The following is a 57,671-nucleotide window of genomic DNA, read 5'->3' as shown; positions in this document are numbered from 1 at the left end:
GATCACCCTAAAGCCAAAGTCAACTGCTCCGAGCACGGTTGAAAGCACACAAACATCGGTTTCGCCGCCAGTTACAAGAACCGTATGTGTGGAGCGGGCTTTTAGAAGCGTCGGCAGGGTGCTCCCAAACCAAGGAGAATAGACCGACTTATTCACCACCGCCGCCGGTGGCGCATATCGTTTTAGCTCGGGCACGATGTCGACCTTTGACGGATCGATACGATCGAGCAAGAGCCCCTCCCATTTTTGATAATAGCGCAACCATGCACCACCAGCTTCGCTAAGATTTCTCGCCGGCATAAAACGGGTGAAGATTGTTGCAGGAGGATCGCGCTCCACGAGCAAGTGTATGTTTGGCAACACCTTGTCGAACCACGGCATTGCCCATGGGCCTTCTCCTTGGAACAGGCCCTGCATGTCGACGCAGATATGGCTCGCCGATTTATCGATTGGTCCGAACCTTAGTCCCTCGGCCATGGCGCTTTTCGTGTGTTTTTTCTAAACATTGAGAGCGCCGTTTGCGGCGCACTGCTGCGGTCAAGCCGCGATGGCGGCCGGATTAAGCGAGCCTTCGGCCAAGGCGGTCAAAGCTTCGTCCGTTTTTGTCTCCTCCTGCAGGGTGATGTCCTTCATTCCGAGATCGCCTGCCCAACGTGACAAGGTGCCATAGCGGGCTATCTCGTAATGTTCAACCGCCTGTGCTGCTGAGGCAAGCCCCGCATCCAGGGCGGCCTGCCCCTTGAAATCCTCAAGGATCTCATCTCCTTCAGCAAGGATTCCCTCTATGGCGTCGCAAGTCTTGCCACGCGCAGGCTTGCCCAGAATGTCAAAGACCTGTTGAAGACGCTCCACGTGGACCTCGGTCTCATCGCGGTGCTTCTCAAAAGCGGCTTTCAGTTTCGACGAGGTCGCGCCTCGCGCCATCTTGGGAAGAGCCTTCAGGATTTTCCGTTCGGCGTAGTAGACGTCTTTGAGGGTTTCATGGAATAATATTGCGAGTGTTTTCTCGGCCATAATGATGTTTCCTCTTGAGCGAGCGGTCATAACAGCCCTCAAACGCAAGAAGTGAGCGAGCGTTCCCGAAGAAACTTCTGTGTCCAGCCGTAGACGCTTTCGTTGATAGGAACCATCCAATCGATCTTCGCATTTTGGATTTTGGACTAATGACTGCAGTGGTTACGCTTAGGAAATTGCTGCTGTGAAAGAACGTTCCCTCGAAGAGATCCAACAAAGACGCGAACGGCGAGCCGAGCGTCGTCAAAGGCAACGGCTGACAAATCTACAACGCGCGGCAAAAATGCACGCAGTTCGTATTTCGAAGGAGGTGCTTGGGCCTGTGGCCACGTCCAAACGTCTCCGGGATGGCGTCCATGTCGGGTGTTCCGGCTGGTACTATTGGCATTGGAAAGGCAAATTTTATCCAGACGAAGTCCCATCAAGTCAATGGTTTTCGATTTACGAACAAAGTTTTGAAACCGTGGAGCTCAATGCGCCATTTTATGCTTGGCCCACGGTTGCGACAGTCAAGACTTGGCTACGCCAGGCGACCGGCGACTTCATCTACACGATCAAGGTCTGCGAGCTGATCACTCATGTTAAGCGCTTTGACGGCACCGAACCCTTGATACGCGATTTCGGATACATCGCTGATTTACTTGGCGAACAAATGGGCTGTTTTCTGTTTCAGCTACCTCCAAGTGTTCACTACGACCCGATTTTTCTTAAAACTATCTTGCAGCAACTAAACCCACGTCATCGCAACGTCGTTGAATTTCGTCACAAAAGCTGGTGGAACGAGGATGTCTATGCGGCGTTTCGTGCGGCCGGAGCGATCTTCTGCTCCTGCAGCGGACCGCGACTTCCAGATGAACTTGTCAAAACCGCCGACGACATCTACGTCCGTTTCCACGGAACGAAGAATTGGTACCGTCATGACTACAGCGACGATGAACTATTGATTTGGGCTGAGCGAATCCGGAAGTGCCGCGCTAAAAATGTTTGGGCGTATTTCAACAATGACCGTGACGGTCATGCGATCAAGAACGCAAAAGCGCTTATAAAGCTCCTCAACGCCGAACCTTTGGAACGAAAGTGAGTTAAGTCGGGAGCGCGCCGGGTAGGTATTACAAAGGTATTGAACTCCTACAGAGGATGACCGAAGGCAAGGAATGCATTTAGTCAAATGTACCTTCCCTTGATTTCGTCCGGATGGCCACGCGCCGCCCCAGGGCTCTGCTGAATGACTGTCGCGCCGTGCTCATGTTGACTGTCTACCTTGCTTCGACCGTTCTCCGGAAGTCTTTCTGATGTTGGGATTGCCTAATTGGGCGTCCCGCATACGTGTATATTCATCAAACCGCGGGAGATTGTCAGAAAATTCGACCCAGGAGAGCTTTTCTCGCCAATAGCCGTGAGCCGCCGGCCTGAACTGTTCCGGATTATCGAAGAAGCCGATCGTCAGATATATCTCATCCTTGATGCCTTCATCAAAATATCCGATCGACGAACCGCAATTCCCACAAAACGTCCGGGTGACGCCAGGTGTCTTTGAGAACCACTTCATCTTACCCTTTGTTATGCGGAATTGCTGCGGTCTATATCCTACCCAAACAGTAAGCGGGCCGCCAATTGCTTGCCTGCAATCGGCATCATGATCGTAGTTGATCCAGAACGGTTCGCCTTCGCATTCCGCTTGTATTCTGCCGCAAAAACACCGTGCCGTCTCTAGTCTGTCAACCATCTGGCTCCTCCACTGCACGTTCAACAGAAACGGCGACAGCTGGCGTCACTTTAACAACAGAGGAAGGGGCGGGCGAAGACGAAGCGATGATGGTGTGGCTCGCAAAGGAATCGGGCGCACTTCCATGCCGGGTCTTGGCCGAAGTACAACACCCAATCGTCACAACGGATGTCATTCTTCGATTTGATCTCCCATAATCCGGAGTGATTGATGAAGATCAGCAATAAGATCGTCGGGTTCTTCCAATCCGACGTTCAACCTGACGATTCGTCCGCTGAAATCTTCGCCACCTTGTGCAAGTTTGGGATAGGTCATGGCAAGGGAGGTGGCCCCTCCCCAACTGTAACCGGCTCTAAACAGTTTTAGTCGATCGACGAAGTTGTCAACGTCCTTCGGACTAAATGTTTTCTTGAATACGATTGAAAACACACTTGCCGATCCGGTGAAATCCCGTTTCCATGTCTCGTGACCCGGCGACGATGGCACAGCCGGATGAAGCACGCTTTGAATAGCCCACTGCTCTGCGAGCCAGTTCGCGACCTGCAGTGTCGAACGTTCCAGTCTTTCCAGACGCACGCCGAGCGTAGTCAGACCTCGCAAGGCGAGGCTGGCGTCATCCGGCGAAACCGCCATGCCTAAAAGATCCCAGGCATTCCCCACGGACTCGTACAAGGAATCGTCCTTCACGGAGACGGTGCCCAAAAGCAGATCGCTGTGGCCGCCTACATATTTGGTCAGGGCCTGCATGCTGATGTCGACTCCGTGCGCGAAGGCGTCAAAGAACACGCCTGCAGAATATGTGTTGTCGAGAGCGACCGGTACACCACGAGCATGAGCGGCCTGAACTATCGAGGCAACATCCTGGACCTCCATCGTGATCGAAGCGGGGCTTTCGGTCCAGACGAGCGCTGTGTTGCGTCTTATCAACGCGCCGATCTCCTCACCAATCAGAGGATCATAGAGCTCCACCGTTATGCCCAGACGCTGCAGTAGCTTTTCAGCCAGTTCCCTGTTTGGGCCATAGGCGCTGGCAGGTACCAGGGCATGGCTGCCGGCCTTGCAAACGGCAAGATAGATCAAAGCGATTGCCGCCTGACCGCCGGGGACTACGAACGTGCGGTAAGCACCCTCCAGTTCGGCAATCCGTGCACCCAATTCCAGCACGGTAGGCGTTCCATAAAGTCCGTAATTGTAACCGGCCTCGATCTGACGCCAGTTATTGTGGGCCGCTCCAACGTTGTCAAAGATCACCGTCGAACCCCGATAGGTCGGGGTGACAAGAGACTGGTATCCGCCGATTGCTTTCTGTTCCGGGTTCAAGAGCCTGGTTCGCCAATGCATTGGAATCCTCAGAAAATACGAGATGTGAACCGCTGACCAATCTCAAATCATTTTTGGACAGAAATGTTCCGTGGAGAAACTATGCTCCCAGTGCGCTTTTTTTGACCTCGCGCGCGAAGCGGTCGTTGGATCTTCAGTTCCGGATGGATGCACTGTGCCGCCCAGAAAGCTTTCCTTTCCGACCAAGAAGGCGCACAAGCACGTTCTGTCTGCGCTTGCGCTGGCCAAGATCGATATCGCTGACAAGTTTTGCGCCGCCCTTGCGCCGCTCCAAGGTGATCTTGCGGGTATGGAAGGCCTCCAGCTCGGCTCGATGGGCGACGCTTATGATGGTGACCTCGGGCAATTCGTGGATAAGCATCTCCATCAACTTTTCCTGACTTTTCTCATCAAGCGCTGAGGTTGCTTCATCCAGCACGATGATATCGGGTGTGTGCAACAGAAGGCGCGCGAACGCGAGCCGCTGCTTTTCGCCACCAGACAGGGTCTGGTCCCATGGCGCTTCCTCCTCGATCTTGCCGCTCAGGTAATCGAGTCCCACCTTGCCGAGTGCCGCGTTAATTTTTTTCAATGTCCAGTTATCGGCGGCGGCGGGATAGGCGACCGCGCGGCGAAGCGTCCCTGAGGGGATATAAGGCCGTTGCGGTAACATGAACAATCGTCTGTCGGCGTGGAAGTTGACGCTGCCGTCACCCCACGGCCAAAGACCTGCGACCGCCCGCACCAGTGTGCTCTTGCCTGACCCGGATTCGCCTGCCACCAGAACCCGCTCGCCAGCCTCGATCACGACCTCGGTTTCCTTGACCACGGCGGTGCCGTCGTCAAGGGATACGGAGAGATTGTCCAAGCTGAGCACCGCGTCGCCTTCAGTTTCGCCGCGCCTGATGCGCCCGAAGGCATCGCTCTGTTCCGCGCGCTCGAGCCCGTCGAGCGACATCATCAGGGAGGCGATGCGCCGTGCACTGGCGTTCCAGTCGGCCAGACGGGGGTAGTTGTCGACCAGCCAACCGAACGCGCCCTGCACGATGGCAAAGGCAGAGGCAGCCTGCATTACCTGTCCAAGCGTCATGCTACCTTCAAGAAATTTCGGAGCGCAAAGCAAAACCGGTACGACCGGCGCAAACAGGCTCGACCCCTGCGACACCAGCGCCGTACGCATATGCTGGCCCGTAAGAAGCGCCCATTGCCTGAGCACATTGGCGAACGTTTTGTCGATGCCGCTACGCTCCTCCTCCTCACCGCCAAGCAACGCGATACTTTCCCCGTTTTCCCGAACGCGGGTTAGCGTGTAGCGAAATTCGGCCTCCGCCTGATTTTTTTCCTCGGAGAGGCGGACAAAATGGCGGCCAATGAGCGTCATGGAGGTGGACGTGATCGCGGCATAGAGTATCGCAGTAATGACGAGAAAACCCGGAACCGTGACGGTCGAACCCGCAATCGTCAGGGTGAGTGCCCCGCCGATAGTCCAGAGCACCACGATGAAGGTTGATGCCGACAGAAATGCGGAGATGACACCAGCGACGAAATCGACAGGCGATTCGGTTGCAATCCGCAAATCTTCCGCGATACGGGCTTCGGGGTTGGTGTGGTCGCCACCGACAAGGTTCAATTGATAGTAACGACCGTTTGCGAGCCAACGCGCGATGACTTCCGTCGTGAGCCAAGAACGCCAGTGCCGCTGCATCGTCATACGAAGGAAGACTTGTGCAACGACAAGGCTTCCGCTTCCGAGCACGAGCGGCACGAACACGGCACTCAGGAAATAGACGGTGCTGGCATTGCGTTGCTCAATTGCGTCGAAAATTGCACGATTCCAGACATTGATCCCATACTGGAAGCCGACATTTATACATATCAGCGTCAAAAGCCCGATTGAGCATACCCAAGCGAGCCTGTCGCCACCGCGGCTCCAGTAACCGCGCGCGCTGATCCAGAAACGTTTCAGCAGATACCTCTTGCGCGCCTGTTCGGCCTCCTCAGGTGTCAGATCTGGATCCGGATCGATGAAATCCGGTGGCGCGTCCTGGGCATTGACTTCAGTGGCGACTTCGGCGGTGGATAGCTTTTCCTGGCGCGATTTGTCAGCGCCACCTGCTTTGGCACCGTTGATCGATTTCGCCTTGAGTTTGGCCCCGGACATAACGGCGATAACGGCTTGAATAACAAAAAGTTTCATTATGTCCTCCAGAGGCCAGCTGCATCGAAAGGCAAACGTCGTCGCGAGTGCGCCGTTCCGGATACGGGCTTCCGGCACCATCAAGGAGAGAATTGGGCCCATCTAGGATCGGACGAAAGTCTGATGCAGGCACGGCAAAGGTCTGAAATTCTTCGGTGCAGGGTGGCCGGTGGAACAAAGTTCAGGACCACAAGTTGTGGGAGCCGAAGGGCAGCATCCCACAAGGGAGAGTGATCATGAAACGAATCTTGCTTGCCACCGCCGTGATGTTTGGGTTGTCTGGCGGCGTCTACGCTCAGGATGCAGTTGTGGTTGAGGTTCCGCAGCCGGCACGCGAATATGTTATCGCGCATCCAACCGATCCTGTCGTCATAAAGGGCGACGTGGCAATTGGAACCGCCGTGCCCGAGGACGTAACGCTAGTCCCCATCCCCGACAGTCCGGACTACGGCTACGTCTATGTGGATAAGCAACCGGTTATCGTGTCGATGAAGGATCGCAAGATCGTCTACATGTCGAAATGAGTTGACCGTCAGTGATCTGGTGGAGGAATGGCTGATCCTTTGTATCAGCCGTGGCTTGACCGCATGATCTCCGGAGAGGGGGCGGCCAAGCCACATTTAACAAGACGCGCCATTTTAGCGGGGAGCGGCGCCTCAGGACTTATAACCCCGCCTTTGACTTCAGACGGTGGGCCGGAGGCATATCCGGTTCGGCCGTCTTTTGTTGTATGTAAATACATCCTTTCTGAAACGGTGGCTCGATGGTGCTCGCCCGCCCCATCTAACCAAAAAGCTCGTAGCAGATAGGCTCCGGAGGTCAGTCCAAAGTGACGTCGGCCACGTCTTTCTTATAGTCTGCTTTCGGATCGACTCCGATAAGTAATTTGATGCCGGCCAGAATACTCGAGCCGTTCAACCATATTTCAGCGCGGTCCGCGTCGAAGCGCAGCAGAACAAGTTTGGGATCGTCTTTTCCGTGCTCGTACCACGCTGCCACAAAGGTATTCCACAGTCGATCGATTGTGGCACGATCATTGTGGACAGCAACCGATCCGTGAACGGAAGCAAAAAGATCGTGGCCCTTTGCGGCGAACGCCGCGACGGCCCGGCTGTCTTCTCCTAGGTTTTGGACAAGCGAGCTCTCCGTTGAAGTAAAGAAAAAGATAGGTCCATGATCTCCCTCTACCTGGGCCGTCATGGGTCGCGTATGGCTCTCCTCCACCCCCACCAAACCCAACATCATCGTCCTGTCAGATTTTAGCGCTTTCCAGAATTTTTGCTGCAGTTCTTGAGGGGTTGTCATCTTCCGATCCTTTCTGAAATCGGATTGTAAACTGTCCGGATCGAGAAAAAGTTCCTGCCGATTAAACTGATAGGATCGGCGCACGCAGGTCCCAGCGTCCGTCCCTGTGAGAATCCAAATTTCCAAAATCCTATTGATTGCCAGATCGATAATAGCGCTCTCGATCTGCGCAAGGCCCCAATCCAAGCTCCGCGAACCCTAACGCGAGAGAGTGCATCTGGACGGTTTCGGCCTATGTGCGGCGAACTTAAACGAAACTCTTCCGACCGTAACGAGTTGTCCTTCATTCGAACCCTGCCGAAGCGACTCTTCGCACATTGGACACCTTCCTCACCTCAAAAAAGGTGAAGCTTTGGGCTCGGTGATTGACTTGCGACATGATAGAACATATAGTGAACAGGCATGGCAAAGACTCTGAAGGAACGACTGGCTATTCTTTCCGACGCCGCAAAATATGATGCATCCTGTGCGTCAAGCGGCACGACGAAGCGCGACTCGTCACGTTCTGGAGGGTTGGGTTCGACCGAAGGTTCGGGTATCTGTCACGCCTATGCGCCCGATGGCCGATGTATCTCGCTTTTGAAAATACTGCTGACGAATTTCTGTATTTTTGATTGTGCGTACTGCATCAATCGCTCCTCGAGCAATGTAGAGCGTGCGCGTTTTACCGTCGAAGAGGTAATTTGGCTCACGCTGGAGTTCTATCGCCGTAATTACATCGAAGGGCTTTTTCTATCTTCTGGGATTATCCGCTCGTCAGACCATACAATGGAAGAAATGGTGAGGATCGCCAGAGAACTGCGGACCGTCCACAATTTCCGAGGCTATATTCATCTCAAATCGATTCCAGAGGCATCGGCGCATCTGATAGAAGAAGCGGGTCTTTATGCGGACCGTCTTTCAATTAATATCGAGTTACCGACTGACTCGGGTATTGCACAATTTGCGCCCGAAAAAAGACCCGCCGAAATTCGTAAATCGATGGGAGACCTCCGGCTAAAAATTGATGCGGCTAATGAACCCACTCAGCAAACGAAGCGGCGTAAAAAGTTCGTTCCAGGCGGACAAAGCACCCAGATGATCGTCGGGGCAGACGATGCCAACGATGCAACCATATTGCAAACCAGTTCGAGGCTTTACGGGAGCTATAACCTGCGCAGAATCTACTACTCTGCCTTCAGCCCCATTCCCGATTCATCCAAGAATTTGCCGTTGATCAAACCGCCGCTTGTGCGCGAACACCGGCTGTATCAGGCGGACTGGCTATACCGCTTCTATGGTTTCGGGATCGACGAAATCACATCTTCTCGGCCCGACGGTATGTTGGATCTAGATCTCGATCCAAAGTTGGCGTGGGCTCTGGCGCATCGTGAACGCTTTCCCGTTGATATCAACAAATCGGAAAAGGAAATGCTGCTGCGGATTCCGGGCATCGGCACAAAAACAGCCAAATCGGTGATCAAAGCGCGCAAGCATCATCGATTACGCCTTGATGATCTCGGCCGTCTCGGTGTCTCGTTGAAGAAAGTAAAGGCTTTCATCATTGCGGACGGGTGGTCGCCACACCGATTGGTCGACAATGTCGACCTCCAGGGATTATTCGCGCCCGCACCCAAACAGCTGACACTGCTATGATGAGGCTGGTGAAACTTCAAGCAAATGGAGACCTGGACGAATGGCGGAACGCTGCTCGCCTTTTGCTGTCAAATGACATCGCCCCCGAACAGATCGATTGGCAGCAAGAACACCCTGGTGCATTCGATATTTTTGGGCCGATTAATGATCGTAGCCCGCTTGATGATCTTAAAACGGGCAGCAAACCGATCATGGTGCCAAAGGATTTTATACCCTTGGCGGAACAGATCGTGTGCCACACAAGTCAAGCACGTTTTGCGTTGCTGTACCGGCTGCTTTGGCGAATACAGGACGACAAGAAACTGCTGGAGGCCGTCTCCGATGAAGATGTGGTTCTTGCCCACAAACTTGAAAAATCAGTTCGGCGCGACAGCAATAAAATGAAGGCCTTCGTGCGCTTCAAGGAAATTGTCGATCAACAGCGTCCTGGCACTGCACGAAGGAGGTTTGCTGCCTGGTTCGAACCTGACCATTTTATCGTCGAGCGCGTTGCCCCCTTCTTTCAACGAAGATTCACGGACATGGATTGGATACTCGCAACGCCCAAGGGATCGGCGGCCTGGGACGGGCAAACATTGTCATTCATGAAGGTGCCGGCCACTAAGCCTTCAACCGAAGACGCAACCGACGATCTTTGGCGAATTTACTTTGCCAGTATCTTTAACCCCGCAAGGTTGAAGATTAAGGCGATGCAAACGGAGATGCCCAAAAAGTACTGGAAGAATTTGCCTGAGGCGGAGCTTATCCCTAAGCTGATCAGTGAAGCCGAAGCAAACGTGGCGGCGATGCTTGCGCGGCAAGCTTCCGCCCCCCCGGCTTTTCATTCTAGGCTGCAGGCAGCCAGACTGTCTGACGAACCACCACATAGCGGTGAAGGAACGCTTGATCACGAGAAGCAACTGGCGCGGGCATGTACTCGATGCGATCTCTACAAGAATGCCACCCAAATGGTGTTCGGCGAAGGACCAGAAGATGCTGAAATCATGTTTGTCGGCGAGCAACCCGGAGATCAGGAAGACCTTGCGGGCAGACCTTTCATTGGGCCGGCCGGCAAGATTTTCGATGACGCACTTGAGCGAGCAGGTATCGCGAGATCTGATGTCTACGTTACAAATGCGGTAAAGCACTTCAAGTACACGCCGAGGGGTAAACGCCGTATCCATCAGAAGCCGAATATGGGAGAGATCAAGGCATGCCGCTGGTGGCTTGATCGTGAAATAACGATAATCAAGCCCAAAATAATTGTGGCGCTTGGAGCGACCGCATTGACCTCCCTAACCCAGCGCCAGCAGCGGTTGGGGGACGTGCGTGGCAAAACGATTTCGCTCTCAGACGAACAAACTCTGTTCGTTACTGTCCACCCTTCTTACCTCCTTCGTATCCCGGACCCTAAGGCAAAGAACGTGGAGACAGAAAGGTTTCTCAACGATATCCAGACCGTGAAAACAATGGCGCTAACAATGTAGTGGGGTAGCCTATCCGACAGCGCTCCGCTGTCAGCTTTTGACGTGACGCGCCCGTCATTCTTAAAACTACGGCCAGTGACGAAACGAAGAGGATCTATCAGCAACGGGGCGGCTTAATGGAAGAAAGAATGCTCTTCCGTCTCATCAGGGATGCGCTCCCATCTCCGGTAGAGCCTCGCGGGAATTCATTGCCCTTGCCATAAGATGCCCTACTCGGCAGCGAGTTCCGTAGGCGGGTTCAGGTCTTCAATCGCCTCTCCGTCGCGTTCATCTTTCGTTGGCTTGATCCGGAACCACATCGCGTACAGAGCTGGAAGGAAGAGCAGGATCATTCCGGTCCCCGCCGCCGTTCCGCCAATCAGAGTATAAGCCATCGATCCCCAGAACACCGAATGAGTGAGGGGTATGAAGGCGAGAATGGCAGCCAGTGCAGTCAGGATGACAGGGCGTGTCCGCTGACCGTTGCTTCAATCACGGCGTGATAATCATCAAGCCCGGCAGCTTGGTTCTCCTTGATTTGTTCTGTCAGGATCAACGTGTTGCGCATGAGGATGCCTGCTAATCCTATCAATCCGAGAATGGCGTTGAATCCGAAAGGCTGATTGAAGACAAGCAACGTCGGGACCACGCCGGCAAGTCCGAGAGGCGCAGTCAACATGACCATCGTCATCGTCGACAAACTGCGAACCTGAAGGATAATGACGATCAACATAGCTGCAATCATGGCTGGAAATACCTTGACGAGTGCGACGTTGGCCTTGAGGGATTCCTCGATGTTGCCGCCCATTTCGATGCGGTATCCGATGGGAAGCGAGGCGATCAATGGCTCAAGTGCCTTCATAACCTGCTGTGATACCTCCGGCGGTTGCGTCGTCTCGTTGATATCGGATCTTATCGTGATTACCGGCGTGCGATCACGGCGTTTAAGGATTGGCTCCTCGAACCGAATTTCGGAATGCCCGATCTGATCAAGCGGGACCTGACGGCCATCCCTGCTCATGAGCGAGAAATCGCCGAGCTTTGAGGGATCAAGCCGGTTGTTACCTGCGCTACGTGCGACAACGGGGACGTTGCGGATGTTGTCGCGCACTTGGGTGACAGGGATGCCGCTGAGCAGCAACTGCATTTGCTGGGCTGCCTCAGAGGGTGAGAGACCTATCAGATTGAGCCGATCCTGGTCGGGGACAAACCGTAGCACCGGAGTTCGGTTGCCCCAGTCGCGGTTGGCCTGGCGGACATCTGGAACACTTTTCATAACAGCAAGAGCCTGCTCGGAGATTTTGTAAAGTTCGTCCGGATCCGGCCCCATGATCCGGAACTCGACCGGAAACGGCGTGTAGGGCCCGAAGACTAGCTGCGTTACACGGACGGATGCCTCCGGAACAAGGCCGTCAGAAACGGCGGATCGCAGACGGTGCTTCAAAGCCTCGCGGGTATGCGCGTCCGGAGTAAGCACGACGACCTTGGCGAAGGCAGGGTCGGGCAATTCAGGCGCCATGGCAAAGAAGAAGCGCGGCGCACCCTGACCGATATAACTGGTGACGATTTTTGCTTCCGGCTGATTTTGCAGCCAGCGCTCGACCTTCTCCACAGCCGTTGTCGTGGTTTCGATGCTCGTGCCTTCGGGCATACGTACCTCGACCAGCACTTCAGGCCGATCCGATGTCGGGAAGAACTGTTGTTTTACGCTCCCCACCCCAACAACCGAAACAGCCATTGTCATGCCGACCACGGCGCAAGTCATGAATTTGTGCCGAACCGCGAACTCGATGAGGGAGCGGAGGCGACGGTAGTTCGGCGTATCATAGATGGCGTGGTGTCCACCTTCGACCGGTTTGATGTTCGGTAGCATCTTTACCCCGATGTATGGCGTAAAGGTTACCGCGACGATCCAGGAAACAATCAGCGCGAAGCCCACGACCCAGAAGATGTTGCCCGCATATTCACCCGCAGTTGATCTTGCAAAGCCCACGGGCATCAGTCCGATGATCGTCACGAGCGTGCCGGACAGCATCGGCGCCGCCGTGTGGCTCCAGGCATAAGCGGCCGCCTTGATGCGGTCCATGCCCTCCTCCATCTTCACCACCATAACCTCGATGGCGATGATGGCGTCGTCTACGAGAAGTCCGAGCGCAAGGATCAACGCGCCCAACGTGATACGATCGAAGAACCGGCCGGTTTCCAGCATGATGAGAAAGACAACGGCAAGCGTCAACGGCACGGCGAGCGCGACTACAATGCCAACGCGCCAGCCGAGGGCGGCCAGGCTCACGAACAGCACGACACCAAGCGCCATCGCGAACTTGAGCATGAACTCGCCAACCGCCTCTTCGATATTGACGGCCTGGTCGCTGACTTTGGTAAGCGTCATGCCGAGCGGCAGTGTCTGTGCGATCGCGGTTGATCGTGCTTCAAGGGCCTTGCCGAGATCAAGACCATTCCAGCCCTGTTGCATTACTGCGCCCAGCATGATCGTCGGCTCACCCTCATGGCGGATGACGTAGGTCGCAGGATCCTGGTAGCCGCGCCGCACATCCGCCAGATCGGAGAGCTTTAGCGTCCGTCCGGCCGCGGCGATCGGCGTATCGGCGATTGCTTGCACGCTGTTATAGGCTCCGTCGAAACGCATGAAGACCTGTGGCCCACGCGTGTCGATGGAGCCCGCGGGCGTGACTGTATTCTGTCTCTGCAAAGCTGCCGCGATATCGGTTGCCGATATTCCAAGTGTCGCGAGCTTGGCGTAGGAAAATTCGACGAATATCTGTTCCGGACGCTCTCCGAGGATGTTGATCTTCTTGACGCCGGGAACATGTAGGAGATCTTGGCGGATGACTTCTGCCTGTCGCACGAGGTCGCGCATCGGCATCCCGTTTGCCTTCAGTGCATAAAGACCGAAACTCACGTCGGAATATTCATCGTTGACGAAGGGTCCAATAACGCCTGGAGGGAGATTCCGGGCTTCGTCGCTGAGCTTCTTGCGAGCCTGATAGAACTCTTCTTCGACGCCGAACGGCGGCATACTATCCTTCAAAGTCACAGTGAGGAAGGCGTAGCCAGGCCGTGTCGTCGTCTCGACACGGTCATACCAGGTAAGCTCCTGGATGCGCTTCTCAAGCGGTTCAGCGACAAGATCCTGCATTTCGCGCGCTGTGGCGCCCGGCCAGACGGAGGTGACGGTCAGGGTCTTGATGGTGAAGGAGGGATCCTCGGCGCGCCCCAGTTTCACGAAAGCGTACGCTCCTGCCACAGCCAATAGGACGATAAAGAATAAGGTAACGGCGCGTTCGCGAACCGCTAGAGCCGAGAGATTGAAGCTCATTATTTTGTCACCTCTTGCTGCGAGACAATTCTTATGGCTGCGCCGTTTGCCAGCAGATGTGCGCCCAAAGCGACAACCTTCTCTCTAATGCCAATACCTGTGATAAATGCTGTCTCCTCGCTGATCCGTTCAATTTTGACTGGCCTGAACTTCACGGTGGAAGTGGCGCTGTCGACAACCCAAACACCTGTCCTGTTACCGTCGTCCAAGATGGAACCAACCGGAACAGCGACTTCCGACCGCCTCTGCGCGTCCAGGATTTTTATCGTCACCGTCGAACCGAGGGGTGCAGAGGCGGCGGCGCCATCAAGAACATAGCGCGCCTCATAAGTGCGAGTTTGCGGATCCGCAGCATCGGAGATCTGCCGCAAGCGGGCCTTTCCGCTCAGACCCCCGCCTCCGTAGACACTTGCCAAGGCTTCGGATCCTATATCGGGCCGCAACGTCTCAGGTAGCCAAACAACGGCTTCACGAGGACCAGCTTGCGCGAGCTGAATCACCGTCTGGCCCGCCGCCACGACCTGTCCGGGGTCTCCAAGCGTCTCGACGACTGTTCCATCCGAATCTGCAAGAAGAACCGTATAGGTAGCCGCATTCTCTGCGACCTTGGCGTCAGCCTCAGCCGCGGCGAGCTGAGCCGAAGCCGTGTCGAGGGCCGCTTTCGCCTGTTCATATCGCTGTGGGGTGGCAGCCAATCCATTTTTCACAAGCGCTGCGTAGCGTTTTTCATCAGCTTGTACCTGGAGGAGAACGGCTCTTGCTGCGATAACCGTATTGCGCTTCGCTGTAAGTGCGAGCTGGAGATCGGTTTCATCGATGCGCATCAGCGCTTGGCCCTGTCTCACCTGCTGACCCACATCGACCAGCCGCTGGACGATCTTGCCCGGAACCCGGAACCCGAGATTGCTCGTTACGCGCGAGGCGACATTTCCGGTAAACGACCGTTCCGCCGTTCCAGTCTGTTTCGCCTCGGCCACCCTTACGAGAGGTGCAACCGTCCTCGGATCTGCGGCTTCGGCTTTCCGTTCAGTGGTTTCGGACACCAGGAGAAAGGCAGCAGCTGCCGCCACTCCCAGGAAACCCACAAAAGCCAGGACGTATTTGCGTTTCATTTTACATTTCTCAATAACGAGCGATCGGCACAAATTAGATTGCGATCTAAATCTATTTGGGCTATAGATGTCAAATGAAATCTAACAGGAGATTGAGATGAGAGTGAGCCGCGCACAGGCTGAAGAAAATCGGGAAACCGTAATCAATGTCGCGAGCCGTCTCTTTCGAGAGCATGGCTTCGATGGGATCGGCCTCAAGGGTCTGATGAAGGGTGCCGGCCTGACGCAAGGCGCGTTCTACAAACAGTTCGCCTCCAAGGACGACCTTGCTGCGCAGGCCTCCAGGCGGGCAATGGAAAGCGCCACGCTCCGATGGTCAACAGCAGCGGCGAAAAGCGCCGATCCTCTCGAAGCCGTCCTGGAGTTCTACCTCTCCCGGGATCATCGTGGAGAGAAGGCAGACGGCTGCCCTTTGGTGGCGTTAGGAGCCGACGCGGCGCGGCAAAATGAAGAGGTCAGGCGTCCATTCGAGGATGGAATACGGGCTCACTTTGAAATTCTGGATGAACTGATGGTCGAAGCCAAGAGTTCGAATCCCAGCGACAAGGCAATGGCGATATTGTCTCTGATGGTGGGTGCTGTCACGCTGTCGCGCCTGATTAGAGAAGAGGATTTGTCGCGAGGGGTTCTCGACGCAGCCGCCGGGGAAGTCAGACGTATTGCGAGCGGTGAAGATGGTCGAACGGACTGACTGGCGTGTACACCGGACGTACGGGTGAACCGCTTCTGTTGTCTCACCACCAGGCCTCTGAACAACCGACATTTTCGAAACGATCCCGTACAAAGAAAGAAATAATTCATCGACAAGACCAATCTCGGCGTTGCCCCTTTAACTGGGGCATCCGCCTGCATCGGGTCTAAGCTACGATACTTTCGAGGTTTGGTTGGCGGCGGGCGTCCCGAGAGATCTCCAGGCGGCAGGATGCGCCGTGTAAGGGCATGGATCCATCCATCAGAACCTGAAAACAAAATCGTGTTGAGATCGAACTGACGGTCAGAATACTCATGATGGCGCGCAGCCCTTACCGCGGGAGAAATCCCCTCCGCAGCACCAGTACGCGTCCCGGCCCATGGGCGGCTGCAAACAGAAGGCCGGCAAGAAACGTGAAATGATCCACGAAGAAGCCGAACTCGGCCTGGTTTCCCGCCCAATGCGCAGGTCCATGAAAGGCGAAGCCGAGGAACAACACATAGACCGCCGCCAGAAGCGCAGCTTCCGAAAAATAGGCACCGGTCAAGAAACTTGCAATGAGCGCCAGCTCAAACAGAGCCGCTAGCCAGGCCAGAAGCTTGGAGAGAGGAAATCCCGCTGCCGCGATGTAACCCGCTGTTCCGTCGATATCCATGAACTTGAAGCTCACGGCCATGATGAAGACCAAGGCAAAGATCAGACGTCCAATAAGGACAGCTGCAATTGCCCATCGCGTCCGGTTTAGTTCGGTTGTCATAGATTTCTCCTGTTATCTTTTGAGTTTGCTCGATTATTCCTGAGGAAAGGTTGTAAAGGTCATCGACGTGCCGAGATCGGCGACGGAAGGCTGATCTGGATCAACTTGGACTTTTGGCGTGCCTTTCGTTGGGTTAAATGCGAAGTTGCAGGGCTTGGTCTCTGGGTGGTCGTTCTCAAGGACGTTTGTGGGAGCAAGGTTTCGACACAGGGCAAAACATTATTTTAAAAAAACAGCTGATTGCAGAACCGCGTTGGCACCACCATCATAAATGATTGCGTGTCACGGCGCGGTGGGGCACGATTGGCCGATCCTCCATCGACAGAAATTCCAATCTAGGAGAAACTCTCATGGACCTGAAACTGACAGGCAAGACAGCTCTTGTGACTGGATCTACGGCAGGTATCGGGCTTGCAATCTCCAAGCGGCTGGCTGCAGAAGGGGCGAATGTTGTCATCGTCGGCCGATCGCAGGCCAAACTGGACGAAGCAGCAAAGCTCGTCACTTCTGCGGCAACTTCCAAAGTCGCGCCAGGCATCCGCGCCGTGCTCGCAGATGCTGCGAGCGCCGAAGGGGCTGCCGTGCTGCACCGGGAAGTCCCGACCGTGGATATCCTCGTCAATAATCTCGGCATATATGAATCCAAACCCTTCACGGACATTACCGACGCAGATTGGCTAAAACTCTTCCAGGTAAATGTACTCAGCGGCGCGCGTCTCGCCCGCCAATATTTCCCTGGTATGCTGGAGCGAAATTGGGGCCGGGTCATCTTCATAGCCAGCGAATCCGGTCTCGTCGTTCCACCAGACATGATCCATTACGGCATGACGAAAACGGCGCAGCTCGCCATATCGCGCGGCTTGGCGGTGTTGACCAAAGGGACAGGTGTAACGGTGAACTCGATTCTCCCCGGCCCTACCCGATCCGAAGGCATCGTCGACTTCTTGAAGAGTGTCTCCAGCGACCCCTCTCTTCCGCCCGAGGAGATGGAAGCCGAATTCTTTCGCAACAAACGTTCCAGCTCATTGCTGCAACGCATGATCGAACCCGAAGAGATCGCCGATCTGGTGGCGTTCGTGGCGAGCCCACTCTCAGCGGCGACGAATGGAGCAGCGTTGCGCGTAGAAGGCGGCATTACCCCGACAATCTCGTAGGACGCGATGATGCCCACCCCATTCACCGACACCAGGACAGCCAGGTTAGACGTCCGAAGCTGAACCGCCCGTCGGGAAACCTGTTCCAGGGGGCCAACTGGCTTTGGCGATCTGCACACAAGGATACGCAGAATGCTGTCCTAAAGCGAAGGATCACCCATCAGGAATTCCGGCGTCACCCCGCTCCTGCGCGAAACGAGGCGCTCAACCGCCTGTGCACGCGGACGGCATGGCTCGTCCCACGCCCCACGATAGTTTCCCCTGCACGATGGTTAGCGTCCGCATACCATTCGAAAAGGTCGTTCCTTCTTGCCCCACGGAGGGCAGATCGATCGGGGTAGCGCCGCCGACGGATACAGAAGCGCGATCGCCGAGGAGACGCACTGCCAGATGCGTGCCGTCCTCGCACGTGTAATTGCTGACGGGATACGGGTTGCCCGCGCCGACCGACGCTCCAGGCGTGGATTGCTCGCTGCTTGCAAGCACCAGAGCGCTGATTGCGGCGATCGATAGATGTCCCAACATGATGATCCTCCAAATTAGCACGAACGTAGATCAAACAGAGAGTAATGTCTTCTCCGGAGGGCTCTGATTTTCGGGTCCTGAGGCTGCAAAGCGCCTTCCCGACAAGGATATGGTTGCCTCAACCTGGGCCAGAAGAAAGCCTACCGCCATATCGACCGGATCCTGTGGCAGGCTGGCGATTTTCACGGTCGGCACGCTATTCTCACGCAACATCTGCCGTGTGTGCTCGGTGTGGGTCGAGCCTGTCAGATAAGCGCCATCAACGCGCCGCGACAGAAATTCGGTCACAAGCGCCTCTTCGTCCTCCGGCCCAAACTCACTGTTTCCGAGCAGAACGTGATAACCGTTACGACGCAACGTGTCACGCAGACCGTCGGTGACGATCTCCTCGAAATGCAATTTGATGAGCCCCCCCTCTTTGACGATCTCATATTGGAACCTGGATTTCCGCCAATTGCTGCGGGCACGGCTACTTTGCCTTTAAAATCGGGTTGCGGCGTTGACCTCTCTCGGATCAAGCTTCAATCCGTGTCCTGCGGTAAACTATGTCGTCATTGCTGACTGACCCTAGCTGAGGTCCGGCACCTCGAAAATTTACAAACCATGCCAAGAGCGCCAAACAAATGATCGCTGCTTCACGCCCTCATTCCGGCCATAGAGTCGATCTTGGCCTTCGCCCGTAGGCGGAACATGCGGCGACCACCCAAAGTCATGATCGCGCACAAACTGCCATTGCCGCAGGTCTGTGGAGTCACGCCCGATTCGCCCGAACGGCCAGCCATCGATCATGGGGCTTTCCGACGCACCGACGTATCTCGCTGATAATCCAGCCTGCATCTGCAAGTTCGGACCGCAGCGCCGACTCGCGCCAGTAGGTCTCGACGTACCGCCGAGGCGCTGCTGCACTGCCGTGTGTGGACACATCTTCGCCGTCGCCTTCTCTAACCGAGGCGTGCAGTCGGCCACCGGCCCGGGTCGCTTCGGCAAGCCGCCCAAGCACCGTGCCGAAATCCTCGCGCGCGACGTGAATCAGGCAGGCACAGGCCCAGATCCCGTCGTATGGCGTGCCGGGACGCTGCGGATCGGCCAAGTCGTCGGTCAGCGGGTCCAACAGGTCGGCCTCGAAGCCGTTCTGGTGAAGCAGTTCGACGAAACCTTTCGAGATGTCGGTGCGCCGGACGCTAATCCCCCGCTTCTCAAGCTCGAGTGCATCTCGCCCGCCACCGCTTCCGATCTCCAGCACCCTGCCCGAGCCACCCAGCTCGGTCACGAACGCATCGATCTCTGTCGCGACCCATTCGGGCATGCCCGCGGCCTCGGCAGCGTACTCCGCCGCGACCACATCATAGGACCGCACGGTATTCCGGTCGGTGCTCATGCTAACTCTCCTCCTCCAAGACTAAAGACTCGATGAGCGCCTAGTGCCTGACCATCCCGGCGTCGACATTCAGCGTCTGGCCGGTGATCCAGCGCGCATCGTCGGAGGCCAGGAACGAAACCACATCGGCGATATGTTCCGGCTGCCCTTTGCCCTTCATCGCCTGCAGCAGTTCGACGAAGCCGAACGCCTCGTTGTGCGGGCTCGCCTTGACGCCCTCGCTCTCGATCAGGCCGGGTGTCACCGCGTTCGCCGTGATGTTGTATTTGCCGAGTTCCGTGGCCAGCGCCCGGGTGAAGCCGATGACGCCGCCCTTGGCCGCGACATAGGCGGCCATGTTTGGTGTACCGGCAAAGAATGTGTTGGAGGCGATGCTGATCACTCGTCCAGCCTTGCCTGCCGCGCGCATCTGGTCCGTGCCGGCGCGGGTGACAATGAAGGTCCCTGTCAGATTGACGTCGACAATCTTGCGCCAATGGTCGAGATCGACATCGTCCCAGGCAATGAAAGGGACGATGCTGGCATTGTTGACCAGAATATCGATGCCCCCGGTCAGGGCCTGGATTTCGGCGAAGAGCGCCTCGACAGATGCCGGATCGGAAATGTCAGCGGCGATCGCCCTCGCATTGTCGCCGATCGCCGCGGCCGCGGCCTTGGCGCCTTCGGTATTAATGTCGCTGACGATGACGGTTGCCCCGTCGGCGGCAAGCCGCGCGGCGATTGCCTTGCCGATACCCTGCGCGGCACCCGTGACCAGGGCCGTCTTTCCCGCAAGTCGTTCAGTCATGAAAATACTCCCTCAATCCGTGATCCATAGTTGTCTGTTCAGGCGTCGGCGTCGATAACGGCCAGCGCCGCCTCGATGCCCTTTCCGATCGCCACTTGCTGACCCGCCGTGTTCATGGCGCCGCCAAGTGCCGTGAGTGCGGCGATCGTGTAGATCGGTTGTGCCGTCGGTCCCATATGGCCAATGCGCGTCAGCTTCCCCAATGTTTCGCCGCGGCCCGACGAGAACACCACGCCGTATCGGGCGCGCGCGGCCTGGCGAAGCGTCTTCTCGTCGACACCTTCGGGGGTGCGAACGGCAGTCGTGGTCGGAGACGCGATGCTGTCGCTGGCGGCCCAGATCGACAGACCCATTGCGGTGACGCCCGCGCGCATGGCCTTGGCGGTGAGCGCGTGGCGCGCCCACACCGCCTCCGGCCCCTCCTTGAGATAGAGGTCGAGCGCGACGTCTAGCCCGTTGATCTCCGAGACCGACGGCGTGAAGGGAAACGGCTGGTCCCTCGACCAGGCATTTTCCCAGTCGACGATGCTCAGCATCGATGCGCGCGGCGCCAGAGAATTGGCCTTCATCTTAACCCAGGCACGCTCGCTGACGCCCATCATGGTGAGGCCGGGAGGGGCGCCCAGACATTTGTTGGGACCGGTGACATAGATATCGGCCTTGCAATCCTCGGGATGCGTCTTCATGCCGCCAAAGGACGAGACCGCGTCAACGATCAGATAACCGCCATGCGCCGAGACCAGCGCGCCGATGGAGTCGATCGGATTGACGGTGCCGGACGGCGTGTCGTGGTGACAGACGGCAACAACGGTGATTTCCGGATGCGCCTTGAGCATGTCGGCGACCGCCTGCGGATCGATCGCCTCATTGTAGGGAACTTCGATCTCGAGCAGATGTGGCGAGTAACGCTTCGCCCAGTAGCCAAAGCCCTTGCCATAGACCCCCGAGGCAAGGTTGAGCACGACGTCGTCAGGTGTAATCAGCGACGCCGCCGCCGCCTCGAGGCCGAGCACCGGCTCGCCATGCAGGATAACCGGCTTGTTCGACAGCCGCATCGCCTTCTGCGCCTTGTCGACCACACCCTCGTAGAAGAGCTGGAATGCCGGGTCATAGTCGTAGAGCACGGTGCGGCCGAGGCCGCGCAGCACTTCTGGATAGGCGTTCACCGGGCCCGAGGTCAGGGTGATGACCGGATCGGCGTGTTCGGGATAGCGCATCATCTCGTCTCCGGATTGGGGCTGGTGGTCAGCCGTAGAATTGCGTGCCGGTCCTGTAGGTTTTGAAGTTGTCCATGTCGTGCGAGTACATCAGCACCGCGCCGTGGTCTTCGGCCAGCTTCTTCACCTTGCGCATCGAATTGACGCCCGCCACCGGGTCGATGTGGAATGCAGCCTGGCACAGCGTTTCAAGGCTCTTCTGGGTGTAGGCGGCGTCGATGGTGAACATGATCGGCTTGCGCTTTGGGAACTCGACCAGCAGGCTGTAGTGGCCGATCGAATGGCCGGGCGTCGAGATCAGCTTGACCCCCTTGGCGAGCTCGATGTCACCTTCAACGCCTTCGAAGGTCGAGTTGGCGCGCGTCGTGCCCTCCAGCAATTGCGCGGTCGCACCACGGGCTTCGGCCGCCTCCGCCGAGAAGCTCAGGTCGGAATAGCCGAGATGCTCGAAAGGCTGCGGATTGCAAGCCTGCGGCACCTCAGTCCGATGGCAGATCTTCTTGGCGTGTGGAAAATATTTGTTGCCGCCGCAATGGTCGAAATGGAAATGCGAATTGACGACGACGTCGATGTCTTTCGGTTCGAGTCCGAGCAAAGCAAGCGCGCCGGGAATGGTCTGGTGCTTTTCCTGGATCGGCTTCTCGAAGGGCAGCACCTTCATGACGTGGTCGTAGTCGAAGCCGGTGTCGATCAGGAAGCGACCCTCGGCATGCTCGATCAGGATCGAATAGACGGGGAAGCGCACCTCGCCGCCAGGGCCTCGGTTCCAGAACACATGATAGCCGTCGAGAACGAGCGAGCCGCCGTCGAGCAGGTAGACCTTGGTATCCGACATTCTTGCCTCCTGTTTTGGCGCGGGTCCCTTCCGCGCATCTGATTGTTGTCAACGCGCGCCGCGCTCGTATGGAATGCCAAGTGCTGCCGGCAGGCTGGCGCGCCGACCGAACAACACCAGCATGATCATCACCGCCAGGAATGGCAGCATCTGGATGACGTCGGTCGGTATGTTGATGCCGGCAACCTGCATGGCCGTCGTCAGCGACAGGCAGACGCCGAACAGCAGAGCGCCGAACAGCACCCAGATCGGGCGGCCGCGCGCCAGCATGGCCAGCACGATGCCGAGAAAGCCCGCACCATTGGTGATGAACGGAATGAACAGCCCGGCCCCGACATTGGCGAGGTAGGCGCCGCCCAGCCCGGCCAACGCGCCGGTCGTCAGCACAGCGACGGTCCGGGTCCTGATGACGTCAATACCGGCAACGTCGAGCGCGGCTGGCTTGTCGCCCGCTGCCTGCAGGTTGAGACCGAGCTGGGTGCGCCGATAGAGGTAGCCCATGGCGAACACGAGCGCGACTGCCAGATAGACGATCAGCTGATGTTTGAAGAAGGCGGGCCCGATGACAGGAATATCCGACAGCAGCGGAATGACGGTGGCGTCCGCCGCCGGCAGGCGGGGATAGCTGCGTGAGAACTGGAAATGATGAAGCAGCGCCGTCAGGCCTTCGAGACCGAGCGTCAGCGCGATGCCGATGACGATCTGGTTCAGCCCGATGCGCACGCAGAGCAGCGCCATGATCAGCGCCACCGCAACGCCGCCGGCGGCACCAGTGAGGAACCCCAGCCACAGCGACCCGGAATAGAAGGCGCCCACAAAGCCAAGATAAGCGCCGGCGAGCATCATGCCTTCGATGCCGATATTGAGTACGCCGGCTTTTTCCGACATCTGCTCGCCGAGGCCGGCCAGCAGCAGCGGTATCGCCGCGGTGACCGCGCCGAACAGCAGCGCGCTAAGAAAGACTTCGCTGAAGAGCCCGGTCATCATCTAGGCCCTCCGCGACTGGTTGTATCGATGGTCGAAATATTCGGCGAGAGCGAGCACGATCAGCACGATGGAAACGAGCACGAGGGTGAAATGATTAGGTACGCTGAGCCGCCGCGCAGCGCTCTCGCCGCCGATCGACAGCACCGAGAGCAGGAACACGAAACCGATGGCGGCAAAGCCATTCATGCGGGCGAGAAACACGGCCGGAATAACGGCAAGCCCGTAGGCCGGGTTCCAGTCGGCGCGCACATTGCCTTGGACGCCGAGGATGTCGACGGCGCCGGCAAGTCCGGCCAGCCCGGCCGAAATGGCGAAGACAGCAATGGTCAGGCCAGGCACACCCAAACCCGCATGAACCGCCGCGCGCGGATTAGCGCCGACAATCCGCAATTTCAGCCCGAACGCCGTTCGCGTCATCACCAGATGCACGAGAATAATGGCCGCCAGCCCAAGCAGCAGCCCGCTGGTGATCGTCGTTTCGAACAGGCGCGGCAGCCGGTCTTCCACCGGCAGCGTGCGGGTCTGCGGCACGGTTGTGGCTGGATCGCGAAACGCCAGCTTGACCAACACATTTGCGAGCGAGGTACCAAGGAAGGTCATCATCAGCGTGGTGATGATCTCGTTGACGCCCTGATAGGCTCGCAGCAGCGCCGGCACCAGCGACCAGATCATCGCCACAGTCATGGCGAGGAGAAACGAGCAGGTCAGCGCCAGCCAGGACGGCATGATCTGAACGAACATGGGAGCGCTGGCGGCCGCCGTTACCGCGCCGAGCAGGAACTGACCATCGCCGCCGAGATTCCACATGCCGGCGCGAAAGGCCACGATCAGACCGGCGGCAAGAAACAGCAGCGGCGCCATGCGCGTCAATGTTTGCTGGACACCAAGCGGCGAGAACAGGCCCTTTTCCAACACATAGCCATAATAGGCGAGCGGATCGACGCCGACGGCAAGCAGGACGCAGCCTGCGATGACGAGAGCGGCTAGGATCGGGCCGAGCGTCATGAGCAATCGATGCAGGATGTCGCGACGCGTTGTCGCTCCGTTCGTGGCATCGAGTGCGGTGGTATTGCTTGTGGGTGCGGTGTCAATGCTCATGCGGCAAGTCCGATCATCAGGCGACCGACCTTGGTGCGGGCATCGTCGGTGTTCTCGACAGTGCCGACGAGCGCTCCGTTGGCGATGACGGCAACGCGGTCGCACATGTTGAGCAGTTCCTCAAGGTCGGTAGAGATCAGGAGCACGGCAAGGCCGCGGGCCGCCGTATCGCGGATGCGCTGGCGCGATGCCAACGTGTTGGCGAGATCGAGCCCATAGGTCGGCTTGTTGAAGATCACTACCTTGGCGCCCTCTGCCAGTTCGCGTGCCAGAAGCACCTTCTGGATGTTGCCGCCGGATAGCCGGGCAACCAGCGTCTTCAGGCTTGGCGTGCGCACGTCGTATTCGCGCACGAGCTCGCCGGCGTGCTTGTCGATCCGCGCGCGCTGCTCGATGCCGTAGCGCCAGAACGGGGGCGCGCCGACCTGCTTGAGAAAGAAGTTGATCGAGACCGGGAAGGTGCCGACAGTGCCTTCGCCTAGCCGGTCGTCGGTCAGGTAGCGTAGGCCGCGCCGGCGTCGCTCTCCGACGCTCAGCGCCTCGATCGCAACGCCCTCCAGCCGCACCGAACCGCTAATCGCCGCGCGCTGGCCGGCCAGCGCTTCCGCCAGCTGCTTCTGGCCGTTGCCGTCGATGCCGGCGATGCCCAGGATCTCGCCCGGACGAATTTCGAAGGAGATCGACGACAGGCCGGGCGCATTGTCGGTCGGCGCTACCTCTAGATCTGCGACTTGAAGCAGCGGAGCAGCATCCGTCAGGACTGTACGGACCGGGCGCTCGACAGCTTCCGGATCGTCTTTCTGCTTGCCGAACATCAATTCCACGATTTCGGAGATGATCTCCTGCTCGCCCAGCGCGCGAAAGCGCTCGGGCGCGATCTCGCCTACCTTGCGGCCGAGCTTCAGCACCGAGATGCGATCGCCGAAGGCCGCCGCTTCCTTGAGCTTATGGGTAATGAAGACGATGGCCAGGCCTTGCTCGACAAGGCGGCGCATCAGCGCCCCCAGTTCGTCAACGCCTTTCGGCGTCAGCATCGAGGTGGACTCGTCGAGGATCAGCAACCGGCTGTGGCGCACCATCGCGCGCAGGATTTCGACCTGCTGCTGCTCGCCGAGCGAAAGCTCCGACACCTTGGCATGCAACTTTACCGTGATGTCGAGGCTGCGGGTGATTTCGGCGACGCGCGCCTCAAGGTCTTCGGTCCTGGGGCGCTGCCACCACGGTTGGCCAAGCAACAAGTTTTCCGCCACCGTCAGCGTCGGCACCAGCATCATGTGCTGGAAGACGGTGCCGATGCCCAGCGCCAGCGCATGGCCGGGCGAAGTGATTGGTGTCGGTTTGCCATCGACCAATATGCGCCCTTCGTCCGGCTGCTGCAGGCCCGATAGCATGCCGATCAACGTCGATTTACCGGCACCGTTCTCGCCGAGCAGAACATGTACCTCGCCCGCGCGGATCGACAGATCGACGCTGTTATTGGCGACGATGCCGGGGAACCGTTTGGTCACGCCTTCAAGCGCGACGATGTCGCGCCCGGCAACGGACGATGAAGAAGAACCGCTCATGAAAGCCCAACACAAAAAATTTGTTATCGGCCGGAGAGGTGAATGGATCACCCCTCCGGCAGCCGACCTTGATCGCCTTACTGGGCGACGCTGGTCATCAATGCCCTGACAGCTGCCGCATCATAGATCGGATCGACCTTGATCTTGCCCGAAATGACGTCTTGGCGCAGCGCCTGGATGTCCGTCCAGACATTGTCCGGAATGGCAGCAGTCTTCAGCAGCTTCACAGAGTCGTCCTTGAGGCCGATCGTATAGTGCTTGGTACCGAACGTGTCGGCCTTGAGATCGGCGATCATTGCCGCATAGACAGGCTCGATGTTCCACACCACCGACGAGAGCAGGAAGCCCTTGTCGATCGGCGACTTGTCACCGATGACGTCGATAAAATAGACCTTGCCGCCATCGGCCGCCTTGACCGTCTCGACCGCCTGCAACATGCCGAAGCTCGAACCGTTGCCCTGGCCGAAAATGATGTCTGCGCCCGATGCGATCACGCTTTCGGTGACGCGCTTGCCGCCGGCCGCGTCGCTGTAGGCAGCCGGGCCGATCACCGCATAGGTGATCTTGACGTCCGGGTTCTCCGCCTTCACGCCTTGCGCGAACGCCCCCGACTGCGAGTTCCATGATGGCGGTTCGCCCGAGACGACAATGCCGACGGACTTGGAACGCGACATCTTGGCGGCAAGACGCCCGGCGAGATAGGCGCCCTGGTGACCGCTCAGCGTATAGTCGGCAACGAGGCCCTTCTCCAGGCCGTTCGGCGTATCGACAATCGCCACCGGAATCTTCAACTCCTTGGCGATTTCAGGCGCCGAGGTGTTGTAGCCGCTGGCATGTGCGATCAGCAGGCTGGCGCCGTCGGACGCAAGCTCGCGCAAGGTCGGACGAACATCGCCATAGCCGAGCCCTTGGGCCACGACCACTTCGACGCCGGCGGCCTTGCCGGCGGCCTTGGCAGCATCGATGCCCTGCTGGTTCCAGCCGTAATCGGTGCCTTCTTCAGGCGTCAGGATGGCGATTGACTTGACTTCGCCGGCAAATGAGCCGCTCATCAAGACTCCGGCAAGTATAACTGCACTTACACTGCTTTTTAGAATCTTTAACATGTTACCCTCTCTGTTTTATTTGCCAATCAATATTCTTGTTGTTATTGCGCAGAAGCGAGGTAGACTGCCCGATAAATTTACCCACGGAGCTCAGGCAAAGTGAAAATTCGTCATATTCTCCCTGTGGCGCTGGCGTTCACATCCTTGGCCCACGCGGTTGAGTTGCACCACGTCATCGTCCGCAATGGCACCGACGGGCTCGACATGGTGCCGTTGACGATTTCAAATGCGGGCAATGAAGGGCTATCCTGCAATGCCGACTTCGCGCACTGGTATTCGGCCGGTATCGCGACCGTCGAGTCGGGTAAGAGCGCTCGCCTCGAACTCTGGTTTGACTCCAAGACGGGCACGTTCACGATCCTCAACGATAAGCGCGAGAACCTGCCCATCGAGCGGCTTTGGTGCGGCGTGTCGGGTCGTGCATATGCCACGCGCGCGCAGATCACGCTCGACCGCACCGACGCGGCCAAGGGAGAGCGCGCTGTGTCCTGCGGCGTAGAGCAAGACATGCTGGCGTGCCGGTAGGTGCTCATCGATCCGTTGGCCTGCCACATCGCGCGAACTACTCTTTGGCCAGGAATTTGTCGGTGAAGACATCGTCCGCCGAGAGAGCCGTCTTGAGCACGCCCTGATCGGTGAGCGTTTTCAGCGTTTCCTCCCACTGCGTCTTCGTCATCCAACCGAGACCGTGTTCCTTGGTGTCGGGGCTGGTGAAAGTCGACGCGATGTCGGCGTTGATCTGCGCCAGCAGCACATCCTTCTTGTCCGCGTAACCTGGTGCGGCCTTTGCCGTGATCTCGGCGGCCTCTTCGGGGTGCGCCGCGACATAGTCAAACGCCTCCCTGTACCCCTTGACGAAGCGCGCAACGACGTCGGGCCTGTCCTTGATCATGGTCTGCGAGGTGAACAGGCCCGAGCCATAAGCCTGCCAGCCATGGTCCGCGCCCATCATGATGCTGAGCGAACCGGGACCGCCGGCCTTGGCCTCCAGTTCGGGAACCTCCGCGTCGACATAACCGACCACTGTCTGAACCCGGCCCAGGAGCAGATAGCTTTCATAGGGCGGCGAGACGCTGTTCAGCGTCATGTCCTTTTCGGTCAGGCCGTTGGCCGCCAGGAAGCCCTTGAAGAAGATATAGGTTGAACCGGCCGGATGAATACCGATGGTCAGTCCCTTGAGATCAGCTGGCTGGGTGAGCTTTACCGTCTTGGCCAGCGAAATTATCGCCAGCGGCGAGTGCTGGTTGACGGCGGCCAGCGCCACAACCGGAACATTTTGCGACCGCGCGACGGCTAGCGTGGGAAGATCACCGAAACCGAAATCCGCGTTGCCATTTCCCACCAGTCGCATGGCGTCCGGCGAGCCGGAACCTTTGCGGATCTCGGCAACATCGATGTCGTGCTTGGCGAAGAAGCCTTTTTCCTTGCCGACAAAGAACATGGCATGGTTGCCGCGCACCACCCAGTCGAGTTGGACGTTGACCTTGTCTGCGGCCAAAGCCGCGTTGGAGAAGCCAAGCGCGCCGGCAAACGCTGCAAGCGTGGCTGCCTTGATGAGTGAGCGTCTAAGCATTGATCTGTCCTTCCTGGGAACCTAGGTCTGGCTGAATTTCGGTGCCCACGGCACCACGATGCGTTCGAGAATTTCGGTTGCGTAGTAGAAGGCGATGCCGAGCACGGAAACGAGCAGCAGCGCCGCGAAAACCAGCGCGGTGTCGAGTTGGGTCGAGGCGAACTGGATGACATAGCCGAGCCCATCCGAGGCGCCGGCGAATTCGCCGACGATGGCGCCGATGACGCTGAGCGTCGCGGCGATCTTGGTTCCTGCCATCAGGTTGGGCAGCGAATGCGGAACGCGGATCCTGAACAGGATCTGCGTGCCGCTGGCGCCGACCGAATTCATCAGCGACAGCAACGAGCGATCGACCGACTGCATGCCCGCCAGCATCGACAATGTCACCGGGAAGAAGGCGATGACCAGGATCAGGCCGATCTTGGGCGCGAGCCCGTAGCCGAACCAGAGGATGAAGATCGGCGCCAGTGCCACCTTTGGCACGTTCTGGAACAGCACCACCAGCGGATAAAGCGCTCGCCCCAGCCAGTCGAAGCGCACGATGACCAGGGCAATAGCAATACCGAACACGACGGAGACAAGGAATCCGAACAGGATCTCGCCTGCCGTCACCAGCGTTGCCTGCATCAGCGTTGCCCATTGTGCGACCAGCGATTGCGCGATCTCGGACGGGGCGGGAATGATGAAGGCGGATATGGCGAAAATCCGCACCACGGCTTCCCACACCACGATGGTCGCCAGCAGAAGGATGACCGCTGGAAGCCAGTTGCCTGTCGCCGCGCCCAAGCTCGAGGCCAGGCGCGACTCGGAGAGATTGCTGACGGGTTGATCGCTCATGACGCGCCTCCCGGTTGATGGCTGGCGCGTAGCATCATCCGCAATTGAACCACCAGCCTGACGAACTCCGGATCTTCCGTCACCGACAGATCGCGCGGATAGGGCAGACCAATGTCGAGGCTCTCGGTAATCCGCCCAGGCTTGATCCCCAGCACGTGGACATGGCGCGACAGGTGAATGGCCTCGTCTATCGAATGGGTGACGAGCACGATGGTCTTGCCGGTGCGCTGCCAAATCTCCAGCAGCGACTGGCCCATCGAATCGCGGGTAATGGCGTCGAGCGCGCCAAACGGCTCGTCCATCAGCAGCACCGCCGGATCGAGCGCCAGGGCTCGCGCGATAGCAACACGCTGGCGCATGCCGCCGGACAATTCGTTGGGGCGCTTGTGGGCGCTGTCGCCCAATCCCACCAGTTCCAACATCTCCTGCCCGCGTGCCCGCAAATCGGCGCGTGAGAGCGATTTGTCGGCGATACCAAGCAGCATCGATGCGTTGTCGACGGCATTCTTCCAGGGAAGCAGGTTGGCGTCCTGAAAGACGAGGCCAATCATGCGCTTGCGCGCCGCCTCGACGGGCGAAAGTCCGGCGATCGAAACGCTGCCGCTCGTCGGATTCAAAAGCCCCGCCAGAACCTTGAGCAAGGTGCTCTTGCCGCAACCGGAAGGACCAATAAGTGAGACAAACGAACCCTTCGGGATCGAAAGATCGATGTTCTGCAGAACCAGCTGGCGGGCCATGATCACCGAAACACCCTTAGCGGAGATCAGGTCGTCATGGCCGATATGGGCCGGTCGGCCGCTGGCGGCTCGGATGGTTTCAATGCGCATGGCTTGCCACTCCATCCGCTGTCGTCAACGGTCGCCGCGCCGCCCGGTCCACGACGACGCGCCTTGCAGCAACAGCCGCCGTTACAAATTCCCTAGCTCGGCCGATCCTGTGAGCACGATACGCCATTGGCTACTCCCGACCTTCCAGGATGCGCCGCACCGCGACGAGTTTGCGCGCCCGTTCGCCTTGCAGCGCCTTGGTCTGCTCGGGCGTATAGGAGAACATGCCCTCGCCCGACTTGATGCCGAGCTTCGACGCGTCCGTCTTTTCCAGCACCATGGGCGCGACATCGTCACGATTGGAGAGGTCCGCGTGGAGGAAGGAAGAGACGGATTTGTAGATATCTAGGCCCGCCATATCGAGCAGCGCCATCGGTCCGATGACGGCGATCTTGTAGCCGATGCCCCACGACACGCAGGTGTCGAGATCCTCCGGATCGATGACGCCACGCTCAACGAGGTCGACGGCCTCGCGCAGCAGTGCATAGAGCACGCGGTTTTCGACGAAGCCGGGAACGTCCTTCTTCACCACCACCGGCAGCAAGCCGATCGAGCGGATGAGGTCGCGGATCGCCTCCACGGTTTGCGGCCCGGTCTTCTCGCCGCCGATCACCTCGATCATTGGGATGATGTGCGGCGGGTTCGACCAGTGCATGCCGACCATCCGCTCGGGATGGGAGATATGCGCCTGCAGTTTGGTGATCGGAATACCCGACGTGTCGGAGGCGACGATCGTGTCCGAGCCTATCAGGCCGTCGATCGTACGATAGACTTCGGACTTCACCGAGATGTTTTCAGGAACGTTCTCGATGACGAGGTCGGCACCGGATACCGCATCGCCGATATCACCCGTGAAGCGAACCGTTCCAACGCCGGCCGACGGAGGCGCAATACCCAAGGCGTCGAGGACGGTCTCGGCCACGCCTAGCAGAGGTCGCGCGCGCTCGATCGCTGCCGGGGCAACATCGTAGGCGACCACCTGAAGGCCACCTCTGGCGAGCCGGGCGGCCATACCCGGTCCCATCGTACCCAGACCAATGATGGCAACATTTCTGATCATTGCACTGCCCTGCTTTCTTTAGAACTCGCGATAAGGTCGGCGGCTTTCTCTGCAATCATGATCACTGCCGCATTGATGTTTCCGCAGACCAAGTCGGGCATGACGGAAGCGTCCACCACTCTCAGGCCTTCGACGCCGCGAACGCGCAATTGCGGGTCCACGACCGAGGCCGCATCGGCTCCCATTCGGCAAGTCCCGGCCGGATGGTGCACGGTGATGGAGGTCTTGCGAATATGCTCGTCGATCTCGTCGTCGCTCTGACACTTCGGGCCGGGAAAAAACTCCGCCTCGATGAAGGGTTGCATGGAGGGCTGTGCGGCAAGATCCCTTGCCACCCGGAAGCCGGCCCGCAGCGACTCCCAATCCTTCGGCGAGGCCAGGAAGTTCTGGTGGATCAGGGGTGCCGCAAAAGGATCGGCCGACGCCAGTTTCACCGCTCCCCGGCTTTCAGGCTGCGTGGCCACAATGCGTGTCGCGAAGCCGTCCGCAAACGGCGCCTTGAATGGCTTGAAATATGGCCATGCGGCGAGCGGAGCCGCCGTGAAGAGCAGCTGCACATCCGGCAACGGTCGCGCCGGGCCACTCTTCAAAAAGGCGACGACACCGCCGGGTACATCCCCCGAAAAACCGCGTCCCGTCAGGTAGGTCTTGACGAAATCCCACCCGATCCGATCCGCACGCATGTTGCGCAGGAACGGGCCGCCAGGAGCCCTTCGACGGTACATGAGAATGACCGAGACGTGATCCTGCAGGTTCTTGCCGACCGCCGGCAGATTAACCCGTGTCTCAATACCATGGGCGGCAAGCTCATCCTGCGCCCCTATGCCCGACAGCATCATCAGTTGCGGCGAGTTGATCACACCGCCGGCAAGCAGCACTTCGTTACGGGCGACGACCGTGCGTTCGCCGCCACGATGGTGGATGGTGACGCCCGTGACGCGCGCACCTTCTAGCACGATCTTCGTCGCGCTGGCTTCCGTCAGAACGGTCAGGTTGGGCCGCTTCAGCACCGGCCGCAGATAGGCTGTCGCAGTCGAGCTGCGCCGGCCTTTTGAAATCGTCATCTGGAGGCGGCCGAACCCTTCCTGCCGCTCGCCATTATAATCTCTCGTCTGCTCGTAACCGGCCTGCACGCTGGCTTGCGCAAAAGCATCGATCAACGTGTCCTTGTAGCGGCAGAACTGAGTGCTGACCGGACCTTTGCCGCCACGAAACTGGCTCTCGCCGCCTTCCCAGCTTTCCTGCTTGCGGAAATACGGCAGCACCTTGTCATAGGACCAGTCGCTGAGTCCCGATTCTGCCCAACGATCATAGTCTCCGCGGTTGCCCCGCACATAGGCCATGGCGTTGGTCGAGGATGATCCTCCAACAACCTTGCCGCGTGCGCACTCGACCCTGCGTCCGCCGACATTGTCTTCCGGCTCACAGAAATACATCCAGTCATGGCGCCGTTCGGTCAGGATCTTGCCCCAGCCAAGTGGTATATGGATCATGGGATCGCGGTCCCAGCCGCCGGCTTCCAGCAACAGCACCGAACATTTCGGGTCGGCGCTCAGCCGGTTGGCAAGCACGCAACCGGCCGATCCGGCCCCAACAATGATATAATCGTAGCTTTCAGCGTGCGGCATGTTGCTTTTCATTGCCTTCGTCTGACCCCCGTTCCGTCAGGGACCCATTGAGATCGAGCCTGGAAAACCTGGGCTATGACCAAGGTCTTCCGGGTATGTTCAAACACCCGCGGACCCTAGGCCAGGCCCGCTTCCCTAAGGCGCTGCGACCAGTGATCCCATCCACGGTCGATCTGGGCGCCGACGAGATTTCCCGCGGCCTTGATTTCGCCCGGCGACAGATACTTGATCGTGCCAATCCGCAGGCCGGCGGTCTGAGCTGCCGCTTCCTGTTCAAGATAGAAAGCCCGGAATACCACCTGCCGGACAGAACTGCCGACATTGACGACGCCGTGCCGCGCCATGAGCACGACGGGATAGTTCCCGAGACTTTCAGCGATGTCTCCACAGACGCTCCGGCTGCCGCCAAAGAGATCGGTAGCGTCTCCATGCTTGTCGCGTATCTCGTAGACTGGGACGGCGTCGCCGAGGAAAGCACCCATATGGGTGACCGGCCGGAGCGGCTGGTCGACGAAGCAGTAAGGCAGGACAGCCGGCGAATGGCTGTGGAGCACGCACTGGACGTCCGGCCGCGCTTTGTAAATCTCGCTGTGGATGTAGCGCTCGAGATAGGACGGCCTGTTATCCAAGGTCTCGCCGTCGAGGTTGAAGCGCTGGAAGTCACCGGCCGTTATCAGGCTCGGAGCGAGCTTCTGTGCCAGGAAGAAGCTTTCGGGATCCTCGGGGTCACGAGCGCTGATGTGCCCGAACGTATCCAGGATACCTTCGTTCAGCAGAATCTTCGTCGCTGTAACCAACTCTTCGAAGACCTTCTGGTGCGCGGGGCTGTGGTCTATCATTTCCAAATTCTCCCATTGCGGCGATGGCGACCATTCTTGTTGTTGTTATCGGTTGCCAACGCCGCGGATTTCACTTGTTTTCGTAGATGCCGACGATCCGATTCTGCTCGATGATGTTGCCGGCATATTTCTGCAGGAACTCTTCCCGGGTGGGCGTCCCGTCGACCTTGGTGTCCAGGGCATAGACCCAGAAGTAGTAGTGATGTTCTCCGTGACCCGCGGGGGGCTGAGGCCCGTAGTACTGCTTGTGGCCGGCACCGTTGGGGCCGACACGGAACTTCTCCTGGGCGTCCGAAAGGTCTGTGACCGAGGGATCGATGCCGTAGACCACCCAATGCGTGAAACCGTTGGCGAGCGGCGCGTCTGGATCGTGGCAGATGACCGCGAGCTCTTTCGCACCTCCCGGGACGCCACTGACGGTAAGCTTGGGCAATACGTTGCCCTTGTCGCCAGCGTGTTCGTCGCGCAGTTTCCCGAGCGGCTCGAAATCGGCTGAGGTAATCTTGAGGTCCTTGATGTTCAGGGGCATGGAATTCGTCCTTCAGCAAATTTCGATCGAACTAGACGCCGGCCTTCAGGTCGGCGACGGATTTGCCTCCGACACGCTGATGCACGCGCGGACCCGATGCGACGGCGACGCAGATCAACAGCTCGTCATGGCGCGGCGCATCCGGCACGGAAAAGGTGATGGCATCATAGTGGGAACGGATGTAGAGCTCGTCCTTGTGGGCAAGCGGGATATCAATGGTCGTGCCGGCGACGGCGACCTTGCTGACCGACGATATCCAGGCCTTGCCACCGCCTACCTGCTCCCGCAGCGAATTTCCGAATATAGTGGTGATGCAGGCGACGACATGTTCCTGTTCGCCTGATGTACCCGCGATACCGCCCTTGCCATAGCTTTCGACCGGCCTGCTGCCGAGCAGCGCCACGGCTCGCTCGCCGAGCGCATGACCGATCGCTGAACTCGGATTAGTCAGATCTGACAGTTCGGCGACGAACTTGCCAGCGAAGGGATTGCGGATGACAACACCTGTCGCGACCTTGACGAGGGTATCGCCAGGCGTACCGCCGTCATGCCGACTTTCCTGGACCGAGGAGTACCATCCCCTGACATCGTAGTCTCTTTCGACTTCACTCGAATAATTCATCTTTAACTCCTGAGTGGCGTGCGCTGTTTCCGCACGCACCGATTAATTCGTTGGCTGGCTCGCACGACGCTACTGCGGCCACGAGTAGACACGGCGCAGCGGGTCGTAGCGTGCGGCTTCCAGCGCCGCTGGCGTGAACATGTTTCCCTTCGATAGCGATCGGTTCGCGGCATAGTCGCCAGATAGGGCCTGGCAGCGATCCGTGATCGGGCGGATGCGCGTCTCCCACGCGACGAGCGCATCCTCGACCGAAGAGCCCTCCTCCAGGTCCTGCGACAGGCTGAAGGCGTTGACCATCGCGCAACCGGCACCCTGGGCAAGCGCGGGGCACATTGCATGCGCGGCATCGCCCACGAGGGCGACCTTGCCTCTTGTCCAGCTATCCAGCTTGGTCGTCTCATACTTGTCATATCTGGCGGTTTTCAGCTTGGCCGCTTCGATCAGGCACGGTTCCAGGAAAGGAAACATCTCGACCCAAACTTCGAGATCGATCGGAACGCTTGATCCGCGAGGATCGGCGGCCGGAGCCATCAAGCCCAGATAGAGCTCATTCTCATTGCAGGGCGAGTAGAGAATCCGCTGAACACGCGGCCAGAAGTTCCACATGTCGATGGTATTGTCCCATTCGCCATGGCCGAGATCTTTCTTCATGCGCGGGACAATCAATCGGATGAGGCCATCTTTCGAAACCCATCGATCCTGTTTGAAACCGATGGAATCCCTGACTTTGGAACCAACGCCGTCGGCGCCGACGATCAGGTCGGCTTCCAGAACTTCGCCGCTCTGGAGGGTCACGCGCCCTTCCGGATCGGCGGCGACTGCTTCGGAATCGACGCGGATGTCGACCCCCAGGGCACGCGCCCGATTGACCAGGGCATCGTGCAGGTGGCTTCGGGTCATAATACGCCAGGGGAGACCATTGAACGTCTCCTTGGAAACCGACTTGTTATGCATCCACGTCTCGTATGTCGGAGGCGTGTGTGAGCCCTGGAGAACCTCGTCCAAGGCACCTAGCCCTTCGAGCACGCGGAGGCCGTTGTGCCAGAGATAGATGCCCGCGCCGAAAGCCCGCAGCTCCGAGCTCTTTTCGTGCAGCCTGACATCCCAGCCGTTCTGCCTGAGAGCGATGGCCGCTGTCAGGCCGGCAAAGCCGCCGCCAGCGACCTCGGCACGACGCGTTTTCCCTGGAGTTCTGTTTACGTTGGCCATGTTCTGGATCCTGCTGTGTACAAGAAGACGGCGCTTGGCCGTCAGGCGTCAATGAAGTTGGTGATGGCTTTCAACGTGATCTCGGGAGATACCTCGTTGACGTAATGGTCGGCGCCCGGAACGACGACGACCGGCAGATCAGGCCGCAGCCTGCTTGTCTTCGCCAGCGCCGCCGCTGACACCAGTTTGCTCGCTTCGCCTCGAACGATGAGGACTGGCTTGGCCACGTCCCGGTAGGCGGGCACCAGGTCCGCTCGCAGGCCCTTGGCGGTCTGCGCCATGGCCGCAGGCGAGGCCAAAGGACGCAATCCGCCGTCGACCCGTTGATAGCCGCTCTGAGCTCTGATCTTGATGGCGCCGGCGGGAATATTCGGATAGCGGCCGGCGAGATATGCTTCGACGGCATTTATATCCTCGAACAGCTGGCTCCCCCCATTCACCCGCGCTTCCAGCGCGTCCAGCGCTTCGGTCTCGATAAACGGTGTAAAGTCGATTGCGATGACCGACCGCACCAGATCCGGGGATTTCGCTGCGGCCGTCACGGAATTTCGAGCGCCAAGCGAATGTCCAACGAGGATGGCACGGCCGCGATCGAGCGTGCGTATCAGACCGACGATGTCGTCCGCATAATCATTCGCCTCGTAGCCGGTTTCCGGCTTGTCACTGAGTCCATGCCCTCTCAGGTCAATGGCAATCGTCGTGAACCGATCCGAGAGCCGGCCCATCAACGGCTCGAAGACCGCCGAGTTGGAGGTGATGCCGTGGAAGAAGAGCATCAACGGGCCGTTGCCCCTCTCGCGCAAGTTCAAGGTGATGCGGCCAATGTCGATGCGCCGCGAAATAGAGTGGTCGGAAGGTATGTTCGCCGCCATGTCCACGTTCCTCGCCTCCGCTGCCCGTCTCTTGCAAAAGGATTATATAGAACGGAGTTAGTGTCAAGCCGATTGTCTGACATTCTTGCAATCTTTAGATTTGACAATGTGGCTATCATGCTGCAAATTTGTTCGACGTGGCGTATGCAACTTCAGCTTACGATTCAAAAGCACATGAGACGTTCCCGATGCCCCCAGATTTGAATTTGCGAATTTCGCCACGGACAGTGCAACGGGAGACCGTCGACAAGTTACGGCTCGCCATCTTCTCCGGTTTGTTTCAGCCGGGAAGTCGCCTTGTCGAAAGTCAACTGTGCACACAACTCGGCATCAGCCGCCCCTCGCTAAGGGAGGCTTTGCGCAGTCTTGAGGCCGAGCACCTGATCGAGATCGTACCCAACCGCGGGCCCTCGGTACCGGCACTGTCGTGGGAGGTGGCAACCGCTATCTACGAGGTTCGAGAGATGCTCGAAGTCGAGGCAGCGGGACGATGCGCGCTGAGGATTTCGCCTGAACAGTTGCGTGAGCTCGAGAAATCTCTTTCCGCATTCGAGGAGGCGGCATCCAGCAATGACAGCCTGGCGCAGGTCATGACCGCGGCGGACTTTTATTCGATCATACTCGCGAATTGCGGGAACCCGATACTGGAGGAAGTCCATCGCGGTCTGGTTGCCAGGATAAGCTTCTTTCGAGGGCGATCGATGTCCCTGGAGGGCAGAGCACAAAGCAGCCTGGCGGAGATGAGGGAGATATTCGAATCCATCGCCGCCGGCGACGAAAAAGCTGCCCGCAAAGCCTCGAAACAGCACGTCTTGAAGGCGAAAGCGGCAGCAAAAGTATCCATGGACAGCGGGATTTGAGGGTCTTCGAATAAGTCTGCAGTTCCGTCTGAAGACTCGAAATCCTTCAAGACGTTCGGATCGGGTCTCCGCCGAACGCAGATCTTCACCATGTCGGTGTCAGACATGTCGGCTAGCGAAGCCAGCAAGTGGCGGATGGAGTGATGATGACCAGGGCCAATGTCGAGCGCAAACCGAATTGCGACATAGTCATCGTCGGTGGCGGGTCGGCCGGTACCTTGCTTGCCTCGCGCCTGAGTGAAGAGCCGGGCTGTCGCGTTCTGCTGATCGAGGCAGGCGAAGAGGCGACGGACCCCGACATCTGGAACCCTGCTGCCTGGCCGGCGCTTCAGGGCCGTAGCTACGATTGGGACTATCGCACGGAGCCGCAAGCAGGCACCGCAGGCCGGGTGCATCATTGGGCGCGCGGGCGGTTGATCGGCGGCTCGAGTTGCCTGCACGCGATGGGCTACATGCGGGGTCATCCTTCCGACTTCCAGGGTTGGGTCGACGCGACTGCGGATCGGCGATGGAGTTGGGACGAACTGCTGCCGGCTTTCCAAGCTATCGAAAACCATCCACTTGGTGGCGACGGCATTCACGGCAAGGGCGGGCCGTTGCCGATCTATTTGCCGGCAGACAAAGTAAGTCCGCTCGCTCGTGCCTTCATGGAGGCAGGCGCATCGTTGGGTCTGCCGCGCCTTAAGGGCCACAATAGCGGAGAGATGATCGGTGTCACCCCTAACTCTTTGAACATTCGTGACGGGCGGCGGGTTACAGCGGCGGACGCCTGGCTCACAAAAGCCGTTCGGGACCGCAAGAACCTGAACATCCTTACGGGATCCCAGGTGCATCGGCTCAACTTCAAGGGCAATCAGGTCCGCAGCCTCGAGGTCTTAGGGCGACAGGGTTCGGTCGAAGTCTTTCCGGATCAAGTTGTACTTTGTGCCGGAGCGCTGGAAAGTCCGGCTTTGCTGATGCGTTCGGGGATCGGTCCGCATAATGTGCTCCATGCCGCAGGCGTTGGCTGCTTGATCGACATGCCTGAAATCGGTCGAAACCTTCAGGACCACCTGCTTGGTGCCGGCAACCTTTATGCCGCCCGCGAGCAGGTGCCGCCCTCGCGTCTCCAACATTCGGAGTCGATGGCCTATATGCGCGCTGACAGCTTCACAGCTACCGGGCAGCCTGAGATAGTTGTTGGTTGCGGCGTGGCTCCGATCGTGTCCGAATGCTTCCAGGCGCCCGCCACCGGCAGGGCCTACTCGTTGCTGTTCGGCATCACCCGTCCGACGAGCCGCGGCAGCGTGCGTATAAGCGGGCCTGAGCTCGGTGATCGATTGATCATCGACCCGGCATACCTGCAAACCGGCAGCGACCGCGAGATGTTTCGCCGAGCTCTCGAGGCGGCAAGGATAATCGGGCATAGAGATGAACTCGCCTCCTGGCGAGAGCGCGAACTCCTGCCAGGCCCCCTGAACAGTGCGGCCGAGATCGACGACTTCATCGCGCGGTCGGTCATCACACATCATCATCCCTGCGGTACTTGCAGGATGGGTAAGGATACGGACGCCGTCGTCGATGCAAATCTACGATTCAAGGCGCTCGACAATCTTTTTGTCGTGGACGCGTCGATCATGCCCAACCTCACCGCAGGGCCGATTCATGCTGCGGTCCTCGCGATTGCCGAGACCTTCGCCCGACGGCACCAGGAAATCCTCCATCTTGATCCTACGGGCCGATGTTCTTGACCGGTTCAGCGCGTCATTCCTCGCGAAAGGCCGTGGAGATCCTGCAGCAGCTTCTCGCCCGTGTGCGAATTCTAACAAATGTCGATCAAAACGCTTAGGGAAGACAACCAGAGTTCTGTAGCGATTGGTTGCTAGTTATTCCTGGTCGAGGATTTCACTGAGGAGAACATGCGCCTCTTCATTTCCCAAAACCTTTACCCGTTCACGCAGAGAACCATAGCGGGCAATTTCATAATGTTAGAGGTGTGACCTTCGGTGGGGAACACGGCGGCGACCCCTCGCCCCATACCATCAAAGACGAGAAGGCCATCTTATTGCCTGCCGTAAGCTTGATTACCCTTGATCCAAATTATTTGTGCAGTGCAGCAACGATTGCTTGCGAGACGCGTTAGGCGTGTATCAGCGCCATCCCGTCGTTGACCAGGAAGGACGCTGTCATGAGGAACATTGCCGATATGATCAACCGCCTGAATGGTCAGCGCAGCGTAGCCAAGCCGACCAGGAGGAAGTCAAACACGCGTTTATGCATTTTGCCCGACTTCGGCTCAAATCCAGGCGACCTGCTCGCCTGGATGTATATTCCGAAGACGGTCCAGCCTGGATCGGCACTTGTGGTTGTCCTCCATGGCTGCACACAAACGGCGGCCGACTATTGCGACGGTTCAGGATGGTCGGAACTGGCCGATCAATACGGATTTGCCCTGCTATTTGCCGAACAGCAACGGAAAAATAATCCGAACCTTTGCTTCAACTGGTTTGCCACTGAAGACACGACCCGAGGCCAGGGAGAGGTCTGTTCAATCAGTCAGATGATCGAAGTTTTAAGGGACAGGCTTTCGATAGACCCGGCAAAGATCTGTGTGACGGGCTTGTCAGCAGGCGGTGCGATGGCCGCCGCCATGCTTGCCACTTATCCCGAGATGTTCAAAGGAGGCGCAATCATTGCAGGTTTGCCTTATGGCAGCGCGTCAAGCATCCCCGAAGCATTCGACCGAATGCGTGGCCACGGCTTGCAGGACAGCCGCGTTCTCGCTGATCGGGTGCGGCGCGCATCCGATCACCAAGGAGCATGGCCCACCATTTCAGTTTGGCACGGCACCGCCGATAGAACCGTCGACCCGGTCAACATGGAAGCAATCCTTGGCCAGTGGCGCAGCCTGCACGAAATTGACAAGGCTCCGATGAAGGGAACGGTCGATGGCCATCCCGTACGCAAATGGAGCGACACAGAAGGCACTACCCTAGTCGAGGCGTACACGATCAATGGAATGGGCCACGGCACTCCACTCCAGCAAGAGGGTGTACACAGTTACGGATCTCCCCGTGCCTTCATGCTCGATGTCGGCATCTCATCCACTTGGCATATCGCCAAATCGTGGGGACTGCTTGGCAATGCGAGAACGTCTATCGTTAAGCAGGAAGCGAATGCCGCCCCACAACCTGAGCGGCAGGTTCAACGACGTGCAAACCGATCGGTCAGCGATGTGATTGAAGATGCTCTGCGCACAGCTGGATTGCTGAAGTAACGATGTCCTTCTCGATCGTCCATGGTTTGTAAATGAAACTGCGCTGCATTGTTTGCGGATCGCGGAAATGAATATGATCGGCGTCAGAAACAAGTTGAGAGATTAGTGTAGGAAGGACTTGCATTCACGGACACCCAACAGAGTTGTACTGCAGGTCGGGCTGCGTTCATTGGAGGCAATGTTCCAGTCCGCACAGGCATGACCAAGGTTGGATTGCCTGGCGCCCCACAGGGCTGGCAAAAAACCGATGTCACCATGGCGACCGTACTTAAGAGCCAGGGATATGCAACTGGACAGTTTGGCAAGAACCATCAGGGTGATTGGGACGAGCACCGGCCAACCATGCACGGCTTCGATGAATTTCTCGGCAATCTCTACCACCTTAACGCGGAAGAAGAACCAGAAAACCGCGACTAGCCAAAGGATCGCGTGCTGGCTAATGGGAAAACGTTTGTCGAGCAGTTCGGTCATGTCGGCGAATATTTCCTGCAGACGATGAAAGACTATCCGCCCAGTCAGCCACCAAGCTCTTTCAGTCTCATTAAAATTGAAGAATCCATAAGGGGCGCTGGTGGAGGTGACTGACGCGTGCCATCGGTGGAGCGTCAGCGCGGGCGCCCCACTGTTAATAAACATCTCGTCGTCATCTCCCTTAATGCGAAACTTTGCATGGTAGTATTTGTCAATACGCAGGCTATCAACACCAACTGGCCGCTTTATTTGGATGACCTTCAATCCGTTAGGAAATTCCCACAATTAGAAGGGCTCCGTGGCGCATCGTCATAGCCATCCCGTCAGCCTGGTGTCGCAAGCCTGATGCGGATGGGAATCGACTTGTATCCAGGGGTTCCCGAGCGGCGGTCGTAGTGCGACAATGCGATCAGACCATTCATTTCCGGATAGTATCCGGCAGCGGATCCGCTCGGGATATTGTACGCAATCGCAGTGAGGCGGCGAACTAGCCGCGGCCCGTCATCAATTTCAGCTGGGTTTCGGGCTGCTTCGACATCAAGTACATCTCCTTCAGATAGGCCCCTGCTGGCGAGGTCATCCACGTTGAGAAAGATGACATCGCGTCGTCCGAACACACCTCTGTAACGATCATCCATGCTGTAGATCGTCGTATTGTACTGATCGTGACTGCGAATGGTCGTCAATGTGAGAAGGTCATGATCCAAAGCTTGCGGATCTTCGTTAAGGCCTCTGGCGATTAGAAACTGGGCCTTTTTGGCCGGGGTGCGCCAGTCGCGGATGGACGCTGGCACGCTCAGGCGAAACCCGCCGGGCTGCCTTATCCTCTCGTTGAAGTCATGGAAGTCCGGAAAGACCACTTCAATCTTGTCGCGTATCCTGTCGTAGTTTTCGATCATTGCATCCCACGCTATGCCATGCCGGTTGCCAAGGGTGGCTTTGGCAATGCCGGCGATCACAGCTGACTCCGAGCGGACCAAGTCGCTTGGCGGTTTCAGAAAGCCTCGCGATGCATGAACCATCGACATTGAGTCTTCGACCGTGACGGATTGTGGGCCCGTCGCCTGAATATCGAGATCGGTGCGGCCAAGGACCGGCAGTATAATCGATGTTCTCGCCCTCAGCAGATGGGAGCGGTTGAGCTTGGTCGTAAGGTGAACCGCCAGGTCTAGCTTCCGCATGCCTGCGAAAGTGGCGTCAGGGTCCGACATTGCCACGGCAAGATTGCCACCGAGACAAACAAGCGCCTTTGAACGGCCCGCGCAGATAGCTTCAATCGCCTCTACGGCGCTGTGACCTTTCTCTGCCACCGGGCGAAAGCCGAAGGCGCGCTCCATGCCATCCAGCAACGCGGTGTTGGGCGCTTCAGTAATACCTACCGTCCGATCACCCTGAACATTGGAATGGCCCCGCAATGGGCAAATGCCGGCTCCCTGACGGCCGATGTTCCCGCGCAACATCAAAAAGTTGGCGATTTGCTGAACATTGGAAGTACCATTCCTGTGCTGCGTGATACCCATCCCGTAACAGAGAATGACGTTCTTCGCCTTCAGGTAAACGTCACCGGCACTTTCAATTGCCGCCCGCGAGAGCCCCGAGACCGCCTCGATCTGATTCCAGGTCGTTTCATCGATGTCTGTTCGCAGAGCCTCGATGCCATCCGTGTGTTCGGCAATAAAACTACGGTCGAGCATGCCGTTTCCGCCGTTTTCAATATCCGCCCTGTCCCCTTGAAAAATTCGCTTCATCATCCCCTTCAGCACGGCAAGATCGCCGCCGGGGCGCACCTGATGATAGGCTGAGGCAATCTCCGTGGACGCCAGTGTTGCCATCTCGACGGCACTTTGGGGGGAAGCAAACCGTTCGAGCGCCCGCTCTTTTAACGGATTGAAGACCACTATCGGAACACCCCGCTTCGCAGCTTCCCGCAGTGTTGTCATCATGCGGGGGTGGTTCGTGCCCGGATTGTGGCCGAAGCTGAAGATGGCATCGGCATAATCGAAGTCTTCAAGTGTGACGGTGCCTTTGCCGACACCGATCGATTGAGGCAAACCTACGCTTGTCGCTTCGTGGCACATATTGGAACAGTCGGGGAAATTGTTCGTTCCGTAAGCCCGCACGAACAGTTGAAAAAGGAAGGCGGCTTCATTCGAGGCTCTGCCGGAGGTGTAGAATTCCGCCATATTCGGATCGGGGAGCGCGTTCAACGCGTCGGCGATCGCTTGGAATGCATCGTCCCATTCAATTTCTACGTATCTGTCAACGGTCGCATCATAGATCAGCGGATGGGTTAGTCGCCCCTGGTTTTCGAGGTCATGATCATGCCAGTCCCACAATTCTGAGACGGAGTGAGATGCAAAGAACGACGGCGTCAGGCGTTTGGTGGTAGACTCCCACGTGACGGCCTTGGCACCATTCTCACAAAACTCGAACGAAGACGTGTGCTTCGGATCAGGCCAGGCGCAGCCAGGACAGTCAAAACCATCGGGTTGATTGACCTTCAAGAGTGTTGCTGGACCCCGTGCAACCACCTGCTGTCGGGAAAGGCTTTCCGCCACCGCCTTCAATGCGCCCCAGCCGCCGGCTGCTGCGTTATACGGTTCAATGCCTTCGGGTCTTTTCCTTGCCATGTCAAATCCGCTTTTCCAACTATGTTGATAAGGTAGTTTCAGCCGGTCCTGCTCACCGGGGGATCGTTCGGCTTCTGACAAGCGGGGAAGCCCCTTGGGCAGTGCCTGCGAATTGTACCCAGTATCCGAAGGCCACCATGATCCCGCCGCCAACAATGTTGCCCAGAGTGACAAATATCAGATTGTGCAAAGCGCCATATACACTAATAGTTTCAGGATGAGGGCCAAGGAGCGCCAACGAAAAAGCGAACATATTTGCCACGCAGTGCTCGAAACCAGCCGCGACGAAAATCAGGATAGGCCAAAAAATCAAAAAAATCTTCGCAGCATCGTTTTCGGTTCGATAAGACATCCAGATCGCGAGGCAAACCAGCCAGTTGCATATAATGCCCCGGGCAAAAAGCTCGTGAGCCGGCGCACTGATTTTCGCTGCAACCGCTGAAAAGAAAGCCGGACTGCCGTCGCCGAGCAAGACACCCCCGCCGCCAAGTTTAAAAAGCACCGCAAGTAAGAAAGCTCCTGCCAAATTGCCCAGCCAGCAAAATACCCAAACGCGCAGGAGATCAATCAAACCAGTTTTGCCGCTCAGAAGCGCAAGCGGCATATACATGGTCATACCGGTGAAAAGTTCTGAGCCGGCAAAAATGACGATCGTCAGCGCCGAGGCGAAAACAGTACCCATTACAAGGTGAGCCCATGAAGGGTCTGCATGTGCGCCCACCGTGAACATGATGATGTCGCCAAAGCCGATATACGCACCCGCCATGGCCGAGCCAATCATGAAGGCAAGTGGGTTACTCTTAAGCGTTACAGGCTTGGACCCGCCCGACTCGGAGAGCTTGTTGATTGTTTCTTCGTACATCCGGATTCCTTTCGGGAAGCGAAGCCTGTATCCAAGTTGATGCCGCGTGGCGCGTACATGACTGCGCCCGTATCTATGCGCCGCTAACAACCGGTTCTTTGGTTCTTTTCAAAGCTTCCATTGCTGCTTTACCGAAGTTCAAATGTCCGGAGACGAGTTCCCGAGGGGTAAGCGCCAGCCACTGGTTGAGAGAGACATCTGCGTAGTGGTCGCTTTTGAAAATCTCGAGAAACACAAGGGGCTTATCGCCTGTGTTTTCGATGTAGTGTCCCATTGCGAAAGGAACATAACCGACGTCGCCGGCTGCGAAGTCAAATGTGCGGGAGTGGCCGTTTGCTGCAAATACGCCCATTCTTCCGGTTCCTTGAATGTAATATTGCCATTCGTCGGTATTTGGGTGCCAGTGCAACTCCCGCATACCGCCCGGTTCGACTTCCACAAGGGCGGCCGCAATCGTTTTTGACACGAGAAAGTTCCTGGAGTCAGTAATGCGGACGGTGCCCCCGCTAGTTTGAATCGGAATCTGGGAACCCATTCGATGCACGAAACCATTGGGAACTGCGGTTGCGCCAGCAATCTTGTCACTGTCTAGGTTGCCTGGAATGGGAAGATTGAAAATGTAACGGTCGCCAGGAGCAGGCAGGTTATCAAAGGTAGTTGCAGGAACGCCGAAATTTTTGGCGAGCACACTTTTTGGCACATGCTTGAACCAATCGCTCAACAGGAACGTGCTGTCCTCGTCAAAACCTCCATCATCGAAAACGAGGAGAAATTCGCAGCCGTCAGGACCAAGCCCCTGAATGGAATGCGGTGTGCCAGATGGAAAATACCAGATATCGCCTGGACCAAGATCATCGACAAAGTTCTTGCCTTCAGGATCAACAGCAGTAACCCTGGCGCTCCCATAAAGAATGTAAGCCCATTCGGATTCCTTGTGCCAGTGCAATTCCCGGACGCCGCCGGCATTCAGTCGCATATCAACGCCGGCAATGCCCTGGGAGATTCCAAGTTCCCGTTTCGTAATTTGCCGGGTCCAGCCGGCCGGATATTGCTTCATAGGTGCATCGGCAAACGAAAAGCGTAGATTTGGCAAGGTACCGGCATCGGTAATCGGCTGATTGAGGATGTCCGGATTCTGAATATCCCGAGCCACGTTGCGTGGTCCGGGATCATCGCCGCCCGCTCCGGCACGGCGCGGCTGTGGCAGGTCTGCGGCATAACTCGTTGACCCCGCAGCGGCGACGACGCCACCTGCAGACAGCGTCAGAAGCGCCTCACGACGGCTCAAACCATTCATTATATCAGCCTTTCCGATAGTGTCATTTGCACCTGCACTGCCTCAGCCGTCGGGGTTGATCGGAGATGCGCACGCCATGCTTCAATGAGAAACCACGTTCGGCCATCGGCCTCGTCGATCCAAGTCTCGAAATAGTCAGCCGTTTCAAAATCCCGGTGCACATCGCAGACATCGCGGGTGCAACGCAGGAATGAAGAGAGTTGCCTGTTGTCGCTGGCGAGTTCTGTCAACATCTCAGCTGGCGTAAGGTGATCGGCATTGTTGTCGGCAAGCCTCTGCAGTCGCCCGATATGACCAATCGAATGCAGTGCCGTGCCTCCGAGTTCACGAGTGCGTTCAGCGATAACATCTGTGATCGAAAGTATCTGCTCGGCTTGCTCGCCTAGCAGTGGCTGGAAAATACCAAAACCGCTTGGCGTCATGTTCCAATGGAAACTTTTCGTCTTCAGGTACAGCGCGAAGGTGTCCGCGAGCAGGGTGGTCAAGGCCGCCGAGACCTCGGCGACAGCGTCGCCGGAATAGAGCGATCTCACCCGGTGAGTTAGATAAATTGAAAGGCTCATTCAACGACCCCTTTTCTGTCCACATGGTATCCTGGCTGATTGTTGTATTAAGCCTAGGGCAAGCCCTCCTGCTGTGACAGTGGATACTCGTTTCGATTAAGTTATACTTGAGTATAGGGGCATTACCGTCGGCCGGATGTTACATGCGCGAGGCGAGCCGCGACACCTCCGTGATCGCCGGAATTTAGCGACATCGCGCTACTTAAGATTGTGCAGCCTTACGGCCAATCTGGTATAGCCCGATCGACTCGACCATATGGAGATAATTTGTTGTCAAGATTTTCCCCGGTCGCTGCAACGCTTATTGCTGTGGCGGTCTTTTTGCTAGACACATTAACTACATTCGACATTGCCATTGCTGTGCTTTACGTAGTGGTAGTCCTGCTGTCGCTCAATTTCGCCAATCAGACCCAGCTTGTTGCGATTGGTGCCGGCTGCATGGGATTGACACTTCTAAGCTTTTTGCTTTCGCACGGACTGGAACTCCCTGTAGAGTCAATAGGACGTTGCTTCATCAGCCTTGCTGCCACCGGGATAACGACATTTCTTGCTTTCAGGTTGAAAGCGGCAATCGGTATTCTGGAAGACAGCGAGCAGCGCTACCGGTCCATTTTCCTGGCCACAGGGGTTGGAATCCTCCAGATGGATTTTACGGGTCTTAAAACTGCCATCGACAAATTCAAAACTGATGGTGTCCAAAGCGTCGAGGATATTGAGAACCTCGATCCCGGGTTCGTCCGGAAAGCGCTGAGTTCGATCAAGTTGATAAACGCCAACAACACCGCTCTGAACATGTTCAATATGCCGGATATAAATAGGCTGGGCACGCTGCTGCCCGCTCTCGTCAGTTCAGAGGTGGAACGTAAGGTCTGGAATTTCGTCGCATCGATCTGGGCTGGAAACCACAGCTTTGAAGCCGAAACGGTGATAAGAACCTCGCAGGGGCGCCAACTCATCTTTCTTTATAACGTTGCCGTACCGCCCGATCGCCCAACGCTCGACATGGTTCTGATCAGCATAATGGATGTTACCGCGAGACGGGAAGCAGAGAACGAACTCGATGTTGCGCGAAGCCAGCTGGCCCACGTCGCCCGGATCGCTACCCTTGGCGAATTGACGGTCTCGATCGCTCATGAACTAAATCAGCCTTTGGCCGCCGTCGTCACCAACGGAGGAGCCGGATTGCGGTGGCTCAGAAGAGACGTGCCCGATCTGAAAAAAGTCGAATCTTCGATCGAGGGAATGGTCGCTGACGCAACCCGCGCCAGCGAGGTCATCAAGCATTTACGCGGTTTATCAGTGAAGTCGTCGCCGAACGCCGTCAACGTTAATCTCAATGAGATCGCCGAGGAAACAGTCGCCCTGCTGCAACGCGAAATTGATGTCAATCAAGTGACATTAAGATTTGACCTCGCAGACCATCTCCCTGAGATTCACGGGGACAGGGTACAGCTACAGCAGGTCATCCTGAATCTTATTTTGAACGCCATTCAAGCGATGGCGAACGCTCCTGGCCGAAGGCGCGAGCTTCTGGTGAAGTCGTCGTCAGAGGAAGCCGCCGTCGTTCTGCGAATTCAGGACACTGGCCCTGGTATCCCGCCTGAAGTCCGCGATAGACTGTTTGACCCTTTTTTTACGACGAAGCCCGACGGAATGGGTATGGGCTTGTCGATATGCCGTTCAATCTTGACCGCCCATGGCGGGAGCATAAATGCAACTTCCGAACCGGGAGCTGGCACCACGTTTGAAGTTACAATTCCATTTATTAAGGAGGTCGGGTGATGGCCGTGCTCACGACGCCGAGCGTCTATGTTGTTGACGATGATGTCCACTTGCGGGAAGCGCTAGGCAATCTTTTCGAATCGGTCGGTATCCACGTGGAACTGTTCGGCTCCGCCGCCGAACTCCTTGCCCGTCCTACCAAAGTTTGCGCCGAAAGTTGCCTCGTCCTCGATATACGCCTGCCAGGCGTCAGCGGACTCGATTTTCAGAACCAATTGGCGAGGCTTGGGAACAATATCCCCATTATTTTCATGACCGGTCACGGTGATGTCCCCATGTCAGTGCGAGCGATGAAGGCCGGGGCTATCGACTTTCTTATGAAGCCATTTCGGGATCAGGACATGCTGGATGCGGTCTCGAATGCATTGGCACTTGATCGAAACCGCCGGGCGAGCGAAGACGAACTGTCGGCGCTGATGGGGCGGTACGGAAGTCTGACGAGCCGGGAGCGTGAGATCATCGCCTTGGTAACGAGCGGCCTTATGAACAAGCAGATCGCAGGCCAACTTGGTGTGAGCGAGATAACTGTCAAGATCCATCGTGGCCATCTAATGGAAAAGATGGGTGTGCGAACTCTGGCGGAATTGGTCAAAGCCTACGAGGCGCTTCGCCCCGGCTTAAACACGTGATGCCAGAACCTAAACTTCTGTATGATATCATCCAGTCTCTCAATGGTGCATGTAACCAGCTGATAGTTACAGACTTTTAATACCGTTATAAAGGTTTTCTGGTGCACCGTTTGAAATCCATAGTCGTCGTCGAGGACGACGCGTCACTGCGCGATGCCATGGAGAATTTGATCAGCTCACATGGACTCAACGTCCATACGTTTGCTTCCGCAGAATCATTCCTGGCGCAACGGGGGCTTATTGAAATCGACTGCCTGATAACCGACATACAGATGGACGGAATTGGTGGAGTGGAGTTGTTCCAGATCCTGCGAAATATTGGTGTAGGCACGCCAGTCATCTTCATCACCGCATTCGAGGATGAACGCATACACAAACAGCTGATGGCGGCAGGTGCCAAAGGGTTTTTCCGCAAACCTTTCGAAAGTGAGGCAATGATCGATTGCATCGAGCACGCTCTGGCTGTGTGATGCATGCCAACCGAAGAAACTGTGCAATAGCCACCTTTCTTCCAGGACGATTCAACGATCACATCTCTTCGATCAGTAACAGGCTCACCGGTGTCGATACCTTTCACGGGGATAGCAAGATGGCATGCGGATTCGCGCCCGAAAGGCTAAGGGACAATATCTCGGCTTTCTTGCGGGTAGCACCGCAAAGGGCTCGTCCGACCATCTGCCGCTATTGATAAAAAAGGACCAGCTCAATTCATACGCAACGTGTGAGACTATTACGCCGGCCTGTCGACTAGAATTGCAGCTTCCGCCAACCCGGAGGCTTTTGCAACGTCTGCGCTTTCGGCCAGCATAATTCGAGCGGCCGCGAGGCGGCTTACGACCGTACTGATCGGTATCACGAGAACTTTCGCGACCTCTGCGTATGACATATGCTCAACATAAGCCAGGAACACGGCCGCGCGATACTCGTCCGGAAGTGCACTCACCCGCTGCAAGACCGCGTTATCAATGAAACGCATCTCGGAATTCTCGTCGCGAATGGTAACTTTTGTCTGCCAAATCGAATGCAGTGTCGAGAACAACCAGCAATCAAGACGACTACTGCGTATGAGGAGTGGCGCGCGTTCCAGCGCACGAACACACGTCGCCTCGACAAGAGCGAGGGTAACATCAGACCGGAAGGACAGGATCATCCCAAACCGCCAAAGCCGGCCGAGACACTGGGATAGATCCTCCCTGATTTCGCGTTCGTCCGTCATGAATAGTTCCCCTGAAGAGGAGTTGGCCGACTCAGATCAGGTGGATTACCTTGCTACATCCACCTCAGCGGTCGAAACTCACATGGGCGGCACCACGCCATTGGTGCCGAAGACGACACGATGCGTTGTCCACGTGCCATCGCTTCCATGTTCTGCAGGAACGAAGACTGTGGCGCCGGACTTCAGATCATCCATTGTGGCAAGCGAGAGGGTCACTATCGGCGTCTTATCAGGGATGTCGATCCTCTTTTGCCCGCCGCCCTGATACGTAACTGTAACCGTACGCCCATCCACACCCTTTACTGTGTTCGCAACAGTCGCATTGGTCATGCTGCTGTTCGGCTTCAGGTCCCAAGGACGGTCGCCTTCGCCCGTACCTTTGAGTGCGGCCGGGAAGATTACGACTTCGAGTGCACTGCTCATCCCTTCGCTTTTCGGTACGTTGGAAATGCCGACAAAGTCTCCTGGCTTAATATCATTTATCGATGCCATGGCAACGCTGTTGACGAGGCAGTCATCACTCAAGGTGATTGCCATGTCGCCCCCGTCGCGCGTTTTGACCACCAGCGACCTGCCCACAAGACCTACAATTACCCCGCGCACATTGGCGTGATCGGATGCCGGATCGCTGATGTTTGGTTTGCTTGATTGCATCATCACGCTCTGCGCGTTGCCTTGCAGAGTTAACGCAATCACTCCTGTTCCAAAAACGAGTGACAAGAACCGCCCTGTCCTAAATACGGTACGCATTTTCAATCCTCCAGAATTCTAGTTGCATGGCGATCTTTCGGGGTTTGCTGCCTGGCCGCCTATTGCGGACAATCATTCTTTCGATTTCGCAAGCTGCGCTATTTTGACAGATCAACACGATGGCACCTGGGAAAGCATCTGAACCTGAAGAAAGTGTTCTGTTGCTGTATGCGCTGGTTCTTGATCGAGAAATCAGGCGGCGGCCGTAGTTTTCAACTGCCGGGGGTAGAAGGCCCCCAAAAGAAATGCCCTTCGCAGGCTCAATTCAGGGCAAATATATCGCCGGTGGCAAATGCAAGGGTTACGATAGCGGCCGAGCCTACCAGAAACAGCATGATCCAAATCGTATCTAGCTTCTCCATAGCATTAGGTCCTTGGTATCAGCAGGAATTGGTGGTCAGATAGCATTGCTACCCTCCCTGCGTAATTTCTATTCCACATGTTTGTAGCCATGCGGTGATAAATACTCCATCATACACAGGTGCGCGTTAATAACGCGCTGGTTTTATTGAGCCATACATAGGTTTGTATCCGGTGGGCGAAACCGGACTGAAACAATGAGCTATTTTGAAAACCTTGAAGCACTCGGAGACAGCAATTCATGTCGCCTGGCGTGTATTAGGGTGAGAGGGCGGTGTACAAACGTGCAAACGTCAAAGATTCTTTCGCATTGCATTCCGCGCCAAGCTAAGTCGGTAACGTCGTCCGGTCGACTGCATCGCCGGCAAGGGCCAGGGGTCAGTGTTTGAGCAGATGACGTGCAAAACTCCTAGTATGCAGGGCGACGAAGTAGGATGAAACGAGCCAGAACCTAAGGTCAGAAGGCTGGTTGGGTCATGCATTGCATTCGGCTCAAAAATAGTTTTACACATTAGGTAATGATACACCGACATCATATACTGTCGGTTGGCGGGCTGAAACCCATTGCATATGCTTAAAACGCAAGACCTAAGCATATAAACTAACGTATAATACATAGGCGGACTTTCTATCTCCATATTAAGTTAGCTTTCACAATTGGAAGCTTTCAAGGAGTTAATTATGAGAAAATCAGCAACAATCTTAGCGATAACCGCTTTAGGTGCCATGTTGGCAGCCGGCTCGGCAACTGAATCGATGGCTCATGGCGGCGGCAGCAGTCATGGCGGCGGCGGCCATAGCTTTTCCGGCAGTCGCGGCGACTTCAGCGGTAGCGGTCATAACTCCCGCAGCGGTGGCATTTTTGGCCGTGATGGCACCTTCAACAATGCCCGTGGATTCGCGACGAGCCATAGCAGCTTCGCGGACCGTAGAGGTCACTTTAGGGACTTTCGCCGTGACGATAATTATTGGGGTCCTTACTATTCCTGCGAGTACCTTTTCCGTTGGAATTCTCCCCTGTACGACGAATACTGCCAGTAACCCATCGTAAGCTCTTCGAATCCCGGCCCCCCATAGCGATTGGGGACCGGATTCGAATGCTGAAGTGGACGGGATATTTGATGGCACGGCTAAAAATATCCTTCCCGTGAGGCGATCCCCGGATGAGGTTCCTTGTACCGGCACATAACGATTTCAATGATTGCCTTTTAATGGAGGCCCGAATGCCCAAGTTTAGTCATCGTCCTCACTACAACCACATGCCACACGTGGATTTGGCGGAGATCATTCTTCTGGTGGTTATTGTCGTATCGATCGCTCTCGCAGTTGGATTCAACTGGGTTTCCCACGCATTGCTCAGCTGAAATAACGCATTGCTCAGCCGAAATAACTCATTGCCTGCGCCGGGGCTTTTTCTTCGCTCAAGCGTCACGCTTTGATCATCATCGGCGGACCCTACCTTTTCAGCGAAAGAGATGAGTTTTGGGCTGACGAAAAAGTGAGCGTGAGATCGACGAACACGTGTTCAATGTCTGTCGGAAAGATCCCCGGCTGCGCAAATATCCAGCCCGCCTAGAATGATTTTGGGCGAGTTTGCGCGGAAGTTTCAGCCGTCAATCCCTCTTATAGGGTTTTCCGGCAAGCGGTGGGAAAAGCCGGCCTATCACCGTTTTTTTGTCTGCTTTCGGCACCCACGGCGATATCGGTCGACCAATGAGCATCGGCCAGACTTCCACTGTAAATTTTGGACCTGGAGATTCCCCGGGCGCTTCGGTCGAAGGGCGTGTCTCCGTCCCCGATCTGGCGAAAGTACGGAGGCGATTGCGCCCCGATTGAGCAGTCGTGCCGTTGACAGTTCAAACGAGCGGCGCCGAGAAGCCCATCCCTCAACTCATAACGGGTTTGTCATTCGGCCGGTTCACTCGTAGGAACAGCCACGGGAAGGGATTTTCTGTTGCGCCGCGAGATCCAGAGGCTCAATCTGTCGAGGTAGAGGTAGACAACCGGTGTCGTATAGAGCGTCATTGCCTGGCTCAGTATGAGTCCTCCGACCATAGCGTATCCGAGGGGCTGGCGCAGCTCGGAACCCGTTCCATGTCCTATCATCAGAGGAATGCCGCCAAGAATTGCAGCCATCGTAGTCATCATGATTGGCCGGAAGCGTAGCAGGCACGCCTGCCGGATTGCTTCCTCCGGTCGCAAGCCATGCTCGCGTTCCGCGGCAATAGCGAAATCAACGATCATGATGCCGTTTTTCTTAACAATACCGATTAGAAGAATGACGCCGATCAGGGCGATAACCGTGAAGTCGAAGCCAAAGCTCCACAGCATGATGAGAGCGCCGAGACCTGCGGATGGTAGAGTTGACAGGATGGTCAGCGGATGCACGTAGCTTTCATAAAGCACGCCTAGAATGATGTAGATCACGCCCAACGCGGCCAACACGAGCAAAGGTTCGCTGGTTAAGGACGACTGGTACGCTTGCGCATTGCCTTGGAAAGTAGCAATGAGTGTCGGAGGCACTCCCAGGACAGTTTCGGCTTGGTCGATGGCCGAAACTGCCTGGCTCAAAGCGACGCCCGGAGCAAGGTTGAACGATAACGTCACCGACGGGAACTGGCTCTGGTGGTTGATCGCAAGAACTGTGGTCGGCTGCGTCGTCTCTTTTACAAGCGCGTTGAGCGGAACTTGCGCGCCGGTCAGTGGCGATTTGATGTAGAGCTGGTTAATTGCCTGTGGTGAGCTCTGAGCCTTAGGAGACAATTCCAATATCACGTGATAACTGTTTAGGTCGGTGAAATATTGGGTGACTTGCCGTTGGCCAAAAGCATCGTCGAGCGTGTCATCGATACTTTGCGGCGTGATCCCAAAGCGAGCCGCTTGATCCCGATCAATGTCGAGAGTGACGGTTGTTCCATTGGATTGCTGATCGGTCGCAACATCCGTAAGCTCAGGCAAGGAGGTCAATTTTGCCAAAAGCTTCGTCGCCCAACTATTCAGCTCGTTTGCATCACCATCCTGTAGCGTATATTGAAACTGGGTCGCTGAACTTCGACCGCCAACATTGATATCCTGAGCCGGTTGAAGGAACAGCTTCACCCCTTCAACCTGTGCCAATTTTGGGCGCAGGCGACCAATGATCTGGCTTGCCGTCGCATCTCGCTGATCGCGTGGCTTGAGAGTGATAAACATGCGCCCTGTATTGAGTGTATTACCGGATCCGCCGCCGACGGCCATCCCCACCGTACTGACTGCGGGATCGCTGGCGACTACCTTCCCGACCTCTACCTGATGGCGCGCCATGTCGGTAAACGACGTGTCCTGTGCACCTTGCAGAATGCCTGTGATCAAGCCAGTGTCCTGAATCGGGAAAAAGCCCTTTGGGATACCGATAAAAAGGTAACCAGTGGCAACGAGCGTTAGCACGAAAATGCCAAAAGTTATGCGATGGTGGTGCAAGGCGATATCGAGCGTAACGCGGTAGCCGTTCAGCAGTGCTTCGAAGGCTCTTTCCGAAGCCAGGAAGAGCCTGCCATGTTTTGCTTTGTGTTCTGCCCGCAGGAAGAGAGCGCATAACATCGGCGTAAGGGTCAGCGAGACAAGTGCGGAAACTGCAATCGTCACAGTTACGGTTATGGCAAATTCGTGAAAAAGCCGACCAACGATTCCGCCTAAAAACAGGATGGGAATGAAGACTGCCACAAGTGAGAGGCTTATCGAAATAATGGTAAAACCAATCTCTTTGGAGCCGTCGATGGCAGCCTGCAATGACGATTTACCCGCTTCCATGTGACGCTGAATGTTCTCCAGCATGACGATCGCATCGTCGACCACGAAACCGACTGCAATGCTCAACCCCATCAGAGAAAGGTTGTCCAGACTGAACCCCAGTACGTACATCAGCGCGAAAGTCCCTACCAGCGCGAGCGGGACAGTGACACCGGGAATTGCCGTCGCCCAGACGTTGCGCAGAAAAATGAATATCACCATGATCACCAGCGCGATCGTGAGCAACAGGGTGAATTTCACGTCGAGGACAGACGCTTGGATGGTCGTGGTCCGATCGCTCAAACTCGATATGTGAAGCGCATGCGGCGCTATTGCCTGCAGCTGCGGCAGCAATGCTTTGATCTGGCCGACAGTCTCAAGAACATTCGCGCCAGGGAGTTTGGAAATTGGCAGCAGGATAGCCGGCTTGCCATCCGCCCATGCCGCAATCTGCGTGTTTTCCGGCGCATCGATAGCCTGGCCGATGTCGCTTATCCTTATCGGAGCGCCGTTCCGGTAGGCAATGATGGCGTTATTCCACGGACCAGCGGCCAGGAGCTGGTCATTATCGTAGAGCGTAAAGGTTCGCAAAGCACCCTGGATGCTACCTTTTGGTGCATCCGTCGTCGTGGCGATGATTGCTGAGCGAACATCCTCCAGTGACAGACCTAGGTCAGCTATCTTGCGCGGATCGACTTGCACGCGAACGGCTGGCTTTTGCTGACCAAAGACTGAAACCTGGGCGACGCCGGAGACCTGGCTGATATGCTGGACAAGGACATTTTCGGCAAAATCATCGATCTGCGTCAAGGGCAGTGTATCGGACGTAAGGGCAAGTACAAGTATGGGCGGATCTGCTGGATTCACTTTGCGGTAGGTCGGGGGAGATGGGAGGTTGCTTGGTAACTGGCCACCGGCGGCGTTGATCGCTGTTTGCACATCTTGCGCCGCACCATCAATATTGCGGTCCAGTTCGAACTGCAGGGTGATCGAGCTGCTGCCGAGTGTGCTCACGGACGTCATCTGTGTAACGCCAGAAATTTCACCGAACTGCCGCTCCAACGGCTGGGTAACCGAAGACGCCATTGTTTGCGGACTTGCTCCTGGCAGCTGTGTGGAGACCTGGATGGTTGGAAAGTCCACCTGGGGCAACGGCGCTACGGGCAGCAAAGGATAGGTCACCAGGCCGATTGCGAGGATAGCCAGCATGAGCAGCGATGTTGCTATCGGTCGCTGGATAAACCAATTCGACATCAGCCGCGCTCCATCTCACCATCACCCGGCGTGGGGGTCTGGCCTGGTGTGTCCTGTATTGAAATTCTTGCGCCTGCATCCAGACGATATTGCCCCGAAGTGATAACGCGCTCGCCCGCTGCCAGTCCGCTCTCGATCACTGCATGACCATTCGCTATCTGTCCGGGTGCGATTGGCCGAACCTCCACCGTATTGTCTGGTTTCACGACGTAGACGAAGAAACCGTTCTGACCCCTCTCGATTGCCGCCGAAGGCACTGTAATTGCGTGATGAACGATTTTTTGTTGTAGCCGGACGTCGACGAATTGCCCAGGCCAAAGCTTCTCGTCGATATTGGGAAACGTCGATTTCAAGCGCATCGTGCCACTGGTCTGGTCTATTTCATTATCAATGACCGAGAGCGTTCCCGTACCTAGGTTTGTGCTCCCATCGCGCGTGAAAGCCGTCACGGTAACAGGACCGGCTTCCTGCGCTGCACGCACTGCCTCCAGATCATCTTCAGGCAGTGTCGACACGACCGAAATCGGCTGCGTTTGCGTAATGACAACAATCCCGGTTGTATCGGTCGCATGGACATAGTTGCCCTGATCAACCAGCCTGATACCTGTGCGTCCATCGACGGGCGCAGTCATTTGCGTATAGGACAGCGATACCGCAGCGGAAGTCTTGGCTGCGGCGTCTTGTTCAATTTGCGCTTGCAGTTGGGCAACGGTGCTTTGCTGTGTCTGCGTGGTCTCCACAGTCGTGAACTGCTGGGCGGTGAGCTTTTTATCCCTTTGCAGA

51 protein-coding genes and 3 pseudogenes (2 of these 54 only partly in view) are annotated in these 57,671 nt (G+C 57.1%); 16 read left to right on the top strand and 38 right to left on the bottom strand.

Annotated features, from left to right (window positions below; translation table 11 throughout):
• On the bottom strand, positions 1-477 hold the 5' portion of the coding sequence (locus J2X72_RS24170; protein WP_210005289.1) for a cysteine hydrolase family protein. 144 nt of this gene lie to the left of the window's left edge; only the first 477 of its 621 coding nucleotides appear in the window; its start codon is at positions 475-477; the stop codon falls past the left edge of the window.
• A 60-nt stretch (positions 478-537) separates the two neighbouring features.
• A complete protein-coding gene (locus J2X72_RS24165) occupies positions 538-1,014 on the bottom strand; it encodes a ferritin-like domain-containing protein (RefSeq protein WP_210005288.1) in 477 nt (158 codons plus the stop codon).
• 184 nt (positions 1,015-1,198) lie between these two features.
• On the opposite strand from J2X72_RS24165, the gene J2X72_RS24160 reads away from it, so the two are divergent.
• Complete coding sequence (locus tag J2X72_RS24160) at positions 1,199-2,095, top strand: DUF72 domain-containing protein (protein ID WP_310076142.1); 897 nt, start codon at positions 1,199-1,201, stop codon at positions 2,093-2,095.
• Positions 2,096-2,257: 162 nt separating this feature from the next.
• Here J2X72_RS24160 and J2X72_RS24155 read toward each other — a convergent pair whose 3' ends face one another.
• From J2X72_RS24155 to J2X72_RS24145, 3 genes are all read right to left on the bottom strand, one after another.
• Positions 2,258-2,740 (bottom strand): GFA family protein, encoded by a 483-nt coding sequence (locus J2X72_RS24155; RefSeq protein WP_310076139.1) that lies wholly within the window; start codon positions 2,738-2,740, stop codon positions 2,258-2,260.
• A 171-nt stretch (positions 2,741-2,911) separates the two neighbouring features.
• Entirely contained in the window at positions 2,912-4,081 is a 1,170-nt protein-coding gene (locus tag J2X72_RS24150; protein WP_210005281.1) for a cystathionine beta-lyase, read from the bottom strand.
• Between the two features lie 133 nt (positions 4,082-4,214).
• On the bottom strand, positions 4,215-6,221 hold the full coding sequence (locus J2X72_RS24145; RefSeq protein WP_310076173.1) for an ABC transporter ATP-binding protein/permease: 2,007 nt from the start codon (positions 6,219-6,221) through the stop codon (positions 4,215-4,217).
• A 272-nt stretch (positions 6,222-6,493) separates the two neighbouring features.
• Between J2X72_RS24145 and J2X72_RS24140 the strand changes: the two genes are divergently transcribed.
• Positions 6,494-6,781, top strand: a complete 288-nt coding sequence (locus tag J2X72_RS24140; protein WP_210005280.1) for a DUF1236 domain-containing protein — start codon at positions 6,494-6,496, stop codon at positions 6,779-6,781.
• A 295-nt stretch (positions 6,782-7,076) separates the two neighbouring features.
• Here J2X72_RS24140 and J2X72_RS24135 read toward each other — a convergent pair whose 3' ends face one another.
• Complete coding sequence (locus J2X72_RS24135) at positions 7,077-7,748, bottom strand: pyridoxamine 5'-phosphate oxidase family protein (protein WP_310076136.1); 672 nt, start codon at positions 7,746-7,748, stop codon at positions 7,077-7,079.
• A gap of 216 nt (positions 7,749-7,964) precedes the next feature.
• Here J2X72_RS24135 and J2X72_RS24130 point away from each other — a divergent pair, with 216 nt between their 5' ends.
• Entirely contained in the window at positions 7,965-9,197 is a 1,233-nt protein-coding gene (locus J2X72_RS24130) for a putative DNA modification/repair radical SAM protein (protein WP_210005279.1), read from the top strand.
• Positions 9,197-10,663 (top strand): UdgX family uracil-DNA binding protein, encoded by a 1,467-nt coding sequence (locus tag J2X72_RS24125; protein ID WP_310076171.1) that lies wholly within the window; start codon positions 9,197-9,199, stop codon positions 10,661-10,663. Before J2X72_RS24130 ends, J2X72_RS24125 begins: the two co-directional genes overlap by 1 nt.
• A 209-nt stretch (positions 10,664-10,872) precedes the next feature.
• On the opposite strand, the pseudogene J2X72_RS24120 reads toward J2X72_RS24125, so the two are convergent.
• Both J2X72_RS24120 and J2X72_RS24115 read right to left on the bottom strand, forming a co-directional pair.
• Positions 10,873-13,982, bottom strand: a pseudogene (locus J2X72_RS24120) (efflux RND transporter permease subunit).
• Positions 13,982-15,094, bottom strand: coding sequence for an efflux RND transporter periplasmic adaptor subunit (locus tag J2X72_RS24115; RefSeq protein ID WP_310076132.1), 1,113 nt, complete (start codon positions 15,092-15,094; stop codon positions 13,982-13,984). The pseudogene J2X72_RS24120 and the gene J2X72_RS24115 overlap by 1 nt, the downstream one beginning before the upstream one ends.
• Before the next feature lie 97 nt (positions 15,095-15,191).
• Between J2X72_RS24115 and J2X72_RS24110 the strand changes: the two genes are divergently transcribed.
• Entirely contained in the window at positions 15,192-15,785 is a 594-nt protein-coding gene (locus tag J2X72_RS24110; protein WP_210005275.1) for a TetR/AcrR family transcriptional regulator, read from the top strand.
• A 331-nt stretch (positions 15,786-16,116) separates the two neighbouring features.
• On the opposite strand, the gene J2X72_RS24105 is transcribed toward J2X72_RS24110, so the two are convergent.
• Complete coding sequence (locus J2X72_RS24105) at positions 16,117-16,542, bottom strand: DoxX family protein (protein ID WP_210005272.1); 426 nt, start codon at positions 16,540-16,542, stop codon at positions 16,117-16,119.
• Between the two features lie 350 nt (positions 16,543-16,892).
• Between J2X72_RS24105 and J2X72_RS24100 the strand changes: the two genes are divergently transcribed.
• Positions 16,893-17,696: an SDR family NAD(P)-dependent oxidoreductase gene (locus J2X72_RS24100; RefSeq protein WP_210005270.1), complete on the top strand. Its 804-nt coding sequence runs from the start codon at positions 16,893-16,895 to the stop codon at positions 17,694-17,696.
• Between the two features lie 204 nt (positions 17,697-17,900).
• Here J2X72_RS24100 and J2X72_RS24095 read toward each other — a convergent pair whose 3' ends face one another.
• From J2X72_RS24095 to J2X72_RS24050, 10 genes are all read right to left on the bottom strand, one after another.
• On the bottom strand, positions 17,901-18,221 hold the full coding sequence (locus J2X72_RS24095) for a hypothetical protein (protein WP_210005268.1): 321 nt from the start codon (positions 18,219-18,221) through the stop codon (positions 17,901-17,903).
• 30 nt (positions 18,222-18,251) lie between these two features.
• A complete protein-coding gene (locus tag J2X72_RS24090) occupies positions 18,252-18,620 on the bottom strand; it encodes a hypothetical protein (RefSeq protein ID WP_210005266.1) in 369 nt (122 codons plus the stop codon).
• Between the two features lie 352 nt (positions 18,621-18,972).
• Entirely contained in the window at positions 18,973-19,599 is a 627-nt protein-coding gene (locus J2X72_RS24085) for a class I SAM-dependent methyltransferase (RefSeq protein WP_310076121.1), read from the bottom strand.
• A 40-nt stretch (positions 19,600-19,639) separates the two neighbouring features.
• A complete protein-coding gene (locus J2X72_RS24080) occupies positions 19,640-20,386 on the bottom strand; it encodes an SDR family NAD(P)-dependent oxidoreductase (RefSeq protein WP_210005262.1) in 747 nt (248 codons plus the stop codon).
• Positions 20,387-20,424: 38 nt separating this feature from the next.
• Entirely contained in the window at positions 20,425-21,603 is a 1,179-nt protein-coding gene (ppaT, locus tag J2X72_RS24075; RefSeq protein WP_210005308.1) for a pyridoxamine--pyruvate transaminase, read from the bottom strand.
• Positions 21,604-21,631: 28 nt separating this feature from the next.
• Positions 21,632-22,438 (bottom strand): 4-pyridoxolactonase, encoded by an 807-nt coding sequence (locus J2X72_RS24070; protein WP_210005260.1) that lies wholly within the window; start codon positions 22,436-22,438, stop codon positions 21,632-21,634.
• A gap of 48 nt (positions 22,439-22,486) precedes the next feature.
• Positions 22,487-23,425: an ABC transporter permease gene (locus tag J2X72_RS24065; protein WP_310076118.1), complete on the bottom strand. Its 939-nt coding sequence runs from the start codon at positions 23,423-23,425 to the stop codon at positions 22,487-22,489.
• Positions 23,426-24,523: an ABC transporter permease gene (locus J2X72_RS24060; protein ID WP_210005258.1), complete on the bottom strand. Its 1,098-nt coding sequence runs from the start codon at positions 24,521-24,523 to the stop codon at positions 23,426-23,428. It lies immediately after the preceding gene.
• Positions 24,520-26,088, bottom strand: a complete 1,569-nt coding sequence (locus J2X72_RS24055) for an ABC transporter ATP-binding protein (RefSeq protein ID WP_310076113.1) — start codon at positions 26,086-26,088, stop codon at positions 24,520-24,522. Before J2X72_RS24055 ends, J2X72_RS24060 begins: the two co-directional genes overlap by 4 nt.
• A 77-nt stretch (positions 26,089-26,165) precedes the next feature.
• Positions 26,166-27,140 carry a BMP family protein gene (locus J2X72_RS24050; protein ID WP_310076110.1) on the bottom strand — a complete coding sequence of 325 codons (975 nt, stop codon included), beginning with the start codon at positions 27,138-27,140 and terminating at the stop codon, positions 26,166-26,168.
• Between the two features lie 153 nt (positions 27,141-27,293).
• Between J2X72_RS24050 and J2X72_RS24045 the strand changes: the two genes are divergently transcribed.
• Positions 27,294-27,719 carry a hypothetical protein gene (locus J2X72_RS24045; protein ID WP_210005252.1) on the top strand — a complete coding sequence of 142 codons (426 nt, stop codon included), beginning with the start codon at positions 27,294-27,296 and terminating at the stop codon, positions 27,717-27,719.
• A gap of 37 nt (positions 27,720-27,756) precedes the next feature.
• On the opposite strand, the gene J2X72_RS24040 is transcribed toward J2X72_RS24045, so the two are convergent.
• From J2X72_RS24040 to J2X72_RS23995, 10 genes are all read right to left on the bottom strand, one after another.
• The gene (locus J2X72_RS24040) at positions 27,757-28,767 is read right to left on the bottom strand and encodes an ABC transporter substrate-binding protein (RefSeq protein ID WP_210005250.1); all 1,011 of its coding nucleotides are present in this window, start codon (positions 28,765-28,767) and stop codon (positions 27,757-27,759) included.
• A gap of 21 nt (positions 28,768-28,788) precedes the next feature.
• Positions 28,789-29,604 carry an ABC transporter permease gene (locus J2X72_RS24035; RefSeq protein WP_210005249.1) on the bottom strand — a complete coding sequence of 272 codons (816 nt, stop codon included), beginning with the start codon at positions 29,602-29,604 and terminating at the stop codon, positions 28,789-28,791.
• Complete coding sequence (locus J2X72_RS24030; protein ID WP_210005248.1) at positions 29,601-30,431, bottom strand: ABC transporter ATP-binding protein; 831 nt, start codon at positions 30,429-30,431, stop codon at positions 29,601-29,603. The genes J2X72_RS24035 and J2X72_RS24030 overlap by 4 nt, the downstream gene beginning before the upstream one ends.
• Before the next feature lie 130 nt (positions 30,432-30,561).
• The gene (gene fhmpcd1, locus J2X72_RS24025; RefSeq protein WP_210005247.1) at positions 30,562-31,491 is read right to left on the bottom strand and encodes a 5-formyl-3-hydroxy-2-methylpyridine 4-carboxylate 5-dehydrogenase; all 930 of its coding nucleotides are present in this window, start codon (positions 31,489-31,491) and stop codon (positions 30,562-30,564) included.
• The gene (locus J2X72_RS24020; protein WP_310076168.1) at positions 31,488-33,119 is read right to left on the bottom strand and encodes a choline dehydrogenase; all 1,632 of its coding nucleotides are present in this window, start codon (positions 33,117-33,119) and stop codon (positions 31,488-31,490) included. Before J2X72_RS24020 ends, fhmpcd1 begins: the two co-directional genes overlap by 4 nt.
• Positions 33,120-33,235: 116 nt before the next feature.
• Positions 33,236-33,958 carry a class II aldolase/adducin family protein gene (locus tag J2X72_RS24015; RefSeq protein WP_210005246.1) on the bottom strand — a complete coding sequence of 241 codons (723 nt, stop codon included), beginning with the start codon at positions 33,956-33,958 and terminating at the stop codon, positions 33,236-33,238.
• A gap of 70 nt (positions 33,959-34,028) precedes the next feature.
• Positions 34,029-34,487 carry a YbhB/YbcL family Raf kinase inhibitor-like protein gene (locus tag J2X72_RS24010; RefSeq protein WP_210005245.1) on the bottom strand — a complete coding sequence of 153 codons (459 nt, stop codon included), beginning with the start codon at positions 34,485-34,487 and terminating at the stop codon, positions 34,029-34,031.
• A 31-nt stretch (positions 34,488-34,518) separates the two neighbouring features.
• Entirely contained in the window at positions 34,519-35,109 is a 591-nt protein-coding gene (locus J2X72_RS24005) for an amino acid synthesis family protein (protein ID WP_210005244.1), read from the bottom strand.
• A 69-nt stretch (positions 35,110-35,178) separates the two neighbouring features.
• Complete coding sequence (locus J2X72_RS24000; RefSeq protein ID WP_210005242.1) at positions 35,179-36,318, bottom strand: NAD(P)/FAD-dependent oxidoreductase; 1,140 nt, start codon at positions 36,316-36,318, stop codon at positions 35,179-35,181.
• Between the two features lie 41 nt (positions 36,319-36,359).
• Positions 36,360-37,196 carry an alpha/beta fold hydrolase gene (locus J2X72_RS23995; RefSeq protein WP_210005240.1) on the bottom strand — a complete coding sequence of 279 codons (837 nt, stop codon included), beginning with the start codon at positions 37,194-37,196 and terminating at the stop codon, positions 36,360-36,362.
• A gap of 182 nt (positions 37,197-37,378) precedes the next feature.
• Between J2X72_RS23995 and J2X72_RS23990 the strand changes: the two genes are divergently transcribed.
• Together J2X72_RS23990 and J2X72_RS23985 are read left to right on the top strand one after the other, a co-directional pair.
• Complete coding sequence (locus tag J2X72_RS23990) at positions 37,379-38,050, top strand: GntR family transcriptional regulator (protein WP_210005237.1); 672 nt, start codon at positions 37,379-37,381, stop codon at positions 38,048-38,050.
• A gap of 146 nt (positions 38,051-38,196) precedes the next feature.
• On the top strand, positions 38,197-39,780 hold the full coding sequence (locus tag J2X72_RS23985; protein WP_310076166.1) for a GMC family oxidoreductase: 1,584 nt from the start codon (positions 38,197-38,199) through the stop codon (positions 39,778-39,780).
• Between the two features lie 135 nt (positions 39,781-39,915).
• On the opposite strand, the pseudogene J2X72_RS23980 reads toward J2X72_RS23985, so the two are convergent.
• Positions 39,916-40,017, bottom strand: a pseudogene (locus J2X72_RS23980) (DUF892 family protein); the annotation flags it as partial.
• 200 nt (positions 40,018-40,217) lie between these two features.
• Here J2X72_RS23980 and J2X72_RS23975 point away from each other — a divergent pair.
• Both J2X72_RS23975 and J2X72_RS23970 read left to right on the top strand, forming a co-directional pair.
• The gene (locus J2X72_RS23975; RefSeq protein WP_210005235.1) at positions 40,218-41,306 is read left to right on the top strand and encodes a PHB depolymerase family esterase; all 1,089 of its coding nucleotides are present in this window, start codon (positions 40,218-40,220) and stop codon (positions 41,304-41,306) included.
• A 111-nt stretch (positions 41,307-41,417) separates the two neighbouring features.
• Positions 41,418-41,720: pseudogene (locus tag J2X72_RS23970) on the top strand (sulfatase-like hydrolase/transferase); the annotation flags it as partial.
• 380 nt (positions 41,721-42,100) lie between these two features.
• On the opposite strand, the gene J2X72_RS23965 reads toward J2X72_RS23970, so the two are convergent.
• The 4 genes from J2X72_RS23965 to J2X72_RS23950 all read right to left on the bottom strand — a co-directional run bounded on the left by J2X72_RS23965 (position 42,101) and on the right by J2X72_RS23950 (position 47,129).
• Positions 42,101-44,407, bottom strand: a complete 2,307-nt coding sequence (locus J2X72_RS23965; RefSeq protein ID WP_210005233.1) for an FdhF/YdeP family oxidoreductase — start codon at positions 44,405-44,407, stop codon at positions 42,101-42,103.
• Between the two features lie 52 nt (positions 44,408-44,459).
• On the bottom strand, positions 44,460-45,269 hold the full coding sequence (locus tag J2X72_RS23960) for a formate/nitrite transporter family protein (RefSeq protein WP_310076093.1): 810 nt from the start codon (positions 45,267-45,269) through the stop codon (positions 44,460-44,462).
• A 73-nt stretch (positions 45,270-45,342) separates the two neighbouring features.
• Entirely contained in the window at positions 45,343-46,566 is a 1,224-nt protein-coding gene (locus J2X72_RS23955) for an oxalate decarboxylase family bicupin (protein ID WP_210005232.1), read from the bottom strand.
• Positions 46,566-47,129, bottom strand: coding sequence for a Dps family protein (locus J2X72_RS23950; protein ID WP_210005231.1), 564 nt, complete (start codon positions 47,127-47,129; stop codon positions 46,566-46,568). The genes J2X72_RS23955 and J2X72_RS23950 overlap by 1 nt, the downstream gene beginning before the upstream one ends.
• A 270-nt stretch (positions 47,130-47,399) precedes the next feature.
• Between J2X72_RS23950 and J2X72_RS23945 the strand changes: the two genes are divergently transcribed.
• The 3 genes from J2X72_RS23945 to J2X72_RS23935 all read left to right on the top strand — a co-directional run bounded on the left by J2X72_RS23945 (position 47,400) and on the right by J2X72_RS23935 (position 50,010).
• The gene (locus J2X72_RS23945; protein WP_210005295.1) at positions 47,400-48,911 is read left to right on the top strand and encodes an ATP-binding protein; all 1,512 of its coding nucleotides are present in this window, start codon (positions 47,400-47,402) and stop codon (positions 48,909-48,911) included.
• The gene (locus J2X72_RS23940) at positions 48,911-49,540 is read left to right on the top strand and encodes a response regulator transcription factor (protein ID WP_210005229.1); all 630 of its coding nucleotides are present in this window, start codon (positions 48,911-48,913) and stop codon (positions 49,538-49,540) included. Before J2X72_RS23945 ends, J2X72_RS23940 begins: the two co-directional genes overlap by 1 nt.
• Before the next feature lie 110 nt (positions 49,541-49,650).
• Complete coding sequence (locus J2X72_RS23935) at positions 49,651-50,010, top strand: response regulator transcription factor (protein ID WP_405044773.1); 360 nt, start codon at positions 49,651-49,653, stop codon at positions 50,008-50,010.
• Positions 50,011-50,270: 260 nt separating this feature from the next.
• Here J2X72_RS23935 and J2X72_RS23930 read toward each other — a convergent pair whose 3' ends face one another.
• Positions 50,271-50,756, bottom strand: coding sequence for a sigma factor-like helix-turn-helix DNA-binding protein (locus J2X72_RS23930; RefSeq protein ID WP_210005225.1), 486 nt, complete (start codon positions 50,754-50,756; stop codon positions 50,271-50,273).
• A 78-nt stretch (positions 50,757-50,834) separates the two neighbouring features.
• Positions 50,835-51,506 (bottom strand): hypothetical protein, encoded by a 672-nt coding sequence (locus J2X72_RS23925; RefSeq protein WP_210005224.1) that lies wholly within the window; start codon positions 51,504-51,506, stop codon positions 50,835-50,837.
• A gap of 1,041 nt (positions 51,507-52,547) precedes the next feature.
• Between J2X72_RS23925 and J2X72_RS23920 the strand changes: the two genes are divergently transcribed.
• Both J2X72_RS23920 and J2X72_RS23915 read left to right on the top strand, forming a co-directional pair.
• Entirely contained in the window at positions 52,548-52,907 is a 360-nt protein-coding gene (locus J2X72_RS23920; protein WP_210005222.1) for a hypothetical protein, read from the top strand.
• 182 nt (positions 52,908-53,089) lie between these two features.
• Complete coding sequence (locus J2X72_RS23915) at positions 53,090-53,230, top strand: hypothetical protein (RefSeq protein ID WP_210005221.1); 141 nt, start codon at positions 53,090-53,092, stop codon at positions 53,228-53,230.
• A 541-nt stretch (positions 53,231-53,771) separates the two neighbouring features.
• Here J2X72_RS23915 and J2X72_RS23910 read toward each other — a convergent pair.
• On the bottom strand, positions 53,772-56,888 hold the full coding sequence (locus J2X72_RS23910) for a multidrug efflux RND transporter permease subunit (RefSeq protein ID WP_310076082.1): 3,117 nt from the start codon (positions 56,886-56,888) through the stop codon (positions 53,772-53,774).
• Positions 56,888-57,671, bottom strand: partial view of an efflux RND transporter periplasmic adaptor subunit gene (locus J2X72_RS23905; RefSeq protein ID WP_310076079.1) — the 3' portion only. Its footprint extends 389 nt past the window's final position; the window shows 784 of its 1,173 coding nt (coding positions 390-1,173); the start codon falls outside the window, past its right edge — the gene reads right to left on this strand; it ends in the stop codon at positions 56,888-56,890. Before J2X72_RS23905 ends, J2X72_RS23910 begins: the two co-directional genes overlap by 1 nt.

Source organism: Phyllobacterium sp. 1468 (assembly GCF_031455525.1).
Taxonomy (GTDB): Bacteria; Pseudomonadota; Alphaproteobacteria; order Rhizobiales; family Rhizobiaceae; genus Phyllobacterium.
This window is presented reverse-complemented; position numbering and strand designations above follow the sequence as displayed.

Excerpts from the sequence above, each read along its gene's own strand:
- J2X72_RS24165 (WP_210005288.1), bottom strand. The coding sequence starts at position 1,014 with ATGGCCGAGAAAACACTCGCAATATTATTCCATGAAACCCTCAAAGAC.
- J2X72_RS24155 (WP_310076139.1), bottom strand. The coding sequence starts at position 2,740 with ATGGTTGACAGACTAGAGACGGCACGGTGTTTTTGCGGCAGAATACAA.
- J2X72_RS24150 (WP_210005281.1), bottom strand. The coding sequence starts at position 4,081 with ATGCATTGGCGAACCAGGCTCTTGAACCCGGAACAGAAAGCAATCGGC.
- J2X72_RS24145 (WP_310076173.1), bottom strand. The coding sequence starts at position 6,221 with ATGTCCGGGGCCAAACTCAAGGCGAAATCGATCAACGGTGCCAAAGCA.
- J2X72_RS24140 (WP_210005280.1), top strand. The coding sequence starts at position 6,494 with ATGAAACGAATCTTGCTTGCCACCGCCGTGATGTTTGGGTTGTCTGGC.
- J2X72_RS24130 (WP_210005279.1), top strand. The coding sequence starts at position 7,965 with ATGGCAAAGACTCTGAAGGAACGACTGGCTATTCTTTCCGACGCCGCA.
- J2X72_RS24125 (WP_310076171.1), top strand. The coding sequence starts at position 9,197 with ATGAGGCTGGTGAAACTTCAAGCAAATGGAGACCTGGACGAATGGCGG.
- J2X72_RS24115 (WP_310076132.1), bottom strand. The coding sequence starts at position 15,094 with ATGAAACGCAAATACGTCCTGGCTTTTGTGGGTTTCCTGGGAGTGGCG.
- J2X72_RS24110 (WP_210005275.1), top strand. The coding sequence starts at position 15,192 with ATGAGAGTGAGCCGCGCACAGGCTGAAGAAAATCGGGAAACCGTAATC.
- J2X72_RS24105 (WP_210005272.1), bottom strand. The coding sequence starts at position 16,542 with ATGACAACCGAACTAAACCGGACGCGATGGGCAATTGCAGCTGTCCTT.
- J2X72_RS24100 (WP_210005270.1), top strand. The coding sequence starts at position 16,893 with ATGGACCTGAAACTGACAGGCAAGACAGCTCTTGTGACTGGATCTACG.
- J2X72_RS24095 (WP_210005268.1), bottom strand. The coding sequence starts at position 18,221 with ATGTTGGGACATCTATCGATCGCCGCAATCAGCGCTCTGGTGCTTGCA.
- J2X72_RS24085 (WP_310076121.1), bottom strand. The coding sequence starts at position 19,599 with ATGAGCACCGACCGGAATACCGTGCGGTCCTATGATGTGGTCGCGGCG.
- J2X72_RS24080 (WP_210005262.1), bottom strand. The coding sequence starts at position 20,386 with ATGACTGAACGACTTGCGGGAAAGACGGCCCTGGTCACGGGTGCCGCG.
- ppaT (WP_210005308.1), bottom strand. The coding sequence starts at position 21,603 with ATGCGCTATCCCGAACACGCCGATCCGGTCATCACCCTGACCTCGGGC.
- J2X72_RS24070 (WP_210005260.1), bottom strand. The coding sequence starts at position 22,438 with ATGTCGGATACCAAGGTCTACCTGCTCGACGGCGGCTCGCTCGTTCTC.
- J2X72_RS24065 (WP_310076118.1), bottom strand. The coding sequence starts at position 23,425 with ATGATGACCGGGCTCTTCAGCGAAGTCTTTCTTAGCGCGCTGCTGTTC.
- J2X72_RS24060 (WP_210005258.1), bottom strand. The coding sequence starts at position 24,523 with ATGAGCATTGACACCGCACCCACAAGCAATACCACCGCACTCGATGCC.
- J2X72_RS24055 (WP_310076113.1), bottom strand. The coding sequence starts at position 26,088 with ATGAGCGGTTCTTCTTCATCGTCCGTTGCCGGGCGCGACATCGTCGCG.
- J2X72_RS24050 (WP_310076110.1), bottom strand. The coding sequence starts at position 27,140 with ATGAGCGGCTCATTTGCCGGCGAAGTCAAGTCAATCGCCATCCTGACG.
- J2X72_RS24040 (WP_210005250.1), bottom strand. The coding sequence starts at position 28,767 with ATGCTTAGACGCTCACTCATCAAGGCAGCCACGCTTGCAGCGTTTGCC.
- J2X72_RS24035 (WP_210005249.1), bottom strand. The coding sequence starts at position 29,604 with ATGAGCGATCAACCCGTCAGCAATCTCTCCGAGTCGCGCCTGGCCTCG.
- J2X72_RS24030 (WP_210005248.1), bottom strand. The coding sequence starts at position 30,431 with ATGCGCATTGAAACCATCCGAGCCGCCAGCGGCCGACCGGCCCATATC.
- fhmpcd1 (WP_210005247.1), bottom strand. The coding sequence starts at position 31,491 with ATGATCAGAAATGTTGCCATCATTGGTCTGGGTACGATGGGACCGGGT.
- J2X72_RS24020 (WP_310076168.1), bottom strand. The coding sequence starts at position 33,119 with ATGCCGCACGCTGAAAGCTACGATTATATCATTGTTGGGGCCGGATCG.
- J2X72_RS24015 (WP_210005246.1), bottom strand. The coding sequence starts at position 33,958 with ATGATAGACCACAGCCCCGCGCACCAGAAGGTCTTCGAAGAGTTGGTT.
- J2X72_RS24010 (WP_210005245.1), bottom strand. The coding sequence starts at position 34,487 with ATGCCCCTGAACATCAAGGACCTCAAGATTACCTCAGCCGATTTCGAG.
- J2X72_RS24005 (WP_210005244.1), bottom strand. The coding sequence starts at position 35,109 with ATGAATTATTCGAGTGAAGTCGAAAGAGACTACGATGTCAGGGGATGG.
- J2X72_RS24000 (WP_210005242.1), bottom strand. The coding sequence starts at position 36,318 with ATGGCCAACGTAAACAGAACTCCAGGGAAAACGCGTCGTGCCGAGGTC.
- J2X72_RS23990 (WP_210005237.1), top strand. The coding sequence starts at position 37,379 with ATGCCCCCAGATTTGAATTTGCGAATTTCGCCACGGACAGTGCAACGG.
- J2X72_RS23985 (WP_310076166.1), top strand. The coding sequence starts at position 38,197 with ATGACCAGGGCCAATGTCGAGCGCAAACCGAATTGCGACATAGTCATC.
- J2X72_RS23975 (WP_210005235.1), top strand. The coding sequence starts at position 40,218 with ATGAGGAACATTGCCGATATGATCAACCGCCTGAATGGTCAGCGCAGC.
- J2X72_RS23965 (WP_210005233.1), bottom strand. The coding sequence starts at position 44,407 with ATGGCAAGGAAAAGACCCGAAGGCATTGAACCGTATAACGCAGCAGCC.
- J2X72_RS23960 (WP_310076093.1), bottom strand. The coding sequence starts at position 45,269 with ATGTACGAAGAAACAATCAACAAGCTCTCCGAGTCGGGCGGGTCCAAG.
- J2X72_RS23955 (WP_210005232.1), bottom strand. The coding sequence starts at position 46,566 with ATGAATGGTTTGAGCCGTCGTGAGGCGCTTCTGACGCTGTCTGCAGGT.
- J2X72_RS23950 (WP_210005231.1), bottom strand. The coding sequence starts at position 47,129 with ATGAGCCTTTCAATTTATCTAACTCACCGGGTGAGATCGCTCTATTCC.
- J2X72_RS23940 (WP_210005229.1), top strand. The coding sequence starts at position 48,911 with ATGGCCGTGCTCACGACGCCGAGCGTCTATGTTGTTGACGATGATGTC.
- J2X72_RS23930 (WP_210005225.1), bottom strand. The coding sequence starts at position 50,756 with ATGACGGACGAACGCGAAATCAGGGAGGATCTATCCCAGTGTCTCGGC.
- J2X72_RS23925 (WP_210005224.1), bottom strand. The coding sequence starts at position 51,506 with ATGCGTACCGTATTTAGGACAGGGCGGTTCTTGTCACTCGTTTTTGGA.
- J2X72_RS23920 (WP_210005222.1), top strand. The coding sequence starts at position 52,548 with ATGAGAAAATCAGCAACAATCTTAGCGATAACCGCTTTAGGTGCCATG.
- J2X72_RS23915 (WP_210005221.1), top strand. The coding sequence starts at position 53,090 with ATGCCCAAGTTTAGTCATCGTCCTCACTACAACCACATGCCACACGTG.
- J2X72_RS23910 (WP_310076082.1), bottom strand. The coding sequence starts at position 56,888 with ATGTCGAATTGGTTTATCCAGCGACCGATAGCAACATCGCTGCTCATG.